Here is a 57,671-nt window from a genome sequence, read left to right as displayed (position 1 = left end):
CCATATCAAAAAACTCGCAAAAAATAAATTTAACCAAATAAAAAAGAAAATTAACATTAAGAAAATTCTTACCCAGGCACTTTTAACAACTTTGCCTAACGCGGTCCTCCTTTACTTGCTCAACGCTTACAGCTTTTATGAAAATATTTACAGGTCAATGACTGAATTTACAAAATATTACATATATTTTTCCATTCGTGCGCGCAGGCGCTTAAGGGCTTGACTATGCAACTGGCTGATGCGTGTTTCGGTCAGCCCCAGAATCAAACTCACCTCCTTCATGTTGAGCTCTTGCTGGTAGTAAAGACTCAACAAAAGCTGCTCTCTTTCCGGTAGCTGCTTGATCTCTTCAGCGAGCTTGCCGGTAACAGATTGCAGAGAGAGTGTATGAAAAGGGTTAAGCAGTTCATGACGATCGTCTGTCGCCTCAAAGCTTTCACCTGCTAGCTCATTTAATTCTTCCAGCGAGCAAAACTGGCCGGTGTTAGTATCGCTCAGCATCTGATGATACTCGCCTGGCGTTATCTGCAGCTCGGCGGCGATCTCGGCTTCCGTCGCTGCTTTCCCGTTACGCTGCTCAATACGCTGAATAGCGCTGGCCATCTCTCTGGCATTGTTACGAATACGTCGCGATGCCCAGTCACGGGCGCGGAGCTCGTCCATTAGCGCCCATCGTACCCGTTGAGTAATCCATGCTGGCAAAATAATGCCTTTTTTAGGATCGTATTCATCAATGGCAGCAAGAAAACCCATCGATCCCGCCTGAATTAAATCATCAATATCGACGCTGGCTGGCAAGCGGGCCTGGAGACGCAATGCTTCGCGCCGCACAAGGCTGCCATATTTTGACCAGAGTTCGTTTTTATTAGCGAGTCCTTCTGGCGTATAGAGACCATTCACAGTGATAATATCCGGCAGTTAATCAAGCATAACTATTATCACTGAAAAACCGCCGTTTAAATAATCGAATAAGCGTTTACTATTAAGCGCAATTTATAAAGTTAACTGCGCCATTAAAAACAGAGAAATTAACGTTGTCTGTTTTTTTATTTACATTAACGACAACAGTTAACATTTACGCTTTCTCCTTTTTAACCTTAGAAAGTCGTCCAGTCATCCTCAGCCGCCGCCGTGCTGATACTCGACTCTTTTTTTGCCGCCTCAGGCACCGTTAATAAGCGGGTTTGAAGGCTCTTTGGCAGGGGAACTTTTAAGCTCGAGGTTTCTTTGATTTTAAACTGAGCCACCTGCTTTTCCAGATTTTGTGTTTCTGCTTCCATACTGCTGGCGCTGACCGCAGCCTGCTCGACCATGGCAGCATTCTGCTGGGTCACTAAATCCATCTCGTTAACGGCCTGGGCTATTTGGTTAATGCCCATGCTCTGTTCTTCTGAAGCAGAGGTAATCTCCGCCATGATGTCATTAACCTGCGTAACCGACTGCACGATATCCTGCATTGCGCCGCTGGCTCTTTCTACCTGTTGAGAGCCAGTGGTCATATTTGCCACGCACGTATTGATCAGCTCACGGCTCTCTTTTGCCGCATCAGCGCTGCGTTTTGCAAGGTTGCGAACCTCACCCGCAACGACAGCAAATCCTCGCCCCTGTTCACCTGCACGCGCGGCCTCAACGGCTGCATTAAGAGCCAGAATATTCGTCTGATTCGCAATGCTGTCAATAACGGCATTGATATCAGCAATCTGGCGAGAGCTGTTCATAATCTGCCGCATGATAGTGTCAAGCTGCGTCATCACCTCTCCGCCTCTGGAGGCGCTAACGCTGGCGCCGTCGGCTAGCTGACGAGCATGGTGCGCATTGTCTGCATTCTGTCGCACCGTTATTTTGAGTTCTTCCATGCTGGCAGCGGTTTGCTGTAGCGCAGAGGCCTGTTCCTCTGTTCGAGATGAGAGATCGTTATTGCCGCTGGCTATCTCCTGCGCGCTGCTATAGATGCGTTGGGTTGACGTACGAATGCCAGAAATCGTCTTTGATAATGAGAGACGCATATTTTCCAGCGAAGAGAGCATTTCACCAATTTCATTAGTGTTTCGGGATTCAATTTTTTCGCTCAGGTTACCTTCAGCGATAGTATCCAGCGCCTTAACGGCATAATGAAGTCGCGCAAACAGTATGTTTTTCAGCCAGAGATAAGCACCCACGGCACAAATAACTGAAGCCAGCAGGCTGACCAGACTAATAATCAGAGTCCTCTGGTAATTATTTCCCGCTTCAGTCACATACAGGTCGTTGAGATGACCTGCTATTTCGGTATAAACATCGATACTCTCTGTCAAATCGTTACGCGCTCTGATTTCCTGATCTCTGCGGTCAGGATAGCTTTGCGGGTTCATGACAAATTTCATTTTATATCTGGCATCATCCAGCATTGCGTTAAAAGCGAAATTCACTTTTTTTGCCGCCTGCATCTCCTCTTCCGTAGAAAAAGGTGTTGACATAAATTTTTCAATTGAGGACTTCGCCCCATCGATATCTTTATTAATAATATCAATACTGCGGCTATCAACGTCTTTACCCAGGCTTTTTGCCAGCATAACGGCATTTAACTGTGCAACTCCTCGGTTGATGCTGGTCGCGCTCTGTTGGAGCACCACCAGATTATCTGACGTTTCATTACTGATGATAAAGTTATCCCTGGTGGTGATTGAACCATACATACCAATTGCTATAGAGGCTACTAATAGCAGCACAAACATCAGCACAATATAGTTGACACCCCTGGATATTTTTAAATTACGAAACATTTTGATGAACCTTAAAAAAAGCTGCCTAAAGTAAAAGTCCCCGATGTTAGAGCAGCAAACAGAGTAGCGGCATCCCGGATGCCTTTAGCAGCAGATATCCTGAGCCGCTATCGCAACATAGAAAAAATGGACATATTTTGCATCGACTGGAATACCGTCATTGAGGCCGTCATGGCAAAGTCCGCCATTTTTGACTGGCCTACCAGCTGGGTCCAGGTATTAGGATCGGCACCTACGGTTTGCTCCAGCCGGGACTGAAGCCGAATGCGCTCTGTCGCTGCGTTCGTCCCCAGCGTATCCAGCTGCTGGAGCCGCGTGCCCACTTCTGCCTGGATTTTGCCAAGGTTATCAATACCGTGTTTAACTGAAACGTTAACGCTGTCGAGCGTACTCTGAAGATTTTGCCGATCCTCATCGCTTTCAACCGGCGTATTCAGTGCTGCTATCGCTTTATCAAGCGCTGCAAACAGATCGTCTGGCGTATCGCTCATAAAAACCTGGCTGCCGGTATGCCCTACCTGCATGCTGGTGCTGTCTGCGACATTTTGCGTCAGGGGTGTGTTGCCGCCCAGATATTTTCCGGCTTCATCGAAAGGCTGCGTACCTGTGGTATAACCCGAAAAAATATAGCGGCCATTGCCATTTTTGCTGTTCCCCAGATCGCGCAAGTTATTACGAATACCCTGTAATTCTTGCGCCAGCGCCTGGCGATCCTGATCGGAATAGGCACCGTTGCCACCCGCCACAATTTTTTCTGACAGATTTTTGCACAGGATGTTGCTGATAGAGGTAAGCGTCGTATCTTCCTGACCGAGCGCATCTCTGGCATACATCCTGGCTGTATCGAACTGATCCATATTAGCCAGCGCGGTTTGATAGGTGATCGCCTGCGAGGCGCCCGCAGGATCGTCTGAAGGCTTGAGTAAGGTTCTCCCGGCAGAGAGGCTGTTATAAATGTCGTTGCCGCGATTCATCGCATCAGACATGCCCTCAATGGTGCGCTGAAACATATAGTGAGAACTGAGACGCATAAAAGTTTCCTGTCTTTTCGCTTATTGCATGCGGTTAGGTTTGCGCCTGTCAAAACAGGCGTTATTTTCATGCCGACTTATCGAATGCTTAAAATTGTGTCGAAAAGCGTGGTGGCCGTTTGCAGAATCTGAGCATTTGCCTGATAGTACTGGGTAAACATCTGCATATTGACCATCTCTTCATTGAGATCGACCCCGGACACCGCCTGCTGCTGATTAACAAATTCGTTAGCCACGCTGGCGCTGGTTTCAATTTCTCCCTTAAGGGCCGAGGCAGATGAACCCACCGAACTGGCCAGGCTGGCGTAGGCCTCCGACAGGGTCGACTTGCCGATGACCTCTTGGGTCTTAATGCCGATCATCTCTTTGATGTTTTCGTTATTGCTCTCTTCATCAGGATTGGCTGAACTGGAAGCGGCGATTTCATCACCATCGGTCAGCGCTACGCTGATGCTGCTTGCTGCGCCGGAAACCGGATTAAGGCTAAAGCTGTCCCCTTTCTGCGGCGTGCCCTGTGGCATCACGCTGATACCATCAAACTGAAGCGAGCCGTCGTTACCCACCGTCGGCGTCACTTTCGAGCCGTCCGCCCGGGTCACTTCCCAATCCGTGCCGTTAAAAGCGATCTCATAGTCGGTGGCCTGTACCTGGCTGATATCGGTATAGTTCACCGACAGGCTGGCATCGCCGCTATTATTGCGGTTCGCGATCGCAGTGGGATCGTCAATGGCAAAAATCGCCTTGCCTGCCTCACCGTTGAGATCGTAACCCTGCTGATTGACCTCGTTGAATTTATTTGCCATCTGCAATGCCAGCTGGTTCAGCTGATTGCGGGCATCAACAAGATCGTTATTACGGAATTTAAAGAGGCCACCCAGCTTGCCTTCTGAGCTGCGATCTTCGTCGAGCAGCATTTTGTTGCCAGCAGCATCGATATAAGACACAACCGTTCTGGAAGGATCGGCTGCGTCCGTAGAGGTTTCGAGATTATAGGAGCGCCCGTTGTACACCAGCGGCATACCGTTAGTCATGGTGACGTTAACAGTGCCGTCGGTGCTGTTTTCATCAACCTTAATGCCTGTCAGCTCGCTGAGTTTTGTCAGCAACGTATCACGCTGATCAAGCAGATCGGCGGGCACGCCCCCGGTCTGGCCATGCACTTTATTAATCTTCTGATTAATATCTGCCAGCTGAGAGGTATATGAGTTGATATCGTCAACACACTGGCTAATCTGGGTATTGGTACTTTTCTCCAGGCCGTTCAGCGTGCTGCTGTTGCTGCGGAATTGATTAGCAATGGTTTTAAACTGGGAAAGTACCTCCTGCCTGGCTGACGGGCTGACGGGATCGCTGCTGACTTTTTCCAGCGCACCGAAAATATTCCCCAGCGAAACGGAAATGTTATTGGTGTCATCTCCCAGCATATTATCAATTTGGCTGAGTTGCTCATACTGCGCGTTAAGCGCGGTGTACTGACTGGCTGCCCCTCTTACCTGGTTGCTGATAAAGCTGTTATAGGCACGAGCAACATCATTAACCTGAACGCCGTAGCCAAAAAAACCGCTGCTGGTTGTGCGACCGCCAGCCTCGCCCAGAACGATATTCCGTCTACTATAGCCGTTAACAAAAAGATCCTGCGTATCGCCATTGAAGGCGTTATTAATATTATTACCAACTACGTTAAGTGCAGATTGCGCGGAGCTGAGACCGGACTGTGCAATGTTAAATAAATTCATAACCACCACTTATTATGTTGTGTCTTGCCGTTTCAGGCGCTCTGAACAAATTGGGCGTACTTATCTATTCATATCGGTTGGACAAGAATATTCTGAAAAAAAATTCATTAAAAAAGAGAAGAAAGATCGTTTTTATAGGCTGAGGCGGCGTTATCAACACGATTTTTTACTTGCTGGATAATATTAATTAACTTGTTCGCATAATTTGGATCGGTGGCATAGCCGCCCGCCTGAAGCGCATGCGCTCCGCTCTCAGGCGTTTTTGCTGCTGCGACCTTCTGATAGCGCGGACTGCGCGCTATCAGTGCAGCATAATCAGCAAGCCCTTCGGCATAAGATTGATAAACGCGAAACGCCGCCTTAACCTTTTTGGCTACGCCGTTAATATATTCAGTGGTGGTGATTTCTGTGGTTTCCCCCTGCCAGTCAGGAGTCGCCTTAATGCCAAACAGATTATGGCTGCGTCTGCCGTCCTGCGTGGGAATTTCGCGATTGCCCCATCCCGACTCCAGTGCCGCCTGCGCAATAATGAGCTGATGCGGTACTCCACTTTTTTTCGATGCCGCAATAGCAGGCCCCGACAAACTGGCGATAAAGTTAGCATTATTTAAAACCGGGCCTGTCGATGTTGTTGGTCGAACGGCCTCCGCATCCTTTATCGGTGCTGGCGCCTGGAGAGAATAGAGCGGCGCAGTCAGCAGTGGACGCTTCGCTGGCAGACGGATATCCGTCGCCACCGCCGTCTGGACGAGCGCCTGTGGCGCGGGGGCCTGCTTCGCTTCTTCGGCACCCAGCGATTTAAGCATCATCCCGGCAAAACCCAGCGTGCCTTTGCTGGCAATGTTCTGTGCCAGCTGCTGATCCAGCATTGACGTAAACATTTCACTCTGCTGGCTGGAGAAAAGCCCCTCTTTCGGCGTCGCGTCACGCATACTTTTCAGCATCATCTGGACAAAGACAGCTTCCATCTGCTTCGCTGCGCCTTTCAGCCCCGCCTGCCGATCGCTTTTTGCTACCCGCTTAAGCGCGTCCAGTGAGCGGCTGTCAAAAGCCGCACCGATATTATTCATGCTTTCCGCCATTAGTTAATCTCCAGGCTTGCGTGCAGACAACCGGCATTTTTCATCGACTGCAAAATCGACATCAAATCGTTGGGCGTAGCGCCCAGGCCATTGAGTGCTCTGATAACATTATTTAAGTCGGCGCTGGTACGGACCTGCTGCAGCGAACCGCCCTGCTCTCTGACGGAGATATCGGTGTTGGGCACCACAGCGGTTTCACCGCCCGCCAGCGGCGTGTCTGGCTGGCTGACCTGGTTGGTGCGGGTCACTTCTACCATCAGATCGCCCTGCGCAACGGCGCAGGCATCCAGGGTGACATGTTTATTCATCACCACTGAGCCGGTACGCGCGTTAATAATGACCTTCGCTTCCATTGGGCCGCGTCGTATAGAGAGATTTTGCAAATTAGCGAGAAAGCGCACGCGGTCTGCGCTGTTCAACGGGGCATTCAGCCGGATAACACGCGCATCTTCTGCCAGCGCCGTTCCGCCGCCAAAGTGGCGGTTGATCTCATCGCTGATCTGTTGAGCGATACTAAAATCCTGCTCATTGAGCTGGAGCCTGAGCACAGGCTGATTGTTGAAACTGGCAGGGACTTCCCGCTCTACCGTGGCGCCGCCCGTAATACGCGCGCCGTTTAGCTGATTGACCTGAACCCGACTGCCGCCTGCCTGCGCCCCTGCGCCCGCCATCAACAGATTTCCCTGCGCCAGCGCATAAATCTGATTGTCGCTCCCTTTAAGCGGCGTCATTAACAGTGTCCCGCCGCGAAGGCTTTTGGCGTTACCCATTGAAGAGACAACAACGTCAATTTTCTCACCGCTGCGCGCAAAAGGAGGAAGCTCCGCCGTTACCATGACCGCCGCCACGTTTTTGAGCTGCATATTGGTTCCCGGTGGAACGGTAATCCCGAGCTGCGACAACATATTGTTCAGACTTTGCGTGGTGAAGGGGGTCTGCATGGTCTGGTCACCCGTCCCATCCAGCCCTACCACCAACCCATAGCCCATCAGGGTATTGCTTCTTACGCCCTGAATAGTGGCCAGGTCACGAATGCGCTCGGCGTGTGCCTGGCTCCCCAGGCAGCTGGCGATGCTCATCAACATCAGGCTGGCTATCAAAATGTAATCTTTCATATAGGGTCAGTTAAAAAGGAGAAAGCGTAAGGAAGAAGCGTTGTAACCAGCCCATCTGCTGTGCTTCGTTGATATAACCGTTGCCAACATATTCAATGCGAGCGTCTGCAACCTGCGTCGAGACCACGGTGTTACTGCCGCTAATGGTGCGCGGGTTGACAATGCCGGAGAAGCGGATGAATTCCGTCCCCTGATTGATGGCAATTTGCTTTTCACCCACGACGCTCAGGTTGCCGTTTTCCAGCACCTGCCGCACGGTGACGGTAATGGTGCCGCTGAACGTATTCTTCGCGGCTGCGCCGCCTTTGCCGCCGAAGTCGTTTTTGCCTGATATTTCAGTATTCGCCTTATCGCCGCCGAACAGACCAGACAAAAAGCGCGGCATGGCGCTGAAGGTAAGGCCGGTAGAGCTATCGCGCGAGGCGTTAGCGGATGAACTTTTACTGGCGCTGACGTTTTCCTGAAGCACGATGGTCAGGGTGTCGCCGATATTGCGCGGACGGCGATCTTCAAACATCGGCTGGTAACCGTAGTTCATTGCCTGTCCCGCCTGAAAAATTGAGCCGTTTACCGCTGTCGGTACGGCTGGAGCAGGCGTAGCCGTGGTCGCGCCCGAAACCAGCGGCTTATGCGGGATATAGCTACAGCCAGCCATGAGGCACGAGAGGGTAACTGTTATTGCCGCAACGGCATGCATAGTCACCTGGCGCGAGGTTGAAGGTTTCATTTCTCTTTCTGAAATAGTGGTCGCGGATGCCAGCGCTGCAGATAGCGCCAGCAATGCCGCCAGGTTTAAAGTTGCGTCAGACGCTGTAGCATCTGGTCGGAAGTCGAAACGGCTTTACTGTTAATCTCATAGGCGCGCTGCGTCTGGATCATATTGACCAGTTCTTCCGCCACATTAACGTTGGAGGTTTCTACATAGCCCTGTTTCAGCGTACCGGCACCGTTTAGCCCAGGCGTCGTTTCATTCGGTGCGCCCGATGCCTGGGTTTCGCGATAAAGGTTTTCACCGATACTCTCCAGACCCGATTCGTTGATAAATGTCGCCAGCGTTAGCTGACCAACCTGCTGCGGCGCCGTCTGGCCCGGTACCGTTACGCTGACGAGGCCGTCATTGCCGATCGTCAGCGTCTGCGCATCCTGAGGGATGGTAATGGCCGGCTGGATGGGATAACCGCTGGAGGTGACCAGCTGCCCGTTCTGATCAAACTGGAATGATCCATCGCGGGTATACCCTGTCGTCCCATCAGGCAATAACACCTGAACGAAACCGCCGCCTTCTATCGCGACATCTTTACTGTTATTGGTTTGGGTCAGGCTGCCCTGGCTATGAATGCGTTCCGTCGCTACCGGCCTTACGCCGGTCCCCAGCTGCAAACCTGAGGGGATGGTGGTTTGCTCTGACGACTGCGCACCCGGCTGGCGTAGCGTTTGATAAAGCAGATCCTCGAATACGGCCCGCTGACGCTTAAAACCATTGGTGCTGACGTTCGCGAGGTTATTGGATATCACATCCATATTGGTCTGCTGCGCTTCTAAACCTGTCTTGGCAATCCATAACGAGCGGATCATAAAATTCTCCTGCGGCGCCTTTAGGTGGCGCTCAGTAACTGGTTAGCACTATTGGCGTTTTCATCGACGGTGGTGATGACTTTCATCTGCATATCAAAGCTGCGGGCGTTGGCGATCATATCCACCATTGACTTCACCGGACTGACATTGCTGCCCTCAATGGCGCCAGGCGCCAGACGCAGGGCTGGCTCGCGCGGCAGCACCGGATTCGCAGCGCTATCCGCCACCAGAAAAAGGCCATCGTCACCGCGGCGAAGCGTCCGCATGTTCGCTTTGACCATCTTTATCTGGCCAATCTGCGCCAGCGCAGAGGGTTCATCGCCCGCGCCGCGCGCCGTGATGGAACCATCTGGCGCGATAGTGAGCTGCGCCTGCGGCGGCGCATTCAGAGGACCGCCGTCACCGATCAGCGGCAGCCCGCCAACCCGTAGCATGCCCTCACTGTCGACTTCGATATTGCCGTTGCGGGTATAGCCTTCGCTGCCATCCGCCCGCTGTACCGCCAGCCAGCCATCCTGCGGGAGCGCAACGTCCAGCGGCCGCCCTGTCTGCATAACCGGCCCCATGCTCTCATCGCTGTAAGGCGTCGACTCTGCCACCAGCGTTCGCGTTTGCAGCGTCGGCCCTTCGACAGGCACGGCGCGCGTCGCGGTCAGCTGAGCACGAAAGCCGTTTGTCGAGGCGTTGGCCAGGTTATTGGCCGTAACCGCCTGTCGATTAAGCGCGGCATTCGCCGCGCCCATTGCGGTATAAATCGCGCGATCCATATCAGCCCATTACCCCAGGTTAACCAGCGTTTGCATGATTTCAGACTGGGTTTTGATGGTTTGAGAATTGGACTGATAATTACGCTGATAAACGATCATGTTGACCATCTGTTGGCTCAAATCAACGTTTGAGGCTTCAAGCCTGTTGCCGTAAAGCGTGCCCAGGTTACCCGTGCCGGAAATACCGGTTACCGGCTGGCCTGAGGCGGGGCTTTCCTGCCAGCAGTTGTTGCCTTTTGGATCCAGGCCACCTGGATTAGCGAAGTTGCTCAGAACGACCTGGCCCAGCAGCTGCTGTTCGCCGTTGCTGTAGGAAGCGATGATCTGGCCATTATCACCCACGGTGTAGCCGGTCATCTGGCCGGGCGCATAGCCTGTCGTGGTCGGCGAATTCATGGAGGTTTCAGTCGCCTGCTGAGTGGTGCCAGACAGGTCCAGCGCGAAATCCAGCGGCTCGCCGCCTTTATAAGCAGCACTCTGTATTGCCAGCGATGCCGGATTGGTCACCAGCTGACCGGAAGAGTCAAAGTTCAGATCAGCTTCCTGATAAAGCGCCTTGCCGTTACCATCGGTGGAGGGTGCTGTAGCGTCGTTGCTATAGACCTTCCAGCTGTTGTCACCGGTTTTCACGTAGTAAACATTGACGGTGTGCTGATTACCCAGGCTATCGTAAGCCTCTACCTGAACGACCGAGCTATAGCTTTTGCCGTCGGCCGGATCGAAGGGATGTTCAGTCTGATCGATCGCTTCGCTTCCTGAATCCAGATTGCCGTTGAGGGTGCCGGCATCTGAAGCGCGCGCCATCATCTCACCGCCAGGGATCTGGATGGGCCCAACAGACGCGCCGGGCTGAATAGCGGGCGGCGTGCCGGTCGCCTGATAGCCGTTGAGAAACATGCCCTGGTTGTTGATGATGTAGCCGTTAGCGTCTTTCTGAAACTGCCCGTTGCGGCTATAGAAGACGCGGCCAGCGTCGTCAGTCAGACGAAAAAAGCCGTTCCCCTGGATACCCATATCGAGAGCGCTGCTGCCTGCGCCCAGTACACCGTCGCTGAAGTTCTGATTGACGCCAGCAACCTGAACGCCCATGCCGATCTGGGAACCAGCAAACACGTCTGCAAAAGCGATAGAGCCGGACTTAAATCCAACGGTTTGGGAGTTGGCAATATTATTGCCGACGACATCAAGCGCCTGCGAGGCGGCACTTAACCCACTGAGACCCTGTGAAAAGCTCATGAAAATTTCCTGGTGTTGAGTTAGATAAAAGAAAAATCATTCGATCATGTAGATGTCGCCCAGGGCAGCCGTCCCGTCGACGCCCAGCTGCAGCACGGCGCCTGACTGGGTAAAGGAGACGCTGTCCACCCGCGCTTTTTTAAGCGCAGTAATGTCTGGAACGTCACCGTCGCTGTTTTCCGCGCTAAAGGAGACATCGAAGCGGGTATCTGCCTGTTCCCTCGGATCGCTGGGCTGAAAATCGGTGAGATCGTCAAGGGCGTATTTGTGAACCCCGGCTTTGACGTCTTTCAGCTGCGCGGTATAGGCGTTACCTTCACTGTCAGTTAACGTTACGGTGATCTTTTCAGCATCGCGATTCAGCGAAAGGCCAAACTCTTTATTGCCCTCGTCCGCGGTAGAAACCACGGGTTTACCGTCAATCAGAACCGTACGACCTACCCAGTCTGCGGCGTTCATCTGCTGCATACTGGTGACCAGCGTACCGACACTGTTCAGGGTGGTATTCAGCTGCTGAATGCCCGACGCGGTATTCAGCTGCGCCAGCTGCGAAGTGAGCTGGTTATTATCCATTGGGTTGGTGGGGTCCTGATTCTGCATCTGCGCCACCAGCAGCGTCATGAAATTATTGGTAATATCATTAATGCTGTTGCCACCACCGCTGCTGTCAGAAACCGATCTTGCTGTGCCTGAATTCATTACCGGAGAAACGGCCATGTTTATTATCCTTATTGACCCAGCGTCAGCGTTTTTAACATCAGCGTTTTGGCTGTATTCATGACATCCACATTCGCCTGATAGCTGCGAGAAGCGGAAAGGGTATTGACCATTTCCCCCACGACATCCACATTGGGCTTACGGATATAACCTTTATCGTCGGCCAGCGGATTGCCCGGCTCGTAGACCAGACGATCTGGCGCGGTGCTCTCGACAACATCCGTTACGCGCACGCCTCCAATCGCTTCGTCGTTTTGGCTCTCTGTGCGAAAAATAACCTGGCGTGCACGATAAGGCTGCATATCTGGCCCAGCGACGCTATCAGCATTGGCCATATTGCTGGCGCTAACGTTAAGGCGCTGTGACTGCGCCTGCATTGCCGATCCGGCAATATGAAAGATACTGAAAAGTGACATAACGCTTTTTACCCCTGATTAATCACGCTCATCATGCTTTTGATTTGTGACCCGAGAAACGTCAGGCTCGACTGGTATTTAACGCTGTTATCTGCGAAGTTAACGCGTTCGCGATCCATGTCCACCGTATTGCCATCGGCGCTGGGCTGATCGGGAATACGATAAAGAAGCGCTTCATGATTAACGCCTTTAGCCTGCGCGCTGATATGGCGACCAGACGTTAAATTCAATGTGAGCGAATTATTATCATGTTGCCGCATCAGGGCAGTTTTTAAAGATTTGCTAAAATCGATATCGCGAGCCAGATAACCTGGCGTATCGGCATTCGCAATATTTGATGCCAGGACTTCCTGTCTCCGATCAAGCAAATTAAGCGCCTGCTGCTGAAACCTCAGCTCGTTATCAAGCCTGTCGATCATAGTTTTTCCGCTGACAAATAAGGATATATAGCCAGGGAGTTTAGAGGGAGAGTACGAAATATAAAAACATAAGCAGCCGACAATTCCTGGCGCATATTGCAAGTTAATAACTCAATCTCGCTGCAGCAAAACTAAACGCCCTAAATAGAGTCACACCTGTGCGCATTTAAACAATTTCCCTGCTGTTTGTTTAACGTATAATACTTCTCCTGTTACCCTCCAGCAGTGAAAAATGGTCTCTTACGCGATGCATGAAATTAAGCGATGCATTATATGCTTTCTATTTCTATTCTCCTCCTCTCCCGCAGTGGCTTTATCGGCCAAAACGGACTCAGTCAGTAAGATGATTAACGAAAAAATAGATCAGGTATTAGCCGCGCGTGCAAAGCAGAAATATGGCGACGCTGTACAGCAGCACGCTACGCTGCTCACGCCGGCCGAAAAAATGGCGGGCCTCTGCGCGACCCCCGCGCTTAAGGTGCCTGAAAGCATTCGCCTGACAGGCAATCGCACCGTCCTGGCACAGTGCGGGACCCGGCGCACTTTTATACAGATTCGCGTAGAGGCTGAGGGAAGCTACTGGATCACCACCCGTGCGTTACAGGCGGGCCAGCGCATCACGGAGCGGGATATTCGCCCGTTCAGGGGATCGCTCAGTCATGTGCCGTCAGCGACGATCTTTACTAACGAGTCGGTTATTGACGCGATACCTACTCGCATACTGCAAGCGGGTGACCTGCTGGTAAAAAACCAGCTTCGCCAGCAATGGCTGGCGGTGACGGGAAAAAGTGTCGACGTCATCAGTAGCGGCGCAGGGTTTGAGATTCGCGCTCAGGGTAAAGCAATGGCTAACGCAGCGGCAGGCCATCCGCTCAAGGTCAGAATGAAATCGGGTCGGATTGTCAGCGGCATCATAAGTGCCGACGGCGCGGTAAGAATAAGTGAGCAAAGATAATTTTAGTTTTTTTGGCCGCACCGTTATTAAGAGATGACGGCAAGAAAAAACAGATTGAGGTGTAATATGAGTATTGAGGGGACACTAGCGACACAAGCTGTTTCGCCAACTGCCTTTGAGCGTGAAACCTTCGCAGCGAAAACGCCTGCCGCTTCGGTGAATGGCCAGAAACCCTGCAGCCGCTCGGTGACCAGCGTCCATATCAGCGAAACGGCACAGAAAATTGCCAGCCGTGACACCAACGATGTCGATATGCATCGCGTTACGGCTATCCAGCAGGCACTGGCTGCGGGCGAGTATCACATCGACAGTCACGACATTGCCGGCAAGCTGGTACGTCATGTGATTGAGACGGGCCGATAGTCAGATTGAATTAACGTAAATCATGAACAAGTTACATACCCTTCTTACCCAACTGATCGAGGCGCTGCAAAAACTGCAGCCCATTTTGCAGGAAGAGAACAAGCAACTTAGCGCGCTGAAAGTGAATCCGGTGTCGCTGCAAATTATTTCCGATCATAAAAGCCGCCTGCTGGCGACTATCGCTCACTATGACGAGCAACGCAGGCGGCTGGAGCAGGAGCTGAGCCTGGCGACACCTTACGATGGGCATGCGGTGCTGTCACAGTGCTGGCAACAGATCGTGCAGCAGGTAAAAGCGAGCGACGATCTTAACCGGCAAAACGGTGAACTGCTGCAAAAACAGATGAACAACGCTGCTGGTTTTCGCAGCGCCGTTGATAAGGCAGGGGCTGGCCTGTCGCTATACGGTCAAAAAGGGAAAACCATGCAGCCCGGCGCGGGTCGGGCTTACAATATTACGGCCTGACCCTTAACCACTGCCGCTCCTGCCATTCAGGAGCGGATAATATGGCGCGCGCTGAGCTGCATCAACATCTCCGCTTCCAGCTCTCTCACTGGTTGCTCACCGTTGAGATGAATTTCCGCCTCAGACGGCGCTTCGTAAACGGCGTCGATGCCCGTAAAGTTCTTCAGCTCGCCCGCGCGTGCCTTGCGATATAACCCCTTAGGGTCGCGTGCCTCGCAGATGGCCAGCGGCGTATCGACGAACACTTCAATAAAGCGTCCCGCTGGCAGCATATCACGCACCATCTGCCGCTCGGCGCGGTGCGGCGAGATAAAGGCGGTAAGCACCACCAGCCCCGCATCCACCATCAGCTTCGCCACTTCGCCGACGCGGCGGATATTCTCTTTCCGATCCGCGTCGCTAAAGCCCAGATCGCGGCAAAGACCGTGGCGCACGTTGTCGCCGTCAAGCAAATAGGTACTGACGCCGAGCCGGTGCAGCGCCTGCTCCAGCGCGCCGGCCACCGTCGATTTACCGGAGCCGGACAACCCCGTGAACCACAGCACCGCGCCCTGATGGCCGTGCTGCCGCTCGCGCGCCTCGCGCGTCACCGGATGATCGTGCCACACCACGTTTTCATCGTGCTGCGCCATTACTCACCGCCCAGCAGATCGCGCGCGTTCCAGTGCGGGAAGTGGCGGCGGATCAGCGCGTTCAGCTCCAGCTCGAACGCGCTGAACTGGCCCGCTTGCCGCGCCGCGCCGCTCAGCGGCTCATGGATCATGCCTGCGCCGACGGTGACGTTGCTCAGGCGATCGATAAAGATCATGCCGCCGGTCACCGGGTTCTGCTGGTATTTATCCAGCACCATCGGTTCGTCGAAGGTCATTTCCACCAGGCCGATGCCGTTCAGCGGCAGCGTCTCGGCGGCGCGTCTCTCCAGCGTGTTGATCTCGACCTGATGAATAACTTTCTCCACGCGGCCGCGCGCCTTTTTGCCGGCGATTTTAATGTCGTAGCTCTGGCCCGGCTGCAGCGGCTGCTCCGCCATCCATACCACGTCCACGGTGGCGGACTGCACCGCCTCCAGCTCGGCGTCGCTGTCGACCAGCAGATCGCCGCGGCTGATATCGATCTCGTCGTTCAGCACCAGGGTAATGGCTTCGCCCGCGCCCGCTTCCTGCAGGTCGCCGTCAAAAGTAACGATGCGCGCCACGGTGGACTCCACGCCCGACGGCAGCACCTTCACGCGCTGGCCGACCCGCACCGCGCCGGAGGCGAGCGTACCCGCATAGCCGCGGAAATCCAGGTTCGGACGGTTAACGTACTGCACCGGGAAGCGCATCGGCTGCTGATCCACCACGCGCTTCACCTCGACGGTCTCCAGCACGTCGAGCAGCGTCGGGCCGCTGTACCACGGCATGGTCTGGCTCGGGGTGGCGACGTTGTCGCCCTCCAGCGCCGACATCGGCACGAAGCGGATATCCAGGTCTTCCGGCAGCTGCGCCGCGAAGTCGAGGTAATCCTGTTTAATCTGCTCAAAGGTCTCCTGACGGTACTCCACCAGGTCCATTTTGTTGATCGCCACCACCAGATGCTTAATGCCCAGCAGCGTCGAGATAAAGCTGTGGCGACGGGTCTGATCCAGCACGCCTTTGCGCGCGTCGATCAGCAGGATCGCCAGATCGCAGGTCGAGGCGCCGGTGGCCATGTTGCGGGTGTACTGCTCGTGCCCCGGCGTGTCGGCGATAATAAATTTACGCTTCTCAGTTGAGAAGTAGCGGTAGGCCACGTCGATGGTGATGCCCTGCTCGCGCTCCGCCTGCAGCCCGTCCACCAGCAGCGCCAGGTCGAGCTTCTCGCCCTGGGTGCCGTGACGCTTGCTGTCGTTGTGCAGCGAGGAGAGCTGATCTTCATAAATCTGACGCGTATCGTGCAGCAGGCGGCCGATCAGCGTGCTTTTGCCGTCGTCGACGCTGCCGCAGGTGAGAAAACGCAGCAGACTTTTATGCTGTTGCGCGGTCAGCCAGGCTTCCACGCCGCCCTGATCGGCAATCTGTTGTGCAATAACGGTGTTCATCTGCGTCTCCTTAGAAATAACCCTGACGTTTTTTCAGTTCCATTGAACCGGACTGATCGCGGTCAATCACGCGGCCCTGACGTTCGCTGGTGGTAGAGACCAGCATCTCTTCGATAATTTCCGGCAGCGTCTGCGCCTCGGACTCCACCGCGCCGGTAAGCGGCCAGCAGCCAAGGGTACGGAAACGCACCATGCGCTGCGTGATCACTTCGCCAGGCTGCAAATCGATACGGTCGTCATCCACCATCATCAGCATGCCGTCGCGCTCCAGCACCGGGCGCGGCGCGGCGAGATAGAGCGGCACGATTTCGATGTTTTCCAGGAAGATGTACTGCCAGATATCGAGTTCGGTCCAGTTCGACAGCGGGAAGACGCGGATGCTTTCGCCCTTGTTGATCTGGCCGTTGTAGTTATGCCACAGCTCCGGGCGCTGGTTCTTCGGATCCCAGCGGTGGAAACGGTCGCGGAAAGAGTAGATGCGCTCTTTGGCGCGCGACTTCTCTTCGTCGCGACGCGCGCCGCCGAATGCGGCGTCAAAGCCATACTTGTTCAGCGCCTGCTTCAGCCCTTCGGTTTTCATGATGTCGGTGTGCTTCGCGCTGCCGTGCACGAAGGGGTTGATGCCCATCGCCACGCCTTCCGGATTGCGGTGAACCAGCAGCTCGGCACCCATCTCTTTCACGGTGCGATCGCGAAACGCGTACATCTCGCGAAATTTCCAGCCGGTATCGACGTGCAGCAGCGGAAACGGCAGCGTGCCTGGATAGAAGGCTTTACGCGCCAGGTGCAGCATCACCGACGAATCTTTGCCGATGGAGTACATCATTACCGGATTGCCGAACTCCGCTGCGACCTCGCGGATGATATGAATGCTTTCCGCCTCTAACTGACGCAGATGAGTGAGTCTTTTTTGGTCCATGATTTTTCCTCAAGCCAGTGTGACAACGGCGGACTCGCGGGTCGCCTGCTGTGCAGAATGTTGAAACCACGCCAGCTGCTCATGCAGCTTCACTACTTCCCCGATCACCAGCAGCGCTGGCGTCGGCGCGGCGGCAGCCAGCGTCTCAAGCTGTTCCAGCGTGCCGGTCAGCACCTGCTGATCCTGCCGCGTGCCGCGGCCTATCACCGCCACCGGCGTCGCGGGATCGCGGCCGTGACGCATTAGCCCTTCGCTAATCGCCGCTGCCTTTACCGTGCCCATATAGATCGCCAGCGTCTGACGCGCGCGCGCCAGCGACGGCCAGTCGATGTCGTCGCCGTCGGCGCGACAGTGGCCGGTAATAAACAGCACGCTCTGCGCGTGATCGCGGTGGGTCAGCGGAATGCCGGCGTAGGCGGTAGCGCCCGCCGCCGCCGTCACGCCGGGCACCACCTGGAAGGGGATCCCCGCCTCCTGCGCCGCCTGCAGCTCTTCGCCGCCGCGGCCAAAGATAAAGGGATCGCCCCCTTTCAGGCGCACCACGCGTTTGCCTTTGCGCGCCAGCTCTACCAGCAGGCGATTGGTCTCCTCCTGCGGCACCGAGTGCGCGCCGGCGCGTTTGCCGACGCAGATGCGGTCAGCGTCGCGGCGCACCAGATCCAGCACGTCGTCGCTGACCAGATGGTCGTAAAGCACTACGTCCGCCAGCTGCATCACCTGCAGTCCGCGCAGCGTCAGCAGGCCGCTGTCGCCGGGTCCGGCGCCGACCAGAATGATCTCGCCTTCGCGGTTCGGCTCTTCATTGAGCTCGCGCGCCAGCGTGCGCGTCGCTTCTTCCACGTTGCCCGCCGACATCTGACTGGCGAACAGCCCGTTAAAGGCGCGCTCCCAGAAGCGGCGGCGATCGGACATGCGGCCAAAGCGCTGTTTTACGCGGTCGCGAAAGCCGCCCGCGACCTCCGCCATCTGCCCCAGGCTGGCAGGCAGCAGCGCCTCCAGCTTTTCGCGCAGCATACGGGCCAGCACCGGCGCGGTGCCGCTGGAGGAGATTGCGACCACCAGCGGAGAGCGGTCCACGATAGAGGGGAAGATAAAGCTGCACTTCGGCTGGTCATCTACCACGTTGACCAGTCGGTGACGGGCGTTGGCTTCGTCGTAAACCTGACGGTTGAGCAGGTTATCGTCGGTAGCGGCGATGGCGAGAAAAACCGCGTCGAGCTGCGCCGGCTCGAACGCCGTCGCCAGCCATTCGATCTGCTGTTCCTGATGCAGCGCCTGAAGTTCGGGGCAGAGCTCGCGCGACACCACGCGCACCTGCGCGGAAGCGCGACGCAGCAGTTCAATTTTGCGCGCCGCGACGTCGCCGCCGCCGACAACCAGCACCGGACGACCTTTGAGATCGGCGAAAAGAGGCAAATAGTCCACGATAACCCTGCCGTTGTAACCGTAATTTAACGCGACTATACGTTGCGCCCTTCTGGCAGATGAAATTACGAATTGGAATGAGTAGTTACCGAATGGAATAACGCTCCTGGCAAGCTCATAACAAAATGTGCTTAACGGATGATCTGGCAAGGCTTTCAGAGCGAATCAAATTGTTTAATGGCGATCACAGTTTCATACTGGAGAGCGAAAAAATTTTGGCTTTTCGTCACAGGATGACCCACAAGGAACACCCCATGCTTGCCCTTCTCCGCCTGACCGCGCTGGCTGCGCTGTTGAATTGCGGTTTCGCTCTGCACGCCCAGGCCGCCAGCGTCGCGCCGGGGGCATTTGCCGAGCAGCAGCTTCGTCACATCGCCACTTACTTCCCTGGCCGCATGAGCGGCAGTCCGGCCGAAATGATGGCCGCCGACTATCTGCAGCAGCAGTTCGCCGCGCTCGGTTTTCAGAGTAATACCCGTCAGTTCAATACCGGCTACCGCTGGCGCGAGTCCAATGGCGATCTACGCTGGCATAAAGTGACGGCGACCTCGGTGATCGCCGCTCGCGCCGGCAGCGCGCCGCAGGAGATCCTGATTGTGGCGCATCTCGACACCTGGACGCCGCTCAGCAGCAGCGACGCCGAGCATAACCTTGGCGGCCTGCGTCTGCAGGGCGTCGACGACAACGCCTCAGGGCTGGGCGTGATGCTGGAGCTGGCGCAGCAGCTGAGCCGCCGGCCGCTGCATTACGGCGTGCGTTTCGTGGCCCTGAGCGCAGGCGAAACCGCGCTGGGCGGCATGCAGGATTATGTGGCGCGCATGAGCGAGAAAGAGAAAAAGAACACGCTGCTGGTAATAGACCTCAACAGCCTGATCACCGGCGACCATCTCTATTTCAACAGCGGCAGCAATACGCCGCGCGCGGTGCGCAAGCAGACCAGCGAGCGCGCGCTGCGCCTGGCGCAGCAGTTCGGCATTCCCGCCGCCAGCCACCAGATGGCGGCGCGCGACTATAACGCCGCCAACGCCTTCGATAAGGCGGGTTTTCCGCTGCTGGACGTGACGGCGAGCAACTGGGCGCTGGGCAGCAAAGACGGCGCGCAGCAGCGCAGCCGCTCGAAGCATTTCCCGGACGGCACGACGCGCCATCAGATCGACCTCGATAACCTCGCCTGGCTCGATCGCTGGCTGCCGGGCCGCATTTCGCTGCGCGCGCGCGACAGCGTCAAGGTGCTGCTGCCGCTGCTGGGCGAGCTGACCAACCCGAAAGTATAAAGGCGTGAAACGCAGGGAGCGCGCTGGCCAGCGCGGCCAGCGCGGCAACACTCAGCCTTCGTGCAGGCCGCACTCGCGCTTCAGGCCGAAGAAGCGCGTCTCCTCTTCCGCCATGCCGGGCTCCCATTTGCGCGTGGTGTGGGTATCGCCCACCGACAAATAACCCCCGTCCCACAGCGGATGGTATTTGAGATTGTGCTGCTGCAGATAGTGATGAATCTGACGGTTGTCCCAGTCGATAATCGGCAGCACCTTGAACACGCCGCGCTGCACGCCGAGCACCGGCAGATTCGCACGACTGCCGGACTGATCGCGCCGCAGCCCGGCGAACCAGGTCTGCGCGCCCAGCGTCTGCAGCGCGCGGTTCATCGGCTCGACCTTGTTGATCTGGTTGTACTGCTCAATGCCTTCCACGCCCTGCTCCCACAGTTTGCCGTAGCGCGCTTCCTGCCAGGCCGCCGAGGTTTCGGCGCGGAATACCTGCAGATTCAGGCCCAGCTGATCCGTTAGCTGATCGATAAAACGGTAGGTTTCCGGGAAAAGATAGCCGGTATCGGTAAGGATCACCGGAATATCGGGCATCTGCCGCGTGACCAGATGCAGCGACACCGCCGCCTGAATGCCGAAACTTGACGAGAGCACAAAGGCGCCCGGCAGGTTTTCCAGCGTCCAGCTGACGCGCGCCTCCGCCGAGCTTTTCTCCAGCTGCGCATTAACGGACGCCAGCGCCAGCGTGCGCTCGACTTTGTTCATTTCACCCAGTGCTGCGAGGTCGAACTGACTCATACTGCCTCCGAATCCCAGAAATCACGTGCCGGATCGACGACCGGCTTGACGATGCCTGCGCGGATCGCGAAGTCGCCGAAGCCCTCAGCGCCGTGACGCTCGCGCGCCCAGCGTCCCACCAGCTCGTCGATGCTGGCAAGGATCTCGCTTTCGGTGATGTTCTCGCGGTACATGCGCGGAATGCGCGTGCCGATGCGGTTGCCGCCGATATGCAGGTTGTAACGGCCCGGCGCTTTGCCCACCAGCCCGATTTCCGCCAGCATGGCACGGCCGCAGCCGTTGGGACAACCGGTGACGCGTAGCACTATGTGCTCTTCGCCTACGCCGTGGCCGTGCATGATCTCTTCGACTTTGGTGACGAAGGCGGGCAGAAAACGCTCCGCTTCCGCCATCGCCAGCGGGCAGGTCGGGAAGGATACGCACGCCATCGAGTTTTCGCGCTGCGCGGTCACGCCCTCCATCAGGCCGTGTTCACGCGCAATCGCCTCGATTTTCCCCTTTTCGCTCTCCGGCACGCCGGCCACGATCAGGTTCTGGTTCGCCGTCAGGCGGAAGTCGCCCTGATGCACGCGCGCAATCGCCGCGATGCCGCTTTTCAGCGGACGGTCCGGGTAGTCGAGCAGGCGGCCGTTTTCGATAAACAGCGTCAGGTGCCACTTCTTATCGATGCCCTTGATCCAGCCGATGCGGTCGCCGCGGGTGGTGAACTCGTAAGGGCGAATCGGCTCGAACGTCAGCCCGGCGCGCTTCTCGACTTCCGTTTTAAAGGTCTCGACGCCGACGCGCTCCAGGGTATATTTGGTTTTGGCGTTTTTACGATCGGTGCGGTTGCCCCAGTCGCGCTGGGTGGTCACCACCGCAGCCGCGACCTCCAGCGTTTTCTCCAGCGGCAGATAGCCGAACTCGCTGGCGGTGCGCGCATAGGTCGCTTTGTTGCCGTGCTCGATCGACAAGCCGCCGCCGACCAGCAGGTTAAAGCCAATCAGCTTGCCCTTCTCCGCCACAGCGATAAAGTTGAGGTCGTTAGCGTGCAGATCGACGTCGTTGTGCGGCGGGATCACCACCGTGGTTTTAAACTTACGCGGCAGATAGGTCTCGCCGAGGATCGGCTCCTCATCCGTGGTCGCGACCTTCTCTTTATCCCACCAGATTTCTGCGTAGGCACGGGTGCGCGGCAGCAGATGCTCGGAGATCTTTTTCGCCCACTCGTAGGCTTCCTGATGCAGCTCCGACTCGACCGGGTTTGAGGTGCAAAGCACGTTGCGGTTGACGTCGTTAGCGGTTGCCAGCGCGTCGAGCCCGACCTCATGCAGCATCTGGTGCGAAGGCTTGACGTTCTTCTTTAGAATGCCGTGAAACTGAAAGGTCTGGCGGTTGGTCAGACGAATGCTGCCGTACAGGGTTTTCTCGGTAGCGAACTTATCGATCGCCAGCCACTGCGTCGGCGTGATGATGCCGCCCGGCAGACGGCAGCGCAGCATCATAGCGTGACGCGGCTCCAGCTTCTGCTCGGCGCGCTCGGCGCGAATGTCGCGATCGTCCTGCTGGTACATGCCGTGGAAACGGATCAGCAGAAAGTTATCGCCGTTAAAGCCGCCGGTCAGGCCATCATCCAAATCCTCCAGGATGGTGCCGCGTAAATAGTTGCTCTCTTTTTTAAGACGCTCGGCGTCGACCAGCTTGCCTTCAACGACCAGCGGTCCGGGGTGTTTTTCGCTCATTAGTAAACGTCTCGCTGATAGCGGCGCTCGATGCGCAGCTCGCTTAAAAATTCGTCGGCCGTTTCACGATCCATTGCGCCGTGTTCGACCACCACATCCAGCAGTGCCTGCTCGACATCCTTCGCCATACGGTTGGCGTCGCCGCAGACATAAATATGCGCGCCCTCTTCGATCCAGCGCCACACTTCCGCCCCTTTCGCGCGGATTTTGTCCTGCACGTAGATTTTCTGCTCCTGGTCGCGCGACCAGGCGAGATCGATATGGGTCAGCAGGCCATCTTTCACATACTGCTGCCATTCCACCTGATAGAGAAAATCCTCGGTGAAGTGCGGATTGCCGAAGAAGAGCCAGTTTTTTCCGCCTGCGCCGTCGTTGTCGCGCTGCTGCATAAAGGCGCGGAACGGCGCGATGCCGGTGCCCGGACCAATCATAATGACTGGCGCATCGGGATTGGCAGGCAGACGGAAGTTATCGTTATGCTCGATAAAGACGCGAATTTCCGCATCCTCTTCCAGGCGGTCGGCCAGGTAGCTGGAGGCGCCGCCTGCACGCGCGCGGCCGTCGACATCGAAGCGCACCGCGCCGACGGTAATATGGACTTCAGTTTCATTCTCCGCCTGCGACGAGGCGATAGAGTAGAGGCGCGGCGTCAGCGGACGCAGCAGCGTCGTCAGCTGTTCGGCGTTGAGTTCGGTCGGCGCGTTACGCACCATATCGACGATCGGGAAGGTCTGCGCGTAGTGCTGCAGCTTCGCCTTATCGCCCACCAGCGCCAGCAGCACGTCGTTGCGCGACAGCGCGGCGTACTGCTCGACAATCTGCGCGGTGTTCACCGTCAGCTCAAAGCGTTTTTGCAGCGCCTCGCTAAGCGGCAGGGTTTCGTTGTCAATCTGCACTGGCTCGTCGCCTTTCAGCCACAGCAGGCTCAGGAGTTCGGCGACCAGATCCGGATCGTTTTCATACCAGATGCCCAGCGCGTCGCCTGGCTGGTAGCGCAGGCCGGAGTCGCCCAAATCGATTTCGATATGACGCACGTCCTTATCGGAATTGCGGCCGGTAATTTTTTGGTTTACGGCGAAGCTGGCGGTCAGCGGCGCCTCTTTGGTGTAGGGGCTGCTGTGCACTTCATTGACGCTGCCGGTGGCGGTCGCCGCAGCCTGCGCGGGCGTTTCGCTCGGCACGCGCTGTTTCAGCACCTCGACCAGCGCGCGGCGCCAGCTGGCTGCCGCTTCGGCGAAATCGACGTCGGCGTCGACGCGATCCAGCAGGCGCTCTGCGCCCAGCTCCGCCAGGCGGCTGTCGAAGTCCTTACCCGCTTTGCTAAAGAATTCGTAAGAGGTGTCGCCGAGGCCTAGCACCGCGAAGGCAGCGCCATTAAGCGCAGGCGCTTTTTTCGACATCAGGAATTTATGCAGCGCCACCGCCTCTTCCGGCGGATCGCCTTCGCCCTGCGTGGAGGTCACCACTACCAGCAGCTTCTCCTGGCCGATCTGCTTGAACTTGTAATCGCCGGCGTTAACCAGCTTAACGTTCAGCTTCGCCGCCTGCAGATCGTCGCGCAGCTGTTCGGCGACGCGGCGCGCGTTGCCGGTTTGCGAAGCCGAGATCAGCGTAATCGCCGGGATCTCCGCCGCCGCAGCCGGCGCGCTGGCTGCGACGCTGCCGGGCGTCTGATTGATCATTCCCCAGAAATAGCCAGAAATCCACGCCAGCTGGGTGGGAGAAAAATCAGTCGTTGCCGCCTGTAAGCGCGCAAGTTGCTCCGGGTTAAGCGGGAGCAGAGAACCTGGGGGTGCCTGAGTCGTCATCGCGTTAAGAATTCCAGTATCCAGAGTCCGGACGGTAAAGTAGCAGAAAGAGTGGTAGGTTACCGGCCCGTATATTAACGATTAAATACGGCTTCGACATAATTAATAACCAAAATGACTAAGTGGTTTTTCAGGTAGGCATAATCAGTAAAACTGGTATAGAAAGTGAATATTTATCAGAGAGTTAAAAGAGCGTGCTAGTTCGCTGGCCGCGCAAATCCCCCTTTACAACGCCACGGATGCGAAAATTCCGTATTTCAGGTAGAATTCCCCGGTTTTTTAGCCTGAGAGCCATTATGTCTACCACATTGTTTAAAGAGTTCCAGTTCGAAGCCGCTCACCATTTGCCTAACGTCCCGGCAGGACACAAATGCGGTCGCCTGCATGGCCATTCGTTTCTGGTGCGACTGGAAATTACCGGCGAAGTGGACGCGCATACCGGCTGGGTGATGGATTTCGCCGAACTGAAGGCGGCGTTCAAGCCGCTGTATGAGCGCCTCGATCACCACTATCTGAACGAGATCCCCGGCCTTGAAAATCCCACCAGCGAAGTGCTGGCGAAGTGGATCTGGGATCAGATGAAGCCGCAGCTGCCTGAGCTGAGCGCGGTGATGATCAAAGAGACCTGCACGGCGGGCTGCGTCTATAAAGGATAAATCCCGTCAGGGCTGTGGTCCGCACAGCCCGCCCTTTCCGCCCTGCGTCATCTCTCCGTCATCTGACATCTCTGCGTCGTTCTCTCCTTTATTAAAGTTCAGAAGGATCAACGATGAACCTGAAACATCTTGCCGCCCTCGCGCTGCTTTTGCCGCCTCTGCCGCCGTGCAGGCGCAACAAGGTGGAGCGGAACGGATTCGAGAGCGCCGACGTGGCGAAGAGCGAGTTCAAGAAGGCGTTCGACGCCTGTAAAGCGAAGCAGTGACGCTAGCGGGCGGCGCGGCCGCCGCCCTGCACTCTGCCGTCAGGCGATATTAAGATACTTGTGAGTCTGCATCGACAAGCGCCAGTTGCGCGCGATACAGGTTTCAATACAAAGCTTCGTCGCCGCGTCTTTGCGGCTAATAGGCTGCAGCGCAATAATGCGCGCTTTGCTGTCGCTCAGCGTTGCCAGCAGTTGATCCAGCGCCTCGACGTCGCGCTCGCGCGCCACCGGATGCTTGATCTCATCCGCGCGCTGCAGCGCCTGCGCCAGCACGTCATAGCCGCCGCGCATATTCACCTTCGGGGAGACAGTCACCCAGGTTTTCTCGGAGCAGTGCACTTCGTGCGTGCCGCTGGTTTCGATCTGGCACTGAAAACCCTGGGCCTCCAGCGCCGTGGTCAGCGGGCGCAGGTCGTAAATCGAAGGTTCCCCGCCGGTAATCACCACATGACGCGCCGTCCAGCCCTGACGCTGGATAGTCTCAATCAGCAGCGCCGCATCGGCGTTGCCCCAGGCATCCGTTTCTACCGTTTTGACCAGAATATCGCCCAGCGCCGTTTCCCGATCGGCCAGCTTCTCCCAGGTATGTTTGGTATCACACCAGCTACAACCCACCGGACATCCCTGTAAGCGGATAAAGATGGCCGGAACGCCGGTATAAAATCCTTCTCCCTGCAGCGTCTGGAACATTTCATTAATCGGGTATTGCATTACGGACTCGCTAGAAAAAAACAGGGCGCTGATTATGGCAGATTTGCCGCGCAGCTCAACCACGCGATGTGCCTTTTCTGTGCCGCCATTAAAAGCAAAAGCCCCGCACGAGGCGAGGCTTTCTCTCAGGCGAATGGTGTCAGATGACGGCACCAGCAGGCGATTACGCCTGGCCTTTCACTTCTTTCAGACCGTTGAACGGCGCTTTTGAACCCAGCGCTTCTTCGATACGGATCAGCTGGTTGTACTTAGCAACGCGGTCAGAACGGCTCATAGAACCGGTTTTGATCTGGCCTGCTGCCGTACCGACCGCCAGGTCAGCGATGGTGGCGTCTTCGGTTTCACCTGAACGGTGTGAAATCACCGCGGTGTAGCCTGCGTCTTTCGCCATTTTGATCGCCGCCAGGGTTTCGGTCAGAGAACCGATCTGGTTGAACTTGATCAGGATGGAGTTAGCGATGCCTTTCTCGATGCCTTCTTTCAGGATCTTGGTGTTGGTCACGAACAGGTCGTCGCCCACCAGCTGGATTTTGTCGCCCAGCACTTTAGTCTGGTAAGCAAAGCCGTTCCAGTCTGACTCGTCCAGACCGTCTTCGATAGAGACGATCGGGTACTGTTTGGTCAGATCTTCCAGGAAGTGAGTGAACTCTTCAGAGGTAAAGGCTTTGTTGCCTTCGCCAGCCAGCACGTATTTGCCGTCTTTGTAGAATTCAGACGCCGCGCAGTCCATCGCCAGGGTGATATCTTTGCCCAGCTCGTAGCCCGCCGCTTTTACCGCTTCCGCGATAACAGCCAGCGCTTCGGCGTTGGAACCCAGGTTCGGCGCGTAGCCGCCTTCGTCGCCAACGGCGGTGTTCAGGCCTTTAGAATTCAGCACTTTCGCCAGGTGATGGAACACTTCAGAACCCATACGGATCGCTTCTTTCACTGTTGAAGCGCCAACCGGCTGGATCATGAATTCCTGGATGTCGACGTTGTTGTCGGCGTGCTCGCCGCCGTTGATGATGTTCATCATCGGCAGTGGCATAGAGAATTTGCCCGGGGTGCCGTTCAGCTCAGCGATGTGCTCGTACAGCGGCTGACCTTTAGAGGCCGCTGCCGCTTTCGCCGCAGCCAGCGATACCGCCAGAATGGCGTTTGCGCCGAAGTTGGATTTGTTCTCAGTACCGTCCAGGTCGATCATGATCTTGTCGATGTTCGCCTGATCTTTCGCGTCTTTGCCTTTTACCGCATCCGCAATCGGACCGTTAACCGCAGCAACTGCTTTAGTTACGCCTTTGCCCAGGAAACGAGATTTGTCGCCGTCGCGCAGCTCCAGCGCCTCGCGTGAACCGGTAGAAGCGCCTGACGGTGCCGCTGCCAGACCAACAAAACCACCTTCCAGATGTACTTCCGCTTCTACAGTTGGGTTGCCGCGGGAGTCGATGATTTCGCGACCGATGACTTTAACGATTTTGGCCATTACGATTTTCCTCAGTACAAGTTAGTCAATCCTAAGACAAACAACGCGCGAAAAGTTCGCGCGTTGCTCGTGAAACTTACTTCGCTAAACGCTTCTGGTGATCCTGCGCGGCCTTAACAAAGCCGGCGAACAGCGGATGACCGTCGCGCGGTGTTGACGTGAACTCCGGGTGGAACTGGCAAGCCACAAACCAGGGATGGTTCGGGATCTCGATGATCTCGACCAGCTGGTCGTCGCCAGAACGTCCGGCAATGCGCAGCCCTGCGGCTTCAATCGGCTTCAGCAGCAGATTGTTGACTTCGTAGCGGTGGCGATGGCGCTCGACGATGGTGTCGGAACCGTACAGCTGACGGACTTTGCTGTCCGGCGTCAGCTGGCACTGCTGGCTGCCGAGGCGCATGGTGCCGCCCAGGTCGCTGGTCTCGGTACGCTGTTCCACATTACCGTTTTCGTCGCGCCATTCGGTGATCAACGCCACCACCGGGTATTTACAGTCTGGCACAAATTCAGTGGAGTTGGCGCCTTCCATCCCGGCAACGTTGCGCGCGAACTCCATCAGCGCAACCTGCATGCCGAGGCAGATGCCCAGATAAGGCACGTTGTTTTCACGCGCGTACTGCGCGGTCATCAGCTTGCCTTCCACGCCGCGGTAGCCGAAGCCGCCGGGGATCAAAATCGCGTCCAGATCTTTCAGAATTTCGACGCCGCGCGTCTCGACGTCCTGCGAGTCGATCAGCTTGATGTTGACCGTTACGCGATTTTTCAGGCCGCCGTGCTTCAGCGCTTCAATCACCGATTTGTACGCATCCGGCAGTTCGACATATTTGCCGACCATGCCGATGGTCACTTCGCCGCCCGGATTGGCCTCTTCGTAGATCACCTGTTCCCATTCGGAGAGGTTGGCTTCCGGCGCGCTCAGGTTGAAGCGCTTGCAGATATAGTCATCCAGACCCTGCGACTTCAGCAGGCCCGGGATTTTGTAGATGGAGTCGACATCTTTCAGCGAGATAACCGCTTTTTCCGGCACGTTACAGAACAGCGCGATCTTGGCGCGTTCGTTGGCCGGCACGGCGCGGTCGGAACGGCAGATCAGCACGTCAGGCTGGATGCCGATAGAGAGCAGCTCTTTAACTGAATGCTGGGTCGGCTTGGTTTTCACCTCGCCCGCCGCCGCCATATAAGGCACCAGCGTCAGGTGCATATACATGGTGTGCTCGCGGCCGACGTCGACCGCCATCTGGCGAATTGCTTCCAGGAACGGCAGCGACTCGATATCGCCGACGGTGCCGCCGATCTCCACCAGAACGACGTCGTGACCTTCGCCACCGGCGATAATGCGTTCTTTGATGGCGTTGGTGATGTGCGGGATAACCTGAATGGTCGCGCCGAGATAGTCGCCGCGGCGCTCTTTGCGCAGCACTTCAGAGTAGATACGGCCCGTAGTGAAGTTGTTGCGGCGCGTCATTTTAGTGCGAATGAAGCGCTCGTAGTGACCCAAATCCAAATCGGTTTCGGCCCCGTCGTCGGTGACGAACACTTCACCGTGCTGGGTAGGGCTCATGGTGCCTGGATCGACGTTGATATAAGGATCCAGCTTCATGATGGTCACGTTGAGACCACGTGCTTCGAGAATGGCTGCGAGGGAGGCTGCGGCAATGCCTTTACCCAGAGAGGAAACGACCCCGCCGGTCACAAAAATATAATTCGTTGTCATGCTGAACCTGAGAGTTTAGGTTTAAAGACGGTGGAATAACCAGGACGGGAAAACAGTATACCTGAAACCCCCGTTAGCCACAATTGATGAATCACCGCCATCCTCCGACGCATTGCAGCGGGTAACATAGCGGATAGCGGCCTGGGAAATGTTGATGCAGGTCACAACTTTTTTCTCGGGCTGAATCGAGTAAGCGTGACCGGCTAAATTGTATGCGGCGCTGGAATAATCAGCGTTTTTCGCCCTCTTTCACCTGCTGCCAGGCCGCCTCCATCTCTTCCAGCGTCGCCTCGGGCATGGCGAGCCCCTTCGCGGCGATAATCGCTTCTACCGCGCGGAAACGACGCTCAAACTTGTCGTTCGCCTTTTGCAGCGCGGTTTCCGCTTTGCTGCCCAGATGGCGCGACAGGTTGACCGTGGCGAACAGCAGATCGCCGATCTCTTCTTCCAGCTTGTGCGGATCGATGGTCGCCTGCTGCGCCTCGTGCATCACTTCGTCGATCTCTTCATGCACTTTATCCAGCACCGGGCCGATCGAGGTCCAGTCGAAGCCGACGTTATGGCAGCGCTTCTGAATTTTATGCGCGCGCATCAGCGCCGGTAGCGCTTTGGGAATGTCGTCGAGCGCCGAGTGCTGCGCCTTTTCCGCCCGCTCCGCGCCTTTAATCGCCTCCCAGTTTTTCAGCACCTCTGCGCTGTCCTCTACGCTGACGTCGCCGAAGATGTGAGGATGCCGGCGCTCCAGCTTGTCGCTGATGGCGTCGCAGATATCTTCGAAGGTGAAGCGATCCTGCTCGCTGGCCATCTGCGCATAGAACACCACCTGAAACAGCAAATCGCCCAGCTCGCCGCGCAGATCGTCGAAGTCTTCGCGCTGGATAGCGTCCAGCACTTCATAGGTCTCTTCCAGCGTATAGGGCGCGATCGAGGCGAAGGTTTGCTCGCGATCCCACGGACAGCCGCGTTGCGGATCGCGCAGGGTTTGCATAATGCCCAGCAGGCGATCGAGTGAGCTCATAGTCGGTCCTTTTCAAACACGGGGTCATAAGCGCGGGGATGGGCGCGCGCGCCCATCCCGCAAAATCAGTGGAGACGTCGGGCGTCGATGATATCAGGCACCTGGTTCAGCCGCGACAGCACGCGGCCCAGCACCTGCTGATTGTAGATTTCAATATCCATATCGATGGTCGCCAGCTGTTTTTTGGTGTCGCTGCGGCTGGAGACGCCCAGCACGTTGACCTTCTCGTTGGCGAGAATGGTGGTGATGTCGCGCAGCAGTCCGCTGCGATCGTTGGCGGTAACGCGCACCACCAGCGAGTAGCCGCTGGAGTAGCTCTCGCCCCACACCGCATCGACGATGCGTTCCGGCGCATGAGCGGTCAGCTCGGCCAGCTGGTCGCAGTCGGCGCGGTGGATAGAGATGCCGCGGCCCTGCGTAATGAACCCGACAATATCGTCGCCCGGAATCGGCTGACAGCAGCGCGCGATATGGTGCATCAGGTTGCCGACCCCTTCCACCACCACGCGGCCGCTCTCTTTGCGCGACGGCGGCGAGTAGCTTTTCTGCGTCAGCTGGCGCAGCGCCTCGCGATCTTCCTCTTCTGCGCTCGGCTTGTTGAGCTTCGACTGCAGGAAGTTAATCATCTGATTGAGGCGGATATCGCCGCCGCCGATCGCCGCCAGCAGCTCATCGAGCGAGGTGACGTTATAGCGCGGCAGCAGCAGCTTCTCCGCTTCGCGCAGGCTGATATCGAGCTGGTTCAGCTCGCTGTCGAGGATCTGACGGCCCGCGGCGATGTTTTTGTCGCGGTCCTGCTTGCGGAACCAGTTATGGATCTTGGCGCGGCCGCGGCTGGTGGTGATATAGCCGAGATTGGGGTTCAGCCAGTCGCGGCTCGGGTTCGGCTGTTTCTGGGTGATCACTTCAACCTGATCGCCCATCTGCAGCTGATAGGTAAAGGGCACGATGCGGCCGCCGATCTTGGCGCCGATGCAGCGGTGGCCGATATCGCTGTGAATGTGATAGGCGAAGTCGAGCGGCGTCGATCCGGCGGGCAGATCGACCACGTCGCCTTTCGGGGTGAAGACGTAAACGCGATCGTCGAACACCTGACTGCGCACCTCTTCCAGCATCTCGCCGGAGTCGGCCATCTCTTCCTGCCAGGCGATCAGCTTACGCAGCCAGGCGATACGCCCTTCGTGTCCGGAGGCGCCGCGCGCGCTGCCTGTGCTCGGCCCCTCTTTATATTTCCAGTGCGCGGCGACACCCAGCTCGGCGTCTTCATGCATCTGCCGGGTGCGGATCTGGATTTCCACGGTTTTGCCTTTCGGCCCGAGCACCACGGTATGGATCGACTGATAGCCGTTGGGTTTCGGGTTGGCGACATAGTCGTCGAACTCCGCCGGCAGATGGCGATAGAGGGTATGCACGATGCCGAGCGCGCCGTAGCAGTCCTGCAAACGCTCAGCGACGATGCGCACCGCGCGCACGTCAAAAAGCTCGTCGAACGCCAGCGACTTCTTCTGCATCTTGCGCCAGATGCTGTAGATATGTTTTGGACGACCGTAAACCTCGGCGCGCACGCCCTCTTTCACCATCTCTTTGCGCAGTGAGTCGACGAAGTTCTCGATATACTGCTCGCGGTCGATACGGCGCTCGTGCAGCAGTTTGGCGATGCGTTTGTATTCGTCGGGATGCAGATAGCGGAAGCAGTAATCCTCCAGCTCCCATTTCAGCTGGCCGATGCCGAGCCGGTTGGCGAGCGGCGCATAGATGTTGGTGCTCTCTTTGGCTGCCAGCACGCGCTCATCTTCCGGCGCGTCTTTCATCTCGCGCAGGTTCATGATGCGTTCCGCCAGCTTGATCACCACGCAGCGGAAATCCTCGACCATCGCCAGCAGCATGCGGCGCACGTTGTCCACCTGCTCGGAGGCCATGGAGTCATTGTGGATCGCTTTCAGCTGGCGAATGGCGTCCATATCGCGCACGCCGTGCACCAGCGTGACGATGCCGCTGCCGAAGGTTTCGCCTAATTCCTCTTCGCTCACCACTTCCGCATTCGCCAGCGGGAAGATCAGCGCGGCGCAAGAGCTTTCGATATCCATGCTGAGCATCGAAAGGATCTCAACCATTTCGATGCCGCGCCACAGCAGCAGCGACTGATCGGGGTGCCCCTGCGTCTGGGCCTCGCAATAGCGCCAGGTCTCGGCGATACGTTCACATGATTGCGGGTTGGCAATGCCAAGACTGGCGATCCACTGATCGAGAGCGAACTCTCCTGCCGTATTTAAATGCGCACTTCTGACCGCAACCATATCCTCTCCTGCCACAGCAGCATCAACTGCCGCTTATGTTTTGCTGAACAGCACCATGGATTCGAGATGACGGGTATGAGGAAACATATCCAGCATCGCGACCCTTTCCAGATGGTAGCCCGCCGACAGCAATGTCTGGCTGTCGCGAGCAAGCGTTGTGGGATTACACGAAACATAGACCACGCGCTCTGGCGCAAGTTTAACCACATGCGCCATCACGCCCGCGGCCCCGGCGCGCGCCGGATCGAGCAATACCTTGTTAAATCCCTGCGCAGCCCAGGGCTGGCGCGTAACGTCTTCCTCCAGGTTGTGCTGGAAAAAGCGGACATTTTTAAGATTATTCAGTTGCGCATTATACGCTGCCTGGCGCACTAATGCTGCAACGCCCTCCACACCCACAGCATTTTGTACGCATTTTCCTACAGGGATCGTAAAGTTTCCCATGCCGCAAAAGAGATCGAGCACGCGGTCTTCCGGCCGCAGATCGAGCCAGGCGATCGCCTGCGCCACCATTTGCTGGTTGACCGCGTCGTTGACCTGAATAAAGTCTTGCGGGCTAAAGGTCAACCGCACCTCGCCTGAATGGTAAAAAGGTTCCTCGCCGCGCACCTGCTCCAGCCGCTCGCCGTCGTCGAGAAACAGCATCAGCTTCTGCTCATGCGAAAAACGTTCCAGTTTTTCGCGGTCGTCGGCGTGCAGCGCGTCGAGATGGCGCAGTACCATCAGCGGCCCGTTGTCCGCCAGCACCAGCTCGAGGTGCCCCAGCCGGCTGGCCGCCTTCAGCGCGCTGAGGCAGTCGCGCAGCGGCGGCAGCAGCGCTTCAAGTTCGGGCGCCAGAATGGGGCAGACGCGAATGGCCACCAGGTCGTTGCTCGCCTCCTGGCGAAACCCCATCAGCAGCTCGCGCGTTTTCGGCTGCCACTGCAGGCCGAGGCGCGCGCGACGGCGGTAGCCCCAGGCGGGCCCGGCGAGGATCTCGTCCACCGCGACGGCGCGCTGCGCCGCCTGGCCCAGCATGCGCGAGAGCGCCGCCGCTTTGCTGCGCTGCTGCAGCGGCTCGGCGGCGTGCTGCTGCTGGCAGCCGCCGCAGCGGGTAAAGTGCGGGCAGCGCGGCGTCACGCGCTCCGGGCTGAGGCTGAGCAGCCGCGTCGCTTTGCCGCGCGCATACTGACGTTTCTCCTCCACCAGCGTCACTTCCGCCTGCTCGCCGGGCAGCGCGCCGCTGATAAACAGGGTCTTACCCTGATGCCGCGCCACGCCCTGGCCAAAGGGATCGAGCTCGTCCACGGTGACGGTGATGCGTTGCTTAGTCGTCACGCGCTGTTTTGCGGAGTAAAATTGCGCCATAGTGTTCTACATTCTCAATAAAATTCAGCGTGCGCGCGTCGTCGCGCACAGGGATAACAGGCTAAGCCAGCGACTATTATGACGAAATACAGCCTGCGGGCGCGAATGATGATTTTAATCCTGGCGCCGACGTTAATGATCGGGCTGCTGCTCAGCTCGTTTTTCGTGGTGCATCGCTACAACGAACTGCAGCGGCAGGTAGTGGACGCGGGCGCCAGCATCATCGAGCCGCTGGCGATCTCCAGCGAATACAGTATGACCTGGCACGACCGCGACGCGCTGCGTGCGCTGGTCAGCCTGCTGCACCGCCGTCACTCCGATATTGTCCGCGCCATTTCCGTGTTCGACAACAATAACCGCCTCTACGTCACCTCGAATAACAACCAGAACCTGAGCCTGATGCAAAAAGAGGATATCCACGCGCTGTCGGACGACGTCTCGATGGAGCGCCACGGCACGCAGCTGATCCTGCGCACGCCGATAACCTCTGAGCACTATGCGGTAGACGAACAGCCGAGCGAAGAGGCGAAGCCAGCGGGCAATCCGCTCGGCTACGTGGCAATTGAGCTCGATCTCCAGTCGGTGCGTTTGCAGCAGTATAAAGAGGTGTTTGTCGCCACCCTGATGCTGCTGTTTTGTCTCTGCATCGCCATGCTGTTCGCCTATCGCCTGATGCGCGACGTTACCGGCCCGATTCGCAATATGGTTACGACCGTCGACCGCATTCGCCGCGGCCAGCTCGACAGCCGCGTCGAGGGTTATATGCTGGGAGAGCTGAGCATCCTGAAAAACGGCATCAACGCCATGGCGATGTCGCTCACCGCCTACCATGAAGAGATGCAGCACAATATCGATCAGGCGACCTGGGATCTGCGGGAAACGCTGGAGCAGCTGGAGATTCAGAACGTCGAGCTGGACCTGGCGAAAAAGCGCGCCCAGGAAGCGGCGCGCATCAAGTCGGAGTTTCTCGCCAATATGTCTCACGAGCTGCGCACCCCGCTTAACGGCGTGATCGGCTTTACCCGTCAGATGCTGAAAACCGCGCTCGGCACCACCCAGCGCGACTATATGCACACCATTGAGCGCTCGGCGAATAATTTACTCAGCATTATCAACGACGTGCTCGACTTCTCCAAGCTGGAAGCGGGCAAGCTGGTGCTGGAGTCGATCCCTTTCCCGCTGCGCGCCACCCTGGATGAAACCATTGTGCTGCTGGCGCCCTCGGCGCACGAAAAAGGGCTGGAGCTGACGGTGCTGTGCGACAGCAGCGTGCCGGATAACGTTATCGGCGATCCGCTGCGCCTGCAGCAGATTCTGATCAATCTGCTGGGAAACGCCATTAAGTTTACCGAACGCGGCACTATCGATCTGCGCGTCGAACGGCGCGCCGTCAGCACCATGCGCGTCGAGCTGGAGATTCAGGTGCACGATTCCGGCATCGGCATTTCCGAGCAGCAGCAAACCCAGCTGTTTCAGGCGTTTCGCCAGGCGGACGCCAGCATTTCCCGCCGCCACGGCGGCACGGGGCTGGGGCTGGTGATTACCCAGAAGCTGGTCAGCGAAATGGGCGGCGAGATCGCCTTTCACAGCCGCGTCAACGAAGGCTCGACCTTCTGGGTGCGGATACAGCTCGATCTCAACCCCAACGCGCCGACGCTGCCGCGCGCGCTCGACGCCCTGTCGCGCTCGCGCATGGCCTACGTCGAGGCGCACGCCGCCTCGGCCGACGCGACGCTGAAGATGCTGCGCGTTACGCCGCTGCAGATCGAGCACAGCGAAACGCTGTCGGGCCTGCGCGAGCCGCATTATCCGCTGCTGCTGGTCGGGCTGCCGATCGACATCACGCAGCAAGCGCTGCTGGACGACGCCTTTATCGACGCCCTGCTCAACCGCGCCGACTGCGTGCTGCTGGCGCTGCCAAGCGCCATGATGCTGCTGGCGGATCGGCTCAAGGTGCGCGGCATTCACGGCTGCATCACCAAACCGGTCTCCACCACGCGTCTGCTGCCGCTGCTGGCCGATCTGCATACCCGCCAGCGCAGCGAACTGCCCAACGGCGCGCGACTGCCGCTGCGGGTCATGGCGGTGGACGATAACCCCGCCAACCTCAAGCTGATCGGCGCGCTGCTGGAGGAGCAGGTGCAGCATATCCTGTTATGCAACAACGCTGAGCAGGCGATCGCCGCGGCGAGCGCGCAGCCGCTCGATATCATCCTGATGGATATTCAGATGCCGGAGATCGACGGCATTCGCGCCAGCGAAATCATTCGCAGCCTGCCGCTGCACGCCAGCACGCCGATTGTGGCGGTCACCGCGCACGCCATCGACGGCGAGCGCGAACATCTGATCAAAGCCGGGATGAACGACTATCTGGCGAAGCCGATCGACGAAACCCGGCTCAGCCAGCTGCTGGCGCGCTACAGTCCGGCGCTGCCCGCGGTGCTGCCGCCGGTGCCTGCCGTTTCGCCGTCGCTCGACTGGGAGCTGGCGCTGCGCCAGGCGGCGAACAAACCCGATCTGGCGCGCGATATGCTGAAAATGCTGCTCGACTTTCTGCCTGAGGTGCATGAAAAACTCGACGCCTTTATGGCGGCGAAGGATGTACAGGGACTGCGCGAGATCATTCATAAGCTGCACGGCAGCGCCAGCTACAGCGGCGTGCCGCGCATGAAGCAGCTCTGCCGCCAGCTGGAGAAGAACCTGCGCCAGAGCGCCGATATCGACGACCTGGAGCCGGAGCTGCTGGAGCTGCAGGACGAGATGGAAAACGTGGCGCGCGAGGCGCGGAGGTTGCTGGGTGAAAGCTAAGAGAAGAAAAAAGAGCGCGGCGGCAGGCAGCGCAGAGAGCCTTCTGTCGCCGTATCGCCACAGCAGTGGCGGCAGGCTAATGCGGCGGCGCTGGCCGAACTCAACCGAATAACGGAAGCGCGCGGTTTACTCTCGGACCAGCACCCGCTATTTTAACGCGCGGCGGCTTTCGGCCGCCACAGCCACAGCGCCGCTATCGCCAGCGCAAACAGCGCGCCAAAGCCGACGCCGGTAGCGACCGCAGGCGCGCCCGCTTTCACCGCCAGCGTATAGAGCCCCAGCATCACTAGCATGGCGATATTCTCGCCGAAGTTCTGCACCGCAATCGCATTGCCCGCGCCGACGCTCGCCTTGCCGCGCGCCTGCAGCACCGCGTTGAGCGGCACCACGAAAAAACCGCCCAGCGCGCCGATTACCATCAGCAGCAGGTACGCGTTCAGCAGCGAATGCTGCAGCGAGAAGATGATCACCATCACGCCGATCAGCACGCCGGCGGGCATGCAGCGGCGCACCGTCTCCAGCGTTACCAGCTTCGCCGCCGCGCCGGCGCCGACCACGATGCCGATCGCCACCATGGCGTTGAGCGTCGTCGGCGTGGCGTTGTCGCTGATGCCGAGCGCCACCGGCACCCACAACACCAGCAGGAAGCGCAGCGTCACGCCCGCGCCCCAGAACAGGCTGGTGCCGAGAATGGAAAAGCGCGTCTCCGCGTTATGCCACAGCGCTGAGCACGCCTGGAAAAAACGGCGCAGCATCGCGCCGACGTTCCAGCTCTGTCCCGGCCGCGCCGCGGCAAGCGCAGGAATAAACAGGTTTGCCGCCACCGCCACCGCGTAAGTGGCCGCGCAAAGCGCCAGCGCCGCCGGCAGGCTCCAGTCGGCGAGCGCGCCACCCGATACCGATCCGAGCAGGATCGCGGCGATGGTAGAACTCTCCATCATGCCGTTGGCCTTCACCAGCTTCTCGCCGGAGGTCAGCTCGGTGAGAATGCCGTATTTGGCGGGCGAATAAGCGGCCGCGCCGATGCCCACCAGCGTATAACCCACGAAGGGATTGAGGCCGAAGCAGATCAGCAGCGCCCCCAGCAGCTTCAGGCTGTTGGCGAACATCATAACCCGGCCTTTGGCGAAGCTGTCCGCCATCTGGCCGACAAAAGGCGCCAGCAGAATATAGGCGGCGACGAACAACATCTGCATCACCGGCTGGCTCCAGTCGGGATAGCGCTCGCTTTTCAGCAGTGCCAGAGTAGCGAAAAGCAGCGCGTTGTCGCCAAAGGCGGAGAAGAACTGCGCGCCCATTACCGCCAGCATGCCGCGCGACCCCAGCGACATCGCCTGCGTGTTTAGCCTGCTCATGACTGCTCCTCTTCCGCCAGCTTTTTCAGGCTGACATAGTCCGGTTTTCCGCTGCCCAGCATCGGCAGCTGTTTCATCACGCGGATGTCGCGCGGCACGGCGAGCTCCGGCGCGCCCAGCTCGCGCGCCGCCTTTTGCAGCCCGTCGCGCTTCAGCCCGGCGTCGGTGGTAAAGAGCACCAGCGCTTCGCCGCGGCTGCCGTCGGCGCGCAGCGACGCCGCGTGCTGTTTCTCCGGCGACGCCTTGAGGGCGATCTGCTCGACGCTCTCCAGCGATACCATCTCGCCGGCGATCTTGGCAAAGCGTTTGGCGCGCCCCTGAATCTGACAGAAGCCGCCTTCGTCAAAGGAGACGATATCGCCGGTATCGTACCAGCCCGCCTCCATCTGCCCTTCGCCGTTGTCGGCGACGGGCGCTTCCAGCACGCCGGGATTCTCGACGCGCAGATAGCCGTTCATGATATTCGGCCCGCGCAGCTGCAGCCGTCCGCCCTGCTCGATGCCCTCTACCGACATCAGCCGCGAATCCATGCCCGGCAGAATGCGGCCGACGGTGTGCGCTTTCGCCGCCATCGGCACGTTGATCGCCACTACCGGCGCGCATTCGGTTACGCCGTAGCCTTCCAGAATACGAATGCCGTATTTCTCCATATAGATCTGGCGCGTCGCTTCCTGCAGCTTCTCCGCGCCCGCCACCACGTAGCGCAGGCGGGCGAAATCGTAAGGCGCGGCAAAGCGCGCGTAGTTGCCGAGGAAGGTCGATGTGCCGAACAGCACGGTGCAGTTGCGGTCGTAGACCAGCTCCGGCACGATGCGATAGTGCAGCGGGCTGGGGTAGAGAAACACCTGCGCGCCGGTCATCAGCGGCGTGAACAGGCCCACCGTCAGGCCGAAGGCGTGGAACAGCGGCAGCGCCGACATAAATTTATCGCGCGGGGTGAAATCCGCCACGGTGCGGATCTGCTCCACGTTCGCCAGCAGGCTTTTATGCGAATGCACCACCCCTTTGGGGTTGCCTTCCGAGCCGGAGGTGAAGAGCACCATCGCCGCCTCTTCCGGCTGGCGCGCCACCTGCGCGCGCCGCGGCAGCAGCAGATGCGCGAGGATCCAGAGCTTGTCCTGCGTCGTCACGGTGTCGCGCAGATCCTCCAGATAGATCCACTCGACCTCGGTCAGCCCCTGCGGCAGATGCCAGAGGTTGCCCTTCTCCAGAAACTGGCGCGAGGTAAAGACGGTTTTCGCCTGCGACGCGGTCAGGGCCGCGCGCATGCCGTTGACCCCGGCGGTGTAGTTGAGCATCGCCGGCACGCGCCCGCGCATCGACGCGCCGAGGATCGCCGCCGCAGTCACCGTCGCGTTGGGCAGCAGCAGGCCGACAATCTCGCCCGGCTGGCTGTAGCGCTCAAGAATGCGTCCGACGCCGAGCGCCTTTTTCAGCAGCCCGGTATAGCTGTCGGGCTGCATGTTGACGTCTTCGATGCAGGGCTTGAAGGCGCCGTAGCGGGTGCGGGCGTTGAGGAAGGCGTCATAGAGCGTTTCGCGCGGGCGCACCGCCATGCGCGCCTCCATCATAATATGATGCAGGTGCTCGCCGGCGAGCTGGCGCCGTTCGCGGGCGCGCTTCGCCTCCGGCATCGGAATGCGCGTGGCGGGCAGAATGGTCAGGGTGATGCGGGGAAAAAGGCGGCGTTTGAAGATGCCCGCCAGGCGGCCGAAAGGGGTGTACTCCGCGCCTTCGATGCGCATCGGCACCACGTTGGCCTGCGATTTGGCGGCGACGAACCCCGCGCCGCTGTAGATTTTCATCAGCGAGCCGGTCACGGTGATGCGCCCTTCCGGGAAGATCACCACCGGACGGCCGCTGTCGATCAGCCGCACCAGCTGTTTGATCGACATCGGCCGGGTCGGATCGAGCGGAACGAAATCGATCAGCGGCTTCACCAGCCGCATATACCACCGATCGCTGACGGCGGAGTAAACCGCGAATACCGGTCTGATCGGCAGGAACAGCGCCAGCAGCACGCCGTCGAGAAAAGACATATGATTCGGCGCGATCAGCACTTTTCCCTGATGCAGCGCGGCGGCGTCGCCGCGCAGTTCCACCCGCCACAACAGGCGGCAGACCAGACGTAAAAATGTAAACAACATGCCAGCTCCATAGCATCGCTAAAAGGTTCCTAACGATGCAGGATCTGACGTCGTTCGACAAGCGTAAAGGCGCGATTTAGGGCGCGCTCTGCCAGCCGCCGCCGAGCGCGGCGATCAGCGCCACGCTGGCGACCCACTGCGTGCTTTGCAGCGTCAGCAGGCTCTGCTGCGCGCTCAGGCTGCTGGTTTCGGTGGTGGCGACGTCGAGGTAGTCGATCATGCCCGCCTCATACTGATTGCGCGTGACGCGCGCCGACTCGCGCGCGGCGTCGGCGGCGCGCTGCTGCGCATCCAGCTCGCTGGCGAGGGTGTTAAGCTCCACCAGATCGTCTTCCACTTCCTGCATCGCCGTCAGCACCGAAAGCCGATAGCTGGCGACGCTGGCGTCCCAGGCGGCGCGCGCCTGCTCCACCTTCGCCGAGGTGGCGCCGAAATCGAGCAATGTGCCGCTCAGGTCGGGGCCGAGCGACCAGACGCGATAGGGCAGCGAGAAGAGATTATGCAGCGCCGAGGCGCTGGTGCCGCCGCTGGCGCTCAGCGTCAGATCGGGATAGTAGCCGGCGATGGCCACGCCTACCGCGGCGTTGGCGGCGGCGACGTTGCGTTCGGCACTGGCGATATCGGGTCGGCGCTGCAGCAGCTGCGACGGCAGCGTCTGCGGTAGCGGCGGCAGGCTTGCGGTCAGCTTCGCCGCGGGCAGGCTGAATTCGGCAGGCGTTTTTCCCAGCAGCAGCGCGATAGCGTGTTCAAGCTGGGCGCGCTGCCACTGCTCGTCGAGCGCCGAGGCGCGGGCGCTCTCCAGCTGCATCTGCGCCTGCGCCAGGGTGGCGCGCGATTCGCTGCCCGCCCGGTATTTGTTCTCGATCACCTGCAGATAGCGCGCGTAGGCCGCCACGCTTTGCTGATAGCGCGCGATCTTCTCATCCATAATACGCAGCTGAAAATAGTCCTGCGCCAGCTCCGACTGGGCGCTGAGCGTCACGTTCGCCAGCTCGGCGGCGCTCGCCTCGGCGCTGGCGGCGTTCTCTTCTCGGGTGCGGCGTAGCTTGCCCCACAGATCGAGCTCCCAGCTGGCGCTCAGCTGCGCCGAATCGCTGCTGGTGACGCTGCGCGCGCCGCTGTTGGTCGAGCGAGTGCCGCTGCGCGTTGCGCTGGCGTCATAGCCGAGCGTCGGGAAGAGCGCGGCGCGCGACTGGGCGGCCAGCGCCTGGGCTTCGCGGTACTGCGCGGCATAGCTGGCGACGTTCTGGTTAGAGATGCTGACCTGCCGCAGCAGGCCGCTCAGGGTGTCGTCGTGATAGACCGCCCACCATTCGCCTTTGCTGCGATCGTCCTGCGGCGCGGCGCGCTGCCAGCCTTTGGCTTCTTTATAGTGCAGCGGCACGCTGGCGCTGGGCCGTTGATAGTCGGGGCCGACGGCGCAGCCGCCGAGCAGCAGCAGTAAAGCGAGAGAAAGCGTTTTCATCAATCAGGATTCCGCATGGCGCAAACGACGCCACTGACGTTGGGTGGCGCGACTCAAACGGTCGAGCCAGAGATAGACCACCGGCGTGGTAAACAGGGTCAATAGCTGGCTCAGCGCCAGCCCGCCGGCAATCGCCATGCCGAGCGGGCTGCGCAGATCGGCGTCGCCGCCGCTGCCGAGCGCCAGCGGCAGCGCGCCGAAGAAGGCTGCCAGCGTGGTCATCATGATGGGGCGAAAACGCATCAGGCACGCCTGCACGATAGCCTGCTGCAGCGAGAGGCCGAGACGGCGCTCGGCGTCGAGCGCAAAGTCGATCATCATAATGGCGTTCTTTTTCACGATGCCGATCAGCAGGATAATGCCGATCAGCGCAATCACCGTGAGCTGTGTATGGGTGAGCAGCAGCAGCAGCAGCGCGCCGACGCCCGCCGACGGCAGCGTCGAGAGAATGGTCAGCGGATGCACATAGCTCTCGTAAAGCACGCCCAGCACGATATAGACCGCCGCCAGCGCCGCCAGGATCAGCCAGGGCATGGTGGCCGTCAGCTGGCCGAAGGCGGCGGCGGTGCCGGCAAAACCGGCCTGGATGCTGGAAGGCAGACCGAGCTTCGCCATCGCCTGCTTGATCAGCGCCTGCGCCTGCTCCAGCGAAACGCCGTCGTTGAGGTTAAAGGCGACGGTGCTGGTGGCCGACTGTCCCTGATGCGCCACCGACAGCGGCGCGTTGCCGCTGCTCAGAGTGGCGAAGGCGGAGAGCGGCACCCGATCGCCGCTGTCGTTAACCACATAGAGCTGCTGCAAAATCGCCGGGTCGCGCGTGTAGCTGCTGTTAAGCGACATCACGACGTGATACTGATTCAGCGTGTGATAGAGCGTGGCGACCTGACGCTGGCTGAAGGCGTTATTGAGCATGGTGTCGAGCATCTGCACATTGACGCCGAGGCGCGTGGCGCGATCGCGATCGATAGTGATCACCACCTCCTGGCCGCCGGTTTGCGAGTCGGAATCGACGCTGTTGAGCTGCGGGATCGCCGCCAGCGCCGCCTGTACTTTCGGCGTCCAGGTGCGCAGCAGATCGAGATCGTCCGCCTGCAGGCTGTACTGATAGCTGGCGTTGGCGCTGCGGCCGCCGATATGCAGATCCTGCGCCGCCATCAGGAACATCTGCGCGCCGGCGATATGGCTGGTTTTCATGCTCAGCCGGTTGGCCACTTCGGTAGCGGTGGCGTCGCGCTGGTCGAGATCCTTCAGCCGCACGAAGAAGTTGGCGCTGTTGCGCGAGCCGAACATGCCGCTGCCCATCGAGGACATGACGCTCTCTACCGCCGGATCGGCCTGAATAATGTTGGTGAACATCAGCATTTTCGGCTTCATCGCCTGAAACGAGATGTTCTGGTCGGCGCGCAGCGCGCCCATCAGCAGGCCGGTGTCCTGATTGGGAAAGAAGCCCTTCTGCACCACGCTGTAAAGAAACAGATTGAGCAGCACGGTAAGCGCCAGGCTGAACATCGTGAGCTTCTGATGGCGCATCACCCAGTTCAGCCCGCGCGCATAGGCGGCTAGCAGCGCGTTGAGCCGGTTCTCGATAAACTGGTAGATCGGATGCGGCCTGTTGGCGACGCGCGGCCTGCGCTTCAGCAGCCGTGCGCAGAGCATCGGCGTCAGGCTGAGGGAGACGAACATCGAGATCAGCAGCGACACCGTGAGGGTAATGGCGAATTCGCGGAACAGGCGTCCCACGATGCTGCCCATCAGCAGGATGGGGATAAAAACGGCGATAAGCGACACCGTCATCGACAGCACGGTAAAGCTCACCTCGCGCGCGCCGCGCACCGCCGCGCGCACCGGCCCCAGCCCCTCTTCAATATGCCGCGTGATGTTCTCCAGCACCACGATGGCGTCATCCACGACGAAGCCGGTGGAGATAATCAGCGCCATCAGCGACAGGTTGTCGAGGCTGTAGCCGAGCAGGTACATCACCGCGCAGGTCCCGATCAGCGACACCGGCAGCGCCAGCGCCGGGATCGCCACCGCCTGCAGGTTGCGCAGGAAGACAAACACCACGGCGATCACCAGCAGCACGGCGATCAGCAGCGTCTCTTCGGTATCGTAGAGCGAGGCGCGCACCCCTGGCGACCGGTCGATCACCACTTTCAGCTGCGCGTCGGCGGGCAGATCTTTCTCCAGCGCCGGCAGCTGCGCCTTAATGGCGTCAATGGTGTCGAGCATATTGGCGCCCGCCTGACGCTTAATGCCGATCATCACCGCGGGCGCGGCGTTGAGGAAACCAGCCTGATACTGATCCTCCACCGAGTCGTAGACGGTGGCGACGTCGTGCAGCCGCACCGCTTTGCCATCCTGATAAGCGACGATCAGATCGCGGAACTGCGCGGCCTTGTCGAGCTGGCCGTTGCTGTCCACCACCCACGACTGGCTGCTACCCTGCAGCATGCCTTTCGGCAGATTAGTGGTACTGTTGGCGACGGCGCTGCGCACGCTATCCAGCGAGATGCCGTAGTGCGTCAGCTTCTGCGGCTGCAGGTCGATACGCACCGCGGGCAGCGCGCTGCCCATCAGCGATACCTCGCCCACGCCCTTCACCTGCCCCATCGCCTGCTCGATCTTGCTTTCGGCCAGATCGTACAGCTCGCCGGGGGTGCGCGTTTCGGAGGTGAGCGCCAGCATCACGATGGGCGCGTCGGAGGGATTGGCTTTGCGGTAGGTCGGCAGCGAGGCCATGCTGCTCGGCAGCAGGCTGCGCGAGGCGTTGATCGCCGCCTGCACGTCACGCGCCGCGCCGTTGATATCGCGGTCCAGCTCAAACTGTAAAATAATGCTGGCGGATCCCTGCGAGCTGCTGGAGGTCATCTCGGTAATACCGGCGATCTGCCCCAGCGCGCGCTCCAGCGGCGTCGCCACCGTCGCCGCCATGGTTTCCGGGCTGGCGCCCGCAAGGCTGGCGCTCACCATAATCGTCGCGAAATCGACCTGCGGCAGCGGCGCGACCGGCAGCAGCCGGTAGCCGAGCGCGCCGAGCAGCAGGATCGCCAGCGTCAGCAGCAGCGTCGCGACCGGACGGAAGATAAACAGCCGCGTCAGGTTCATGACGCGCCCCGCGACCGCTGCTGACGGCGTTTCACCCAGGCGCTGCCGCGCTGCGCGACGGCGTCAAACCACAGATAGATCACCGGCGTGGAGAAGAGCGTCAGCACCTGGCTGACGATCAGCCCGCCGACGATCACCAGCCCCAGCGGCTGGCGCAGTTCCGCGCCCGATCCCGACGCCAGCATCAGCGGCAGCGCGCCGAGCAGCGCCGCCATGGTGGTCATCAGGATCGGACGGAAGCGCAGCAGGCAGGCCTGATGGATCGCCTCGCGGGGGCTGAGGTGCTGCTTATTCTCCGCCTCCAGCGCAAAGTCGATCATCATAATGGCGTTCTTTTTCACGATGCCGATCAGCAGGATCACGCCGATTAGCGCGATCAGGCTAAATTCGCTGCCCGCCAGCAGCAGCGTCAGCAGCGCGCCGACCGCCGCCGAGGGCAGCGTGGAGAGAATGGTCACCGGGTGAATAAAGCTCTCGTAGAGAATGCCCAGCACCACGTACATGGTGAGCAGCGCGGCGAGGATCAGCCACAGAGTATTGCCGGTGGCGCTCTGGAAGGCGGCGGTTTCGCCCTGATAGCGCAGCGTGATGCTCGACGGCATTCCCAGCTGCCGCTGCACCTCGGCGATCGCCTTCTGCCCATCCTCCAGCGAGTAGCCGCTGTTGAGGTTAAACGAGATCGTCACCGCCGGGAACTGGTTCAGCCGCATATGCATCAGCGAACCGGCGCGCTGGTGGATAGTGGCGACAGAGGTCAGCTTTACCATGCCGCCGCTGGCGTCGCTGGCTGAAGTTGACGTCGAGGCTGACGCCGACGATGCGTCCGAAGATGAGGTCGAACTCGTCGTCGAGCTATCGCTGGTCGCGGGCTGCAGATAGACATCCTCAAACGAGGCGGGCGACTGCTGATACTGCGGCGCCACTTCCAGCACCACGCGATACTGGTTCGACTGGGTAAAGATGGTCGAGACCAGACGCTGGCCGAAAGCGTTATAGAGCGCGGTATCGACATCCGACGCGGTAATGCCGTAGCGCGCCGCTTTATCGCGGTTCAGCTCGACCCAGGCGACGCGCCCCTGATCCTGCAAATTGCTCACTACGCCGTTGAACTCGGGCCGCTTCAGCAGCGCCGCCACCAGCTGCGGCGACCAGGTCACCAGGTTTTCGCTGTCGGCGTCGTCGAGGGTGAACTGATACTGGCTCGGCGTCACCTGATCGTTGACCGTCAGATCCTGCGCCGGCTGCATATAGAGCTGGATGCCCGCCACCTGCCTCGCCGCCTGCTGCAGCTGTGTGATCACCCTGTCGGCCTTGTCGTCGCGCTGGTCGAACGGCTTCAGGTTAATCTGCAGGCGTCCGCTGTTCAGGCTGGTGTTGCTGCCGTCGATGCCGATAGTGGAAGAGACGCTCTCCACCGCCGGGTTGGCCAGCACCACCTTCGCCAGCGCCTGCTGACGCTTCGCCATCTCGTTAAAGGAGACATCCTGCGACGCCAGCGTAATGCCCTGAATCAGCCCGGTGTCCTGCGTCGGGAAGAAGCCTTTCGGCACCGCCATATAGAGCAGCGCGGTGAGCGCAAAGGTCGCCAGCGCCGCCAGCAGCGTCAGCTTCTGGTGGTTGAGCACCACCGTGAGCAGCCGGTCATAGCCGCGGATTAGCTGGTCGAACAGCTCGCCGCCCTTGCGCGCAAAGCGCGACTGCCGCTCTGGCGGGATATGGCGCAGCAGACAGGCGCACAGCATCGGCGTTAAGGTCAGCGACACCAGCATCGACACCAGAATCGACACCGCCAGGGTGATGGCGAACTCGCGGAACAGCCGCCCAACGACGTCGCCCATAAACAGCAGCGGGATCAGCACCGCAATCAGCGAGAAGGTCAGCGAGATAATGGTGAAGCCGATCTGCTGCGAGCCCTTCAGCGCCGCCTGCATCGGCGTTTCGCCCTCCTCCAGACGCCGCGAGATATTCTCCACCACCACAATGGCGTCGTCGATCACGAAGCCGGTGGCGATGGTCAGCGCCATCAGCGACAGGTTATTGAGACTGAAGCCCGCCAGATACATCACGCCGAAGGTGCCCACCAGCGACAGCGGCACCGCCACGCTGGGGATCAGCGTCGCCGCCACGTTGCGCAGGAACAGGAAGGTCACCAGCACCACCAGCGCGATCGACAGCATCAGCTCGAACTGCACGTCGCCGATCGAGGCGCGGATGGTCTGAGTGCGGTCGGAAAGTACGGCTATCTTCACCCCGTCCGGCAGCGCGGCCTGTAGCGTTGGCAACGCCGCCTTGATGCTGTCCACCACCTGAATCACGTTGGCGCCCGGCTGGCGCTGCACGCTGATGACAATCGCCGGGCTGCGGTTGGCCCAGGCGGACTGATAGCTGTTTTCCGGCCCCTGTTCGATATGGGCGATATCTTTCAGGCGCAGCGCTGCGCCGTTCTGATACGTCAGGATCAGGTTCCCGTACTCGTCGGCGGTGCGCAGCTGATCGTTGGCGTCGATGGTGACCGAATGATATTTGCCGTCGAAGCCGCCTTTGGAGCCGTTGACGTTGCTGTTGCTAATCAGCGTGTTGACGTCTTCCAGCGTCAGCTTGCGCGCGGCGAGCGCGGCCGGGTTCATCTGCACGCGGATCGCGGGCTGATGGCCGCCCGCCAGCGTCACCATGCCGACGCCGGCGATCTGCGACAGCTTCAGCGCCACGCGGGTATTGACCAGATCCTGCACCTGCGTCAGCGGCAGGGTGTCTGAACTGGCCGCCAGGGTGATCACCGCGCTGTCCGCCGGATTGACCTTTTTATAGGTCGGCGGATTCGGCAGATCGCTCGGCAGCAGATTATTGGCGGCGTTGATCGCCGCCTGCACTTCCTGCTCCGCCACGTCGAGCGAGAGATCGAGACCGAACTTCAGGGTGATAATGGAGGAGCCGCTGGAGCTGGTCGAGGTCATCTGGCTCAGCCCCGCCATCTGCCCCAGCTGGCGCTCCAGCGGCGAGGTCACCGACGAGGCCATGACGTCGGGGCTGGCGCCGGGATAGAGCGTGGTGACCTGGATGGTGGGATAGTCCACCTGCGGCAGCGCCGAGGTCGACAAGAAGGTGTAGGCAAAAATGCCGGCGACCAGCACGCCCGCCATCAGCAGAATAGTGGCGACCGGCCGCAGGATAAACAGGCGTGACGGATTCATTTTGCCTCGGCGCTTGCGGTCGGTTGCGTCTCATCCGCCAGCGCGACTTTGCTGCCGTTGGTCAGGCGATCGATACCCTCGGTCACCAGACGGTCGCCGGGCTCGACGCCCTTCAGGATCGCCTGCCTGTCGTCGCCGAACGCCGGGCCGGCGGAGACCGCTTTGCGCGTCACGCTGTTGTCTTTATTGATCACAAAGACAAAGCTGCCGTTGCTGCTCAGCTGCAGCGCCTGCGACGGGATCACCGTCGCCCCCGTCAGGGTAGCAATGCGCAAACGCAGATTGACGAACTGGTTGGCGTAGAGCGCGTCGTCCTCGTTGGCGAAGGTCGCCTTCAGCGCCACGGTGCCGGTGCCGGTGTCGATCTGGTTGCTGATGAATTTCACTTCGCCCTGCGCCAGCGCGCGGCTGTTGTCCTGGTCGAAGGCGGTGGCGGGCAGCGCCTGGCCGTTGTGCAGCGCCTTGATCAGCGTGGGAATATTGCTCTGCGGCACGCTAAAGGTCACGGCGGCGGGCTGCATCTGGGTAATAGTGACCAGCCCGGTGCTGCTGGAGCTTTGCACCATATTGCCCGGATCCACCAGCCGCAGCCCGACGCGACCGCTGACCGGCGCGGTGATGCGCGCATATTCAATGCTCAGCTTCGCGCTGGCGATCTGCGCCTGGTCGGCGGCGACCGCGCCGCGATACTGGCCGACGGTGGCGGTCTGGGTGTCGAGATCCTGACGCGCCAGCGAATCCTGCGCGTAGAGTTTGCGGTAGCGCGCCAGCGTCAGCTCGGCGCTGTTGAGCAGCGCCTGGTTTTCGCTCAGCTCTGCCTGGTACTGATTCAGCGTCGCCTGAAAACCGCGCGGATCGATCTGCGCCAGCAGCTGGCCCGCCGCCACCTTCTGCCCTTCGGTGAAGTACACTTTCTCCAGCTGCCCGTCGACCCGGCTGGTGACGGTGACGCTGGCGTTGGGGATCACCGTGCCGAGCGCATTGAGGTAAACCGGCACGTCGGCGGTGGTCGCGACGCCGCTGTGCACCAGCGTCGCCCCGCCGCCCGTCATCGCCATGCCCGGCGGCCCGCCGCGTCCGCCGTGACCATCGCCAGGCGGCATCGCGCCCTGCCCTTTGCCGGTCGGCAGCATCCGCCAGACGACGCCGGCAATAATCACCATCAGGATGAACAGCAGCAGCCATTTAAGCCAGCGGGAACGGGAGGTGCGGGACGCATTAGTCATGGTTAACAGTCTTGCCGGAAGTAGAAAGAAAAAATCCCATTTTTTCAGGGGATTATTGCGTTTATCAGTCATCACGCCGCCTATTATCCGTGATGCCCCGTCCTTTTTTCCATCGGCGAACCGTAAGGGTTGCGTTAAGAATGGTCAGACTTTCCAGCCGACGCTCAGCGCATCATGCCGCGTCATTTTCGGCTGTAGCTGGGCATAACGGACGACGCACGATAAAGGCAGGCAGAACGGCTGCCATTCAGGGAACGCAGCGGCTATGTTTTGCGGTAGCGCGGAAGCGAGCGAACAGAACGCAAGCGGTGACTAACAGGCAAAAAAAACCCACGCATCCGCGTGGGTTGGTGCAATAAACAGGGTGGATTATCCTTGCGGATGCCGCTGCCTGGAGCAGCGCGTTTTCGCACCTATCAATACCTCTGGGACTGCTATCCTCGCACTCTACGGCAGGACAAAACAGCGCGAAAACGCAACGGAATTCGGGCAAATGAAACCAGGTATGAATAAGTTCCATACCCGGTTACATACTGATTTTACTAGGATTTATCCGAAGGCTTATTGTAGATAGCATCCGGCGCGATATTCATATGCTTTAGCACCGGCCCCATAATGTTGCCGAAAATCGGCGCGGCAACCGAGCCGCCGAAGTGATCGCCCGCGGTAGGATGGTTGATCATCACCACCAGCGCCACCTCTGGATGGCTGGCGGGCGCCACGCCGGCGGTGTAGTTGATATAGCCGCCGTCATATTTGCCGCTGTCGCCCATTTTCTCCGCGGTACCGGTTTTGGTCGCCAGACGGTAGCCCGGCACCGCCGCTTTGATACCGGTGCCGCCTGGCAGCACGTCGCTCTCCAGCATGTGCACCACCTCCTTCACCGTTTCCGGATTCGCCACCTGCTTGCCGAGCACCGGCGGCGTCACGCGGGTAATCGACAGCGGACGGTAAACGCCGAACGCGCCCAGCGTGGCATATTCGCGTGCAATCTGCAGCGGCGTCACGCGCAGGCCATAGCCGAAGGAGAAAGTGGCGCGCTCGATATCGGCCCAGCGCTGACGGTGCGCCGGGAAATAGCCGACGCTCTCGCCGGTCAGTCCCAGCCCTGTCGGTTTGCCCAGGCCGAACGCCTGGTAGGTGTTGACCAGCGCCTCGGCAGGCATCGCCAGCGCGATATGGGAGACGCCGATGTCGCTCGATTTTTGCAAAATGCCCGTCATGGTCAGGCGCGGCCAGTGGCCGACGTCGCGGATCAGGTGGCCGTTTACCCGATAGGGCGTGGTGTCGATCACTGAATCGGGGCGCACCAGATGGCGCTCCAGCCCTTCCATCACCACCAGCGGTTTCACCGTCGAACCCGGCTCGTAGCTGTCGTTGATCGCCGCGTTGCGCATCTGCGCCGGGGTGGCGCCGTCATAGTTGTTAGGGTTAAACGACGGGTAAGAGGCCATCCCGAGAATTTCGCCGGTGTCGATCTTCACCAGCACCGCCGCGCCGGAGTCCGCCTTGTTGAGCAGCACGCCGTCGCGCAGCTTGCTGTAGAGCGTGTACTGATCGAACTTGTCGATGCTGAGCTGCACCGTTGGCGGCTGCGTCGGCGGGGTATAGCTCAGCATGGAGATAATGTGGCCTGCGGCGTCCTGGCGATAAACCTCTTTGCCCGGCACGCCCTGCAAAATCTTGTCGTAGCCCTTTTCCAGGCCGTTCAGACCGCTATTGTCTGCGCCGACGATGCCGATCAGCGGCGCCGCCGCCTCGCTCATCGGGTAAAAGCGGCTATCGTCATAGACTTCGCTGATGCCTTTCAGATGCAGTTCGGCGATATCTTTGGCGATGCCAAGCTCGATCTTGCGCCCCAGATAGAGAAAGCGGCGTTTCGGATTGGCGGTGATCTGCGCGGCGATCTGCTCGGGCCGCATATTCAGCGCCGAAGCCAGGTAGGCCCACTTAGCGCTGAGGAAGTCGGGATTCGCCTCCAGCACGCGCATCGGATCGGCAATAACGTCGCGCGACGGCACCGAGAGCGCCAGCGCTTCGCCGTTGCGATCTAGCAGGGTGCCGCGGTTGGTCGGCAGCGTAACGGTGCGCAGCGAGCGCTGATCCGCCTCATGCTCCAGCATCGGCTGATTGAGGAACTGCAGATCGGCGATGCGCGCCATCAATATCACCATGCAGGCCAGCACGCCAAGGCAAATCAGGCGAAAACGAAACGGGTTAAACGGGGCTTTGATCTGGTCTTTTCCCAGTAGTTTTTTTATCCGGGGCATAGCAATCCGCTGCAAAGAAAAGTAAAAAAATATCCACGCGAGCAGTTATAAAGAAAGCACTACGCTGTTAACAGAAAAACTGTGTATCAGTTCGTAATCGGCGCGCCAGGCAAAAAAAAACCTGCGCATCTGCGCAGGTCGGTGTAATCAAGAAAACTATTGATGTTCACCCATCAATACCTCTGGGACCCTGACTGTAGCAAGGCCGCGAGACGGGCTGCCATCACTCAAACGCAACAGTGTCCGGCAAAATGTAACCAGCCATGTGTTTGTTAGGCGATTTTGCAAACCGCATGTTTTTTGATGTCCACCAGGCAGCTCATGGCGTTGGGCCCCTGCGTCAGCGACGAGGTACCGATATCCAGCGTCAGAACGTTGGGGTTGCCCGCACGGTCATACGGCTGCCACTCCGCGCCGAAGCCGGGATCGAACCAGGCGCCGGTAGCCACGATGACCACGCCCGGCGTCAGCCCGTCGGTAAGGCGAGCGCCCGCCAGCATCGCGCCGCGCGCGTTACGCACCTCGATTACCTCGCCGTCGACAATGCCGCGCGCCGCGGCGTCCTGCGGATGCAGATAGAGCGTTTCATGGCCGGCAGTTTTGTTGCCCTGCACCGTCGGCGTGGCGTCAAGCTGGCTGTGCAGCCGATCTGACGGCTGGATAGAGATCATATGCAGCGGGAACTGCTCGCTCAGCGCCGCCCCCAGCCACTCCTGAGGTTCGCGCCACTCCGGATGACCGGCGAAATCGGCCAGCTCATAGTCGGCGATGGTCTGGCTGAAGAGTTCAATCTTGCCGCTGGCGGTTTTGATCGGGTGACGCACGGGATCGGCGCGGAAATCCTCCATAAAGATGTAGGGCTTGCCGCCTTCCGGGATCTCCACGAAACCGCGCGACCAGAACTCGGCGAACTCCGGAAAATCGATACCCTTGCGCGCATGCGCCGTCGCGCACTGCTGATAAAGGTGTTCGATCCACTGACCTTCGTCGCGCCCCTCGGTGAACTGCTGGCGATAGCCAAGGCGTTCGGCCAGATCGGCGAAAATATCGAAGTCGTTGCGCGCCTGATGCTGCGGCTTAATCGCCTGATGCATCGCCAGCACAAAACGGTCGCGCGAGGAGCCGCCGATATCGTTGCGCTCCAGCGTGGTGGTGGCAGGCAGGACGATATCCGCCATCTGCGCCGCCGGCGTCCAGACGATATCCTGCACCACTACGGTGTCCGGCTTCTGCCAGCCCTCGACCAGGCGGTTAAGCTGCTGATGATGGTGGAAAGGATTGCCGCCCGCCCAGTGCACCAGATGAATGTCGGGATAGGTCAGCGTCTCGCCCTGGAACGCGTAAGGCTGGCCGGGATTGAGCAGCATATCGCTGATGCGCGCCACCGGAATCGACAATCCGGAGGGATTGGGGCCGGTAGCCATCAGCGGCGCCGGGCCGTCCTGACGCGGGTTGCCGACGCTGTTCATCGAGCCGTGGCCGAACGAGAAGCCCGCGCCCGGCAGGCCGGGCTGGCCGAGCATCGACGAGAGCGCGATCATCATCCAGTAAGGCTGTTCGCCGCGATGGGCGCGCTGCACCGAGTAGGAGCAGGTCATAAAGCTGCGCTTGCCGATCAGCTGTTCAGCCAGGCGGACGATGCGCTCCGGCGGGATGCCGGTGATGCGGCTCGCCCAGCCGGCGGTTTTGGCGACGCCGTCGCTTTCGCCCAGCAGGTAGGCGCGCAGCTGGGGCCAGCCGGTGCAGTGGCTGGCGAGAAACGCCTCGTCCACCGCGTTGCGCTGGGCGATTTCGTAGCCGAGCGCCAGCATCAGCGCCACGTCGGTATTAGGGCGAATCGGGATCCAGTCGGCGTTAACCCATGCCGGGCAGTCGTCGCGCATCGGACTGATATTAATCACCGGGGTGCCTTTGGCCGTCAGCTGCTCCAGCGCCGGTTTCAGACTGTGCTGGCCTGCGCCGCCCGACGCCACCTGGGCGTTTTTCAGCGCCAGCCCGCCGAAGGCGACGAAGATCTCCGCATGCTCCACCACCTGCGGCCAGTCGGTGACGCGGCCGGTCAGCGGCATATAGGTGCCGATCACATAAGGGAGGAAGAACTGCGCCGCGCCCCAGCTGTAGTTGCCCTGCTGATCGACGCCGCCGCCGCCCTGAAAATAGAAGCGGCGCACCAGGGTGCGCGCGTGGTTGACGCGGCCCGCCGACGACCAGCCGTAAGAACCGTTGAAAATGCCGGAGGCGCCGTAGCGTTCGCGGATGCGGCGGTTTTCATCCGCCACCAGATCCAGCGCGGTTTCCCAGTCCACGGCGACGAAATCTTCACGGCCGCGCAGCGTGCGGTCGCTCTTTTCGCGCGATTTCAGCCAGGAGCGGCGCACCATCGGCTGCCGAATGCGTTTATCGGAATAGACCAGCTCGGGAATGGTGTTCAGCATCGGCGACGGATCGGCGTCGGCGAAGAACGGCTCGCAGCCGATCAGACGATCGTTTTCTGTCACGGCGCTGAACGCGCCCCAGTGCGCCAGATGTGGCACTCGCTTTTTCATGGTTTCTTTTACGGCAGGTAAGGGAAAAATGCAGGATACCACGCGACCCCGCGCCGGGTTAAGCCTGGAGTTTTACCCCTTTTTGCGACGGCGCAGACATTCTGTCGGCTTGATACAGGCCGCCTTTTCCGTAACACTGCTGCCATGTGTAAACGTTTTCCCTAAAACAGGTCGAGGCATGGCTACGATTAAGGATGTTGCCAGACTGGCGGGTGTTTCCGTCGCGACGGTGTCCCGTGTGATTAATAATTCGCCTAAAGCCAGCGAAAGCTCGCGCCAGGCCGTCAGCCAGGCGATGGAGGAGCTGCAGTATCATCCTAACGCCAACGCGCGCGCCCTCGCGCAGCAGTCGACCGAAACCTTAGGACTGGTGGTCGGCGACGTATCGGATCCTTTTTTCGGCGCCATGGTTAAGGCGGTTGATGAGATCGCCGGACAGACCGGCAACTTTTTGCTGATTGGTAACGGTTACCACAATGAGCAAAAAGAGCGGCAGGCGATTGAGCAGCTGATGCGCCACCGCTGCGCTGCGCTGGTGGTGCATGCGAAGAAAATCCCTGACGCCGAGCTGGAGCTGTTGATGAAACAGATGCCGGGCATGGTGCTGCTAAACCGGCTGCTGAAAGGGTTCGAACAGCGCTGCATAGCGCTCGACGACCGCTATGGCGCCTGGCTGGCGACGCGCCATCTTATCCAGCAGGGGCATCAGAATATCGCCTTTATCTGCTCGACCCACCCGATTTCCGACTCCGAAGATCGCCTGCAGGGCTACTACGACGCGCTGAAAGAGCATGGCCTGCCCGCCAACGATCGGCTGGTGACCTTTGGCGAACCGGATGAAGTGGGCGGCGAGCAGGCGATGACCGAACTGCTGGGACGCGGCCGCAGCTTTACTGCCGTGGCCTGCTATAACGATTCGATGGCGGCCGGCGCGCTGGCGGTGCTGAGCGATAACGGCGTGCGCGTGCCGGAAGAGATGTCGCTGATCGGCTTCGATGACGTGCTGGTGTCGCGCTATGTGCGTCCGCGCCTGACCACGGTGCGCTATCCCATCGTCACTATGGCGCAGCAGGCGGCGGAGCTGGCGTTAGCCCTAGCCCATGCGCAGCCCCTGCCGGAGGTGACGAATATGTTCAGCCCGACGCTGGTGCGGCGCCATTCGGTGAGCGGGCCAGGTTAAAGCTCGCGCCGGTAGAGCCTGACCTTTTTATCGGGATAGTCCAGCGCCTCGCCCGCTGGCGTCCAGCCGCAGCGTTCGTAATAGCCGCCGAAGGTCGACCAGAGCCACAGGCTGCGGTGGCCGCGCTGCCGCGCATAGTCGATCACATGCTGCTGCAGCGCCGCGCTCAGGCCGGTGCCGCGCGCGCTTTCATCGACGTAGAGCGCGGCGAGCCAGGGAAAGAGATCCTGGCGGCTAATCAGATCGCAGCGCCAGAAGCCCACTGTGCCCACCGCCCTGCCCGCGTCGTCGACCGCGACGAAAGTGACGGGAAACGCTGCCCCATGCAGCGAGCTCTCCACCACGCTGGCCATAAAGTCGCGCCCGTTTTCCGCGTCAAAGGCGCGCCACAGCCAGTCGGTCACCTGCCCGGCAAACTGCGGCGCGTCGCACAGAGAGAGGATCTTCATCGCGCGCCTTAGCCCAGCTCAAGCGCCAGCAGTTCCTGAATGGTTTGCGCCCGGCGAATTTCACGCGGTTCACCCTGCTCGAACAGCACTTCCGGGATCAGCGGACGGCTGTTGTAGTTAGAGGACATTGAGGCGCCGTAGGCGCCGGTATCGTGAAATACCAGATAGTCGCCCACCTGCGCCGCCGGCAGCGCGCGCGTTTCTACTTTGCCGCCTTCCAGCTGGGTAAAGACATCGCCCGACTCGCACAGCGGCCCGGCGACCACGGTATCGCGCTGGGTTTGCTGGTCGATGGCGCGACCGTCGCCCGGCAGCAGCGAGATATGGTGATAGCTGCCGTACATCGACGGACGCATCAGATCGCTAAAGCCCGCATCCACCAGCACGAAGTGGCGGCTGCCCATCGCTTTCACCGCGCGCACCTGCGACACCAGCACGCCCGCCTCGGCGACCAGGAAACGGCCCGGCTCGATCTCCAGCTTGACTGCGTGACCGAGGTGAGCGGCGATACGCTGGCGCGCCGCGTCCCATAAACCGAAATAGTGCGCGGTGTCGATCGCCTCTTCGCCGAAGCGGTAAGGAACAGAGAGCCCGCCGCCCGCCGAAATCGCCTCAAGATCGTGGCCGAGCGCGATCACCTGCTCCACCATCGCGTCGCACACCTGCTGCAGGTGGCCGTAATCGACGCCGGAGCCGATATGCATATGCAGCCCGATCAGGCGCAGCCCGTAGGTTTTAATCGCCGCCAGCGCCTGCGGCAGTTCGCTGTGCCAGATGCCATGCTTGCTGTTTTCGCCGCCGGTATTGGTTTTCTGGCTGTGGCCGTGGCCGAAACCGGGATTGATGCGCAGCCATACCGCGTGGCCTGGCGAAACCTGGCCCAGCTGGTGCAGCATATCCACCGAGCCGGCGTTCACCGGCACCTTGAGTTCGGCAATGCGCGCCAGCGTCGGCCGGTCGAATACGTCGGCGGTAAATACGATATCCTCGCCGCCCGGCTGAAAGCCCGCCGCCAGCGCGCGTTCGATTTCGCCAGGCGACACGGAGTCGACTTTGACGCCCGCCGCGCGCATCAGACGCAAAATATGAATGTTTGAGCAGGCTTTCTGCGCAAAGCGCACCACGTCGAAGGCGCGCAGCTGTTCGATGCGCTGCTGGATGATCTGGGCGTCATAGGCCCAGAACGGGCCGCTGTACTGCTGCGCCAGCGGCAGCAGCTGCGCGGCGTTAAGCGCGGTGGTATGGTCGGTTAAGGCGCGTGGCATAAGCATTCTCCTGTGAGTTGCCCCTATTAGGCCAGACGCGTGCCATGCTGAAAAATATCTGTTTTAATAGCTTCTATGCAAAATGGATATGGCAGCAAATGGCGAAAATCAACTGGCGACATATTGAGATTTTTCACGCGGTGATGACCAGCGGCAATCTGACACAGGCCGCCGCGCTGTTAAACACCTCGCAGCCCACCGTCAGCCGCGAACTGGCGCGGCTGGAAAAGCAGCTCGGCCTGCGCCTCTTCGCACGCGTGCGCGGTCGGCTGCAGCCCACGGTGCAGGGCCTGCGGCTGTTTGAAGAGGTGCAGCGCTCCTGGTACGGGCTGGATCGCATTATAGAAGCCGCCGACGGGCTGCGTCAGTTCCGTCAGGGCGAGCTGTCGGTCGCCTGCCTGCCGGTCTTTTCGCAGTCGCTGCTGCCGCCGCTGGTGCAGCCCTTTATGCAGCGCTATCCCGACGTCAGCCTGAATATTATTCCGCAGGAGTCGCCGCTGCTGGAGGAGTGGCTGTCGGCGCAGCGCTACGATCTGGGCCTGACCGAAACCCAGCATGCGC

Annotated in this window: 45 protein-coding genes and 1 pseudogene (1 of these 46 only partly in view); 10 read left to right on the top strand and 36 right to left on the bottom strand. The window is 59.5% G+C overall.

What is annotated here, in order from left to right; all coding sequences use genetic code 11:
* Nucleotides 1-177 precede the first annotated feature (177 nt).
* The 13 genes from HA46_RS03370 to flgB all read right to left on the bottom strand — a co-directional run bounded on the left by HA46_RS03370 (nucleotide 178) and on the right by flgB (nucleotide 12,856).
* On the bottom strand, nucleotides 178-900 hold the full coding sequence (locus HA46_RS03370; protein WP_084882167.1) for an RNA polymerase sigma factor FliA: 723 nt from the start codon (nucleotides 898-900) through the stop codon (nucleotides 178-180).
* Between the two features lie 197 nt (nucleotides 901-1,097).
* Nucleotides 1,098-2,762, bottom strand: a complete 1,665-nt coding sequence (locus HA46_RS03365; RefSeq protein WP_084882166.1) for a methyl-accepting chemotaxis protein — start codon at nucleotides 2,760-2,762, stop codon at nucleotides 1,098-1,100.
* Between the two features lie 107 nt (nucleotides 2,763-2,869).
* A complete protein-coding gene (gene flgL / locus HA46_RS03360) occupies nucleotides 2,870-3,793 on the bottom strand; it encodes a flagellar hook-associated protein FlgL (protein ID WP_084882165.1) in 924 nt (307 codons plus the stop codon).
* Between the two features lie 77 nt (nucleotides 3,794-3,870).
* The gene (gene flgK, locus HA46_RS03355) at nucleotides 3,871-5,529 is read right to left on the bottom strand and encodes a flagellar hook-associated protein FlgK (RefSeq protein WP_084882164.1); all 1,659 of its coding nucleotides are present in this window, start codon (nucleotides 5,527-5,529) and stop codon (nucleotides 3,871-3,873) included.
* A 107-nt stretch (nucleotides 5,530-5,636) separates the two neighbouring features.
* Nucleotides 5,637-6,611, bottom strand: coding sequence for a flagellar assembly peptidoglycan hydrolase FlgJ (flgJ, locus tag HA46_RS03350; RefSeq protein ID WP_084882163.1), 975 nt, complete (start codon nucleotides 6,609-6,611; stop codon nucleotides 5,637-5,639).
* Nucleotides 6,611-7,696, bottom strand: a complete 1,086-nt coding sequence (locus HA46_RS03345) for a flagellar basal body P-ring protein FlgI (RefSeq protein ID WP_208857389.1) — start codon at nucleotides 7,694-7,696, stop codon at nucleotides 6,611-6,613. Before HA46_RS03345 ends, flgJ begins: the two co-directional genes overlap by 1 nt.
* 40 nt (nucleotides 7,697-7,736) lie before the next feature.
* Entirely contained in the window at nucleotides 7,737-8,423 is a 687-nt protein-coding gene (locus HA46_RS03340; protein WP_244277499.1) for a flagellar basal body L-ring protein FlgH, read from the bottom strand.
* A gap of 95 nt (nucleotides 8,424-8,518) precedes the next feature.
* Nucleotides 8,519-9,301, bottom strand: a complete 783-nt coding sequence (flgG, locus tag HA46_RS03335) for a flagellar basal-body rod protein FlgG (RefSeq protein ID WP_033792035.1) — start codon at nucleotides 9,299-9,301, stop codon at nucleotides 8,519-8,521.
* 20 nt (nucleotides 9,302-9,321) lie between these two features.
* Nucleotides 9,322-10,068 (bottom strand): flagellar basal body rod protein FlgF, encoded by a 747-nt coding sequence (locus tag HA46_RS03330; RefSeq protein ID WP_084882160.1) that lies wholly within the window; start codon nucleotides 10,066-10,068, stop codon nucleotides 9,322-9,324.
* Nucleotides 10,069-10,077: 9 nt separating this feature from the next.
* Nucleotides 10,078-11,304 (bottom strand): flagellar hook protein FlgE, encoded by a 1,227-nt coding sequence (flgE, locus tag HA46_RS03325; RefSeq protein WP_084882159.1) that lies wholly within the window; start codon nucleotides 11,302-11,304, stop codon nucleotides 10,078-10,080.
* Between the two features lie 36 nt (nucleotides 11,305-11,340).
* Nucleotides 11,341-12,021 (bottom strand): flagellar hook assembly protein FlgD, encoded by a 681-nt coding sequence (locus HA46_RS03320; protein ID WP_033792038.1) that lies wholly within the window; start codon nucleotides 12,019-12,021, stop codon nucleotides 11,341-11,343.
* Between the two features lie 11 nt (nucleotides 12,022-12,032).
* The gene (flgC, locus tag HA46_RS03315; protein ID WP_033792040.1) at nucleotides 12,033-12,437 is read right to left on the bottom strand and encodes a flagellar basal body rod protein FlgC; all 405 of its coding nucleotides are present in this window, start codon (nucleotides 12,435-12,437) and stop codon (nucleotides 12,033-12,035) included.
* 8 nt (nucleotides 12,438-12,445) lie between these two features.
* A complete protein-coding gene (gene flgB, locus HA46_RS03310; RefSeq protein WP_033792041.1) occupies nucleotides 12,446-12,856 on the bottom strand; it encodes a flagellar basal body rod protein FlgB in 411 nt (136 codons plus the stop codon).
* 343 nt (nucleotides 12,857-13,199) lie between these two features.
* On the opposite strand from flgB, the gene flgA reads away from it, so the two are divergent.
* The 3 genes from flgA (at nucleotide 13,200) to HA46_RS03295 (ending at nucleotide 14,640) form a co-directional block, all read left to right on the top strand.
* The gene (flgA, locus tag HA46_RS03305; protein ID WP_158086835.1) at nucleotides 13,200-13,811 is read left to right on the top strand and encodes a flagellar basal body P-ring formation chaperone FlgA; all 612 of its coding nucleotides are present in this window, start codon (nucleotides 13,200-13,202) and stop codon (nucleotides 13,809-13,811) included.
* Between the two features lie 66 nt (nucleotides 13,812-13,877).
* Entirely contained in the window at nucleotides 13,878-14,174 is a 297-nt protein-coding gene (gene flgM, locus HA46_RS03300; RefSeq protein WP_158086834.1) for a flagellar biosynthesis anti-sigma factor FlgM, read from the top strand.
* A gap of 22 nt (nucleotides 14,175-14,196) precedes the next feature.
* Nucleotides 14,197-14,640 (top strand): flagella synthesis protein FlgN, encoded by a 444-nt coding sequence (locus HA46_RS03295; RefSeq protein ID WP_084882156.1) that lies wholly within the window; start codon nucleotides 14,197-14,199, stop codon nucleotides 14,638-14,640.
* A 26-nt stretch (nucleotides 14,641-14,666) separates the two neighbouring features.
* Here HA46_RS03295 and cysC read toward each other — a convergent pair whose 3' ends face one another.
* The 4 genes from cysC to cysG are packed head-to-tail and all read right to left on the bottom strand — an operon-like array spanning nucleotide 14,667 to nucleotide 19,043.
* Nucleotides 14,667-15,272: an adenylyl-sulfate kinase gene (gene cysC / locus HA46_RS03290; RefSeq protein WP_033792045.1), complete on the bottom strand. Its 606-nt coding sequence runs from the start codon at nucleotides 15,270-15,272 to the stop codon at nucleotides 14,667-14,669.
* Nucleotides 15,272-16,699, bottom strand: coding sequence for a sulfate adenylyltransferase subunit CysN (gene cysN, locus HA46_RS03285; protein WP_033792046.1), 1,428 nt, complete (start codon nucleotides 16,697-16,699; stop codon nucleotides 15,272-15,274). Before cysN ends, cysC begins: the two co-directional genes overlap by 1 nt.
* A 10-nt stretch (nucleotides 16,700-16,709) precedes the next feature.
* A complete protein-coding gene (gene cysD / locus HA46_RS03280; RefSeq protein ID WP_033792047.1) occupies nucleotides 16,710-17,618 on the bottom strand; it encodes a sulfate adenylyltransferase subunit CysD in 909 nt (302 codons plus the stop codon).
* A 9-nt stretch (nucleotides 17,619-17,627) separates the two neighbouring features.
* Nucleotides 17,628-19,043, bottom strand: a complete 1,416-nt coding sequence (gene cysG, locus HA46_RS03275) for a siroheme synthase CysG (RefSeq protein WP_084882155.1) — start codon at nucleotides 19,041-19,043, stop codon at nucleotides 17,628-17,630.
* 254 nt (nucleotides 19,044-19,297) lie between these two features.
* On the opposite strand from cysG, the gene HA46_RS03270 reads away from it, so the two are divergent.
* Entirely contained in the window at nucleotides 19,298-20,317 is a 1,020-nt protein-coding gene (locus tag HA46_RS03270) for an aminopeptidase (RefSeq protein WP_033792049.1), read from the top strand.
* Nucleotides 20,318-20,368: 51 nt separating this feature from the next.
* Here the strand turns inward: HA46_RS03270 and HA46_RS03265 are convergent, their stop codons facing one another.
* The 3 genes from HA46_RS03265 to cysJ are packed head-to-tail and all read right to left on the bottom strand — an operon-like array spanning nucleotide 20,369 to nucleotide 24,632.
* Nucleotides 20,369-21,103, bottom strand: a complete 735-nt coding sequence (locus HA46_RS03265; RefSeq protein WP_084882154.1) for a phosphoadenylyl-sulfate reductase — start codon at nucleotides 21,101-21,103, stop codon at nucleotides 20,369-20,371.
* Nucleotides 21,100-22,824 (bottom strand): assimilatory sulfite reductase (NADPH) hemoprotein subunit, encoded by a 1,725-nt coding sequence (gene cysI, locus HA46_RS03260; RefSeq protein ID WP_084882153.1) that lies wholly within the window; start codon nucleotides 22,822-22,824, stop codon nucleotides 21,100-21,102. The genes HA46_RS03265 and cysI overlap by 4 nt, the downstream gene beginning before the upstream one ends.
* A complete protein-coding gene (gene cysJ / locus HA46_RS03255; RefSeq protein ID WP_084882152.1) occupies nucleotides 22,824-24,632 on the bottom strand; it encodes an NADPH-dependent assimilatory sulfite reductase flavoprotein subunit in 1,809 nt (602 codons plus the stop codon). The genes cysI and cysJ overlap by 1 nt, the downstream gene beginning before the upstream one ends.
* Before the next feature lie 296 nt (nucleotides 24,633-24,928).
* On the opposite strand from cysJ, the gene queD reads away from it, so the two are divergent.
* Together queD and HA46_RS21020 are read left to right on the top strand one after the other, a co-directional pair.
* Nucleotides 24,929-25,288, top strand: coding sequence for a 6-carboxytetrahydropterin synthase QueD (gene queD, locus HA46_RS03250; protein WP_033792053.1), 360 nt, complete (start codon nucleotides 24,929-24,931; stop codon nucleotides 25,286-25,288).
* 113 nt (nucleotides 25,289-25,401) lie between these two features.
* Entirely contained in the window at nucleotides 25,402-25,554 is a 153-nt protein-coding gene (locus HA46_RS21020) for a hypothetical protein (protein ID WP_158086833.1), read from the top strand.
* 39 nt (nucleotides 25,555-25,593) lie between these two features.
* On the opposite strand, the gene queE is transcribed toward HA46_RS21020, so the two are convergent.
* The 6 genes from queE to rlmD all read right to left on the bottom strand — a co-directional run bounded on the left by queE (nucleotide 25,594) and on the right by rlmD (nucleotide 34,103).
* Nucleotides 25,594-26,265 carry a 7-carboxy-7-deazaguanine synthase QueE gene (gene queE / locus HA46_RS03245; RefSeq protein ID WP_084882206.1) on the bottom strand — a complete coding sequence of 224 codons (672 nt, stop codon included), beginning with the start codon at nucleotides 26,263-26,265 and terminating at the stop codon, nucleotides 25,594-25,596.
* Nucleotides 26,266-26,428: 163 nt separating this feature from the next.
* The gene (eno, locus tag HA46_RS03240) at nucleotides 26,429-27,727 is read right to left on the bottom strand and encodes a phosphopyruvate hydratase (RefSeq protein ID WP_084882151.1); all 1,299 of its coding nucleotides are present in this window, start codon (nucleotides 27,725-27,727) and stop codon (nucleotides 26,429-26,431) included.
* 76 nt (nucleotides 27,728-27,803) lie between these two features.
* The gene (gene pyrG / locus HA46_RS03235) at nucleotides 27,804-29,441 is read right to left on the bottom strand and encodes a glutamine hydrolyzing CTP synthase (RefSeq protein WP_033792054.1); all 1,638 of its coding nucleotides are present in this window, start codon (nucleotides 29,439-29,441) and stop codon (nucleotides 27,804-27,806) included.
* A gap of 229 nt (nucleotides 29,442-29,670) precedes the next feature.
* Nucleotides 29,671-30,459: a nucleoside triphosphate pyrophosphohydrolase gene (mazG, locus tag HA46_RS03230; RefSeq protein ID WP_084882150.1), complete on the bottom strand. Its 789-nt coding sequence runs from the start codon at nucleotides 30,457-30,459 to the stop codon at nucleotides 29,671-29,673.
* A 65-nt stretch (nucleotides 30,460-30,524) separates the two neighbouring features.
* Complete coding sequence (gene relA, locus HA46_RS03225) at nucleotides 30,525-32,756, bottom strand: GTP diphosphokinase (protein WP_084882149.1); 2,232 nt, start codon at nucleotides 32,754-32,756, stop codon at nucleotides 30,525-30,527.
* A 33-nt stretch (nucleotides 32,757-32,789) separates the two neighbouring features.
* Nucleotides 32,790-34,103 (bottom strand): 23S rRNA (uracil(1939)-C(5))-methyltransferase RlmD, encoded by a 1,314-nt coding sequence (rlmD, locus tag HA46_RS03220; protein ID WP_084882148.1) that lies wholly within the window; start codon nucleotides 34,101-34,103, stop codon nucleotides 32,790-32,792.
* 78 nt (nucleotides 34,104-34,181) lie between these two features.
* Between rlmD and barA the strand changes: the two genes are divergently transcribed.
* Both barA and HA46_RS21415 read left to right on the top strand, forming a co-directional pair.
* The gene (barA, locus tag HA46_RS03215) at nucleotides 34,182-36,911 is read left to right on the top strand and encodes a two-component sensor histidine kinase BarA (RefSeq protein ID WP_033792082.1); all 2,730 of its coding nucleotides are present in this window, start codon (nucleotides 34,182-34,184) and stop codon (nucleotides 36,909-36,911) included.
* Between the two features lie 72 nt (nucleotides 36,912-36,983).
* A pseudogene (locus HA46_RS21415) lies at nucleotides 36,984-37,067 on the top strand (type II toxin-antitoxin system CcdA family antitoxin); the annotation flags it as partial.
* On the opposite strand, the gene lplT reads toward HA46_RS21415, so the two are convergent.
* The 8 genes from lplT to HA46_RS03170 all read right to left on the bottom strand — a co-directional run bounded on the left by lplT (nucleotide 37,064) and on the right by HA46_RS03170 (nucleotide 54,216).
* Nucleotides 37,064-38,266, bottom strand: coding sequence for a lysophospholipid transporter LplT (gene lplT / locus HA46_RS03205; protein WP_084882147.1), 1,203 nt, complete (start codon nucleotides 38,264-38,266; stop codon nucleotides 37,064-37,066). The pseudogene HA46_RS21415 and the gene lplT sit on opposite strands and share 4 nt — an antisense overlap.
* A complete protein-coding gene (aas, locus tag HA46_RS03200) occupies nucleotides 38,263-40,413 on the bottom strand; it encodes a bifunctional acyl-ACP--phospholipid O-acyltransferase/long-chain-fatty-acid--ACP ligase (protein ID WP_084882146.1) in 2,151 nt (716 codons plus the stop codon). Before aas ends, lplT begins: the two co-directional genes overlap by 4 nt.
* A gap of 76 nt (nucleotides 40,414-40,489) precedes the next feature.
* A complete protein-coding gene (locus tag HA46_RS03195) occupies nucleotides 40,490-41,878 on the bottom strand; it encodes an efflux transporter outer membrane subunit (protein WP_084882204.1) in 1,389 nt (462 codons plus the stop codon).
* Between the two features lie 3 nt (nucleotides 41,879-41,881).
* A complete protein-coding gene (locus tag HA46_RS03190) occupies nucleotides 41,882-44,983 on the bottom strand; it encodes an efflux RND transporter permease subunit (protein ID WP_084882145.1) in 3,102 nt (1,033 codons plus the stop codon).
* Nucleotides 44,980-48,174 (bottom strand): efflux RND transporter permease subunit, encoded by a 3,195-nt coding sequence (locus HA46_RS03185; protein WP_084882144.1) that lies wholly within the window; start codon nucleotides 48,172-48,174, stop codon nucleotides 44,980-44,982. The genes HA46_RS03190 and HA46_RS03185 overlap by 4 nt, the downstream gene beginning before the upstream one ends.
* Nucleotides 48,171-49,400: an MdtA/MuxA family multidrug efflux RND transporter periplasmic adaptor subunit gene (locus HA46_RS03180; protein ID WP_084882203.1), complete on the bottom strand. Its 1,230-nt coding sequence runs from the start codon at nucleotides 49,398-49,400 to the stop codon at nucleotides 48,171-48,173. Before HA46_RS03180 ends, HA46_RS03185 begins: the two co-directional genes overlap by 4 nt.
* 542 nt (nucleotides 49,401-49,942) lie before the next feature.
* On the bottom strand, nucleotides 49,943-51,670 hold the full coding sequence (locus tag HA46_RS03175) for a penicillin-binding transpeptidase domain-containing protein (RefSeq protein WP_033792088.1): 1,728 nt from the start codon (nucleotides 51,668-51,670) through the stop codon (nucleotides 49,943-49,945).
* Between the two features lie 272 nt (nucleotides 51,671-51,942).
* Nucleotides 51,943-54,216 (bottom strand): molybdopterin guanine dinucleotide-containing S/N-oxide reductase, encoded by a 2,274-nt coding sequence (locus tag HA46_RS03170; RefSeq protein ID WP_084882143.1) that lies wholly within the window; start codon nucleotides 54,214-54,216, stop codon nucleotides 51,943-51,945.
* Nucleotides 54,217-54,394: 178 nt separating this feature from the next.
* Here HA46_RS03170 and galR point away from each other — a divergent pair, with 178 nt between their 5' ends.
* A complete protein-coding gene (gene galR, locus HA46_RS03165) occupies nucleotides 54,395-55,396 on the top strand; it encodes an HTH-type transcriptional regulator GalR (RefSeq protein WP_033752146.1) in 1,002 nt (333 codons plus the stop codon).
* Here the strand turns inward: galR and HA46_RS03160 are convergent.
* Complete coding sequence (locus HA46_RS03160) at nucleotides 55,393-55,845, bottom strand: GNAT family N-acetyltransferase (protein WP_084882142.1); 453 nt, start codon at nucleotides 55,843-55,845, stop codon at nucleotides 55,393-55,395. The genes galR and HA46_RS03160 overlap by 4 nt on opposite strands.
* Nucleotides 55,846-55,853: 8 nt before the next feature.
* Nucleotides 55,854-57,110, bottom strand: coding sequence for a diaminopimelate decarboxylase (gene lysA / locus HA46_RS03155; RefSeq protein ID WP_084882141.1), 1,257 nt, complete (start codon nucleotides 57,108-57,110; stop codon nucleotides 55,854-55,856).
* 98 nt (nucleotides 57,111-57,208) lie between these two features.
* Here lysA and HA46_RS03150 point away from each other — a divergent pair, with 98 nt between their 5' ends.
* Nucleotides 57,209-57,671 carry the 5' portion of a LysR family transcriptional regulator gene (locus HA46_RS03150; protein WP_084882202.1) on the top strand. It continues 458 nt past the right edge of the window, so the window shows 463 of its 921 coding nt (coding positions 1-463); it begins with the start codon at nucleotides 57,209-57,211; its stop codon lies off the right edge, out of view.

The sequence above is a fragment of the Pantoea septica genome (assembly GCF_002095575.1).
Classification (GTDB): Bacteria; Pseudomonadota; Gammaproteobacteria; order Enterobacterales; family Enterobacteriaceae; genus Pantoea; species Pantoea septica.
This window is presented reverse-complemented; position numbering and strand designations above follow the sequence as displayed.

Excerpts from the sequence above, each read along its gene's own strand:
- HA46_RS03365 (WP_084882166.1), bottom strand. The coding sequence starts at position 2,762 with ATGTTTCGTAATTTAAAAATATCCAGGGGTGTCAACTATATTGTGCTG.
- flgL (WP_084882165.1), bottom strand. The coding sequence starts at position 3,793 with ATGCGTCTCAGTTCTCACTATATGTTTCAGCGCACCATTGAGGGCATG.
- flgK (WP_084882164.1), bottom strand. The coding sequence starts at position 5,529 with ATGAATTTATTTAACATTGCACAGTCCGGTCTCAGCTCCGCGCAATCT.
- flgJ (WP_084882163.1), bottom strand. The coding sequence starts at position 6,611 with ATGGCGGAAAGCATGAATAATATCGGTGCGGCTTTTGACAGCCGCTCA.
- HA46_RS03345 (WP_208857389.1), bottom strand. The coding sequence starts at position 7,696 with ATGTTGATGAGCATCGCCAGCTGCCTGGGGAGCCAGGCACACGCCGAG.
- HA46_RS03340 (WP_244277499.1), bottom strand. The coding sequence starts at position 8,423 with ATGCATGCCGTTGCGGCAATAACAGTTACCCTCTCGTGCCTCATGGCT.
- flgG (WP_033792035.1), bottom strand. The coding sequence starts at position 9,301 with ATGATCCGCTCGTTATGGATTGCCAAGACAGGTTTAGAAGCGCAGCAG.
- HA46_RS03330 (WP_084882160.1), bottom strand. The coding sequence starts at position 10,068 with ATGGATCGCGCGATTTATACCGCAATGGGCGCGGCGAATGCCGCGCTT.
- flgE (WP_084882159.1), bottom strand. The coding sequence starts at position 11,304 with ATGAGCTTTTCACAGGGTCTCAGTGGGTTAAGTGCCGCCTCGCAGGCG.
- HA46_RS03320 (WP_033792038.1), bottom strand. The coding sequence starts at position 12,021 with ATGGCCGTTTCTCCGGTAATGAATTCAGGCACAGCAAGATCGGTTTCT.
- flgC (WP_033792040.1), bottom strand. The coding sequence starts at position 12,437 with ATGTCACTTTTCAGTATCTTTCATATTGCCGGATCGGCAATGCAGGCG.
- flgB (WP_033792041.1), bottom strand. The coding sequence starts at position 12,856 with ATGATCGACAGGCTTGATAACGAGCTGAGGTTTCAGCAGCAGGCGCTT.
- flgA (WP_158086835.1), top strand. The coding sequence starts at position 13,200 with ATGATTAACGAAAAAATAGATCAGGTATTAGCCGCGCGTGCAAAGCAG.
- flgM (WP_158086834.1), top strand. The coding sequence starts at position 13,878 with ATGAGTATTGAGGGGACACTAGCGACACAAGCTGTTTCGCCAACTGCC.
- HA46_RS03295 (WP_084882156.1), top strand. The coding sequence starts at position 14,197 with ATGAACAAGTTACATACCCTTCTTACCCAACTGATCGAGGCGCTGCAA.
- cysC (WP_033792045.1), bottom strand. The coding sequence starts at position 15,272 with ATGGCGCAGCACGATGAAAACGTGGTGTGGCACGATCATCCGGTGACG.
- cysN (WP_033792046.1), bottom strand. The coding sequence starts at position 16,699 with ATGAACACCGTTATTGCACAACAGATTGCCGATCAGGGCGGCGTGGAA.
- cysD (WP_033792047.1), bottom strand. The coding sequence starts at position 17,618 with ATGGACCAAAAAAGACTCACTCATCTGCGTCAGTTAGAGGCGGAAAGC.
- HA46_RS03270 (WP_033792049.1), top strand. The coding sequence starts at position 19,298 with ATGCTTGCCCTTCTCCGCCTGACCGCGCTGGCTGCGCTGTTGAATTGC.
- HA46_RS03265 (WP_084882154.1), bottom strand. The coding sequence starts at position 21,103 with ATGAGTCAGTTCGACCTCGCAGCACTGGGTGAAATGAACAAAGTCGAG.
- cysI (WP_084882153.1), bottom strand. The coding sequence starts at position 22,824 with ATGAGCGAAAAACACCCCGGACCGCTGGTCGTTGAAGGCAAGCTGGTC.
- cysJ (WP_084882152.1), bottom strand. The coding sequence starts at position 24,632 with ATGACGACTCAGGCACCCCCAGGTTCTCTGCTCCCGCTTAACCCGGAG.
- queD (WP_033792053.1), top strand. The coding sequence starts at position 24,929 with ATGTCTACCACATTGTTTAAAGAGTTCCAGTTCGAAGCCGCTCACCAT.
- HA46_RS21020 (WP_158086833.1), top strand. The coding sequence starts at position 25,402 with ATGAACCTGAAACATCTTGCCGCCCTCGCGCTGCTTTTGCCGCCTCTG.
- queE (WP_084882206.1), bottom strand. The coding sequence starts at position 26,265 with ATGCAATACCCGATTAATGAAATGTTCCAGACGCTGCAGGGAGAAGGA.
- eno (WP_084882151.1), bottom strand. The coding sequence starts at position 27,727 with ATGGCCAAAATCGTTAAAGTCATCGGTCGCGAAATCATCGACTCCCGC.
- pyrG (WP_033792054.1), bottom strand. The coding sequence starts at position 29,441 with ATGACAACGAATTATATTTTTGTGACCGGCGGGGTCGTTTCCTCTCTG.
- mazG (WP_084882150.1), bottom strand. The coding sequence starts at position 30,459 with ATGAGCTCACTCGATCGCCTGCTGGGCATTATGCAAACCCTGCGCGAT.
- relA (WP_084882149.1), bottom strand. The coding sequence starts at position 32,756 with ATGGTTGCGGTCAGAAGTGCGCATTTAAATACGGCAGGAGAGTTCGCT.
- rlmD (WP_084882148.1), bottom strand. The coding sequence starts at position 34,103 with ATGGCGCAATTTTACTCCGCAAAACAGCGCGTGACGACTAAGCAACGC.
- barA (WP_033792082.1), top strand. The coding sequence starts at position 34,182 with ATGACGAAATACAGCCTGCGGGCGCGAATGATGATTTTAATCCTGGCG.
- lplT (WP_084882147.1), bottom strand. The coding sequence starts at position 38,266 with ATGAGCAGGCTAAACACGCAGGCGATGTCGCTGGGGTCGCGCGGCATG.
- aas (WP_084882146.1), bottom strand. The coding sequence starts at position 40,413 with ATGTTGTTTACATTTTTACGTCTGGTCTGCCGCCTGTTGTGGCGGGTG.
- HA46_RS03195 (WP_084882204.1), bottom strand. The coding sequence starts at position 41,878 with ATGAAAACGCTTTCTCTCGCTTTACTGCTGCTGCTCGGCGGCTGCGCC.
- HA46_RS03190 (WP_084882145.1), bottom strand. The coding sequence starts at position 44,983 with ATGAACCTGACGCGGCTGTTTATCTTCCGTCCGGTCGCGACGCTGCTG.
- HA46_RS03185 (WP_084882144.1), bottom strand. The coding sequence starts at position 48,174 with ATGAATCCGTCACGCCTGTTTATCCTGCGGCCGGTCGCCACTATTCTG.
- HA46_RS03180 (WP_084882203.1), bottom strand. The coding sequence starts at position 49,400 with ATGACTAATGCGTCCCGCACCTCCCGTTCCCGCTGGCTTAAATGGCTG.
- HA46_RS03175 (WP_033792088.1), bottom strand. The coding sequence starts at position 51,670 with ATGCCCCGGATAAAAAAACTACTGGGAAAAGACCAGATCAAAGCCCCG.
- HA46_RS03170 (WP_084882143.1), bottom strand. The coding sequence starts at position 54,216 with ATGAAAAAGCGAGTGCCACATCTGGCGCACTGGGGCGCGTTCAGCGCC.
- galR (WP_033752146.1), top strand. The coding sequence starts at position 54,395 with ATGGCTACGATTAAGGATGTTGCCAGACTGGCGGGTGTTTCCGTCGCG.
- HA46_RS03160 (WP_084882142.1), bottom strand. The coding sequence starts at position 55,845 with ATGAAGATCCTCTCTCTGTGCGACGCGCCGCAGTTTGCCGGGCAGGTG.
- lysA (WP_084882141.1), bottom strand. The coding sequence starts at position 57,110 with ATGCCACGCGCCTTAACCGACCATACCACCGCGCTTAACGCCGCGCAG.